Origin of the sequence: Blautia sp. OM07-19, from assembly GCF_003481595.1 — a bacterium.
Taxonomy (GTDB): Bacteria; Bacillota; Clostridia; order Lachnospirales; family Lachnospiraceae; genus Blautia_A; species Blautia_A intestinihominis.
Genome location: NZ_QULA01000001.1, coordinates 403,701 through 461,371, shown reverse-complemented (window position 1 = coordinate 461,371; position 57,671 = coordinate 403,701). Strand labels below are relative to the sequence as shown.

55 protein-coding genes (2 of these 55 cut by a window edge) are annotated in these 57,671 nt (G+C 43.7%); 3 read left to right on the top strand and 52 right to left on the bottom strand.

The genetic code is table 11. The features are described from left to right. The 11 genes from thrS to DXC01_RS02000 all read right to left on the bottom strand — a co-directional run. A protein-coding gene (gene thrS, locus DXC01_RS02050; RefSeq protein ID WP_118698102.1) for a threonine--tRNA ligase crosses the window boundary here: on the bottom strand, window positions 1-251 show its 5' end (the start). Its footprint begins 1,711 nt before the window's first position; only the first 251 of its 1,962 coding nucleotides appear in the window; its start codon is at window positions 249-251; the stop codon falls past the left edge of the window. A gap of 415 nt (window positions 252-666) precedes the next feature. Further along, window positions 667-2,061, bottom strand: coding sequence for an aldehyde dehydrogenase family protein (locus DXC01_RS02045; protein WP_243002302.1), 1,395 nt, complete (start codon window positions 2,059-2,061; stop codon window positions 667-669). Between the two features lie 137 nt (window positions 2,062-2,198). Further along, window positions 2,199-2,477 (bottom strand): BMC domain-containing protein, encoded by a 279-nt coding sequence (locus DXC01_RS02040; RefSeq protein ID WP_022214806.1) that lies wholly within the window; start codon window positions 2,475-2,477, stop codon window positions 2,199-2,201. Between the two features lie 22 nt (window positions 2,478-2,499). Further along, window positions 2,500-3,564 (bottom strand): galactitol-1-phosphate 5-dehydrogenase, encoded by a 1,065-nt coding sequence (locus DXC01_RS02035; RefSeq protein WP_022214807.1) that lies wholly within the window; start codon window positions 3,562-3,564, stop codon window positions 2,500-2,502. 33 nt (window positions 3,565-3,597) lie between these two features. Further along, window positions 3,598-4,248 carry a deoxyribose-phosphate aldolase gene (gene deoC / locus DXC01_RS02030; protein WP_334295376.1) on the bottom strand — a complete coding sequence of 217 codons (651 nt, stop codon included), beginning with the start codon at window positions 4,246-4,248 and terminating at the stop codon, window positions 3,598-3,600. Between the two features lie 171 nt (window positions 4,249-4,419). Then, window positions 4,420-5,208 carry a triose-phosphate isomerase gene (gene tpiA, locus DXC01_RS02025; protein ID WP_158565270.1) on the bottom strand — a complete coding sequence of 263 codons (789 nt, stop codon included), beginning with the start codon at window positions 5,206-5,208 and terminating at the stop codon, window positions 4,420-4,422. Between the two features lie 120 nt (window positions 5,209-5,328). After that, a complete protein-coding gene (locus DXC01_RS02020) occupies window positions 5,329-5,553 on the bottom strand; it encodes an HPr family phosphocarrier protein (RefSeq protein ID WP_022214810.1) in 225 nt (74 codons plus the stop codon). A 100-nt stretch (window positions 5,554-5,653) separates the two neighbouring features. Then, window positions 5,654-6,658, bottom strand: a complete 1,005-nt coding sequence (locus DXC01_RS02015) for a substrate-binding domain-containing protein (RefSeq protein WP_022214811.1) — start codon at window positions 6,656-6,658, stop codon at window positions 5,654-5,656. Between the two features lie 69 nt (window positions 6,659-6,727). Continuing rightward, complete coding sequence (locus tag DXC01_RS02010) at window positions 6,728-7,675, bottom strand: ABC transporter permease (RefSeq protein WP_118698101.1); 948 nt, start codon at window positions 7,673-7,675, stop codon at window positions 6,728-6,730. After that, on the bottom strand, window positions 7,672-9,180 hold the full coding sequence (locus DXC01_RS02005; protein ID WP_022214813.1) for a sugar ABC transporter ATP-binding protein: 1,509 nt from the start codon (window positions 9,178-9,180) through the stop codon (window positions 7,672-7,674). Before DXC01_RS02005 ends, DXC01_RS02010 begins: the two co-directional genes overlap by 4 nt. A gap of 24 nt (window positions 9,181-9,204) precedes the next feature. Continuing rightward, complete coding sequence (locus DXC01_RS02000; protein ID WP_118698100.1) at window positions 9,205-10,707, bottom strand: FGGY-family carbohydrate kinase; 1,503 nt, start codon at window positions 10,705-10,707, stop codon at window positions 9,205-9,207. A gap of 373 nt (window positions 10,708-11,080) precedes the next feature. Here DXC01_RS02000 and DXC01_RS01995 point away from each other — a divergent pair, with 373 nt between their 5' ends. Continuing rightward, complete coding sequence (locus DXC01_RS01995) at window positions 11,081-12,049, top strand: sugar-binding transcriptional regulator (protein ID WP_022214815.1); 969 nt, start codon at window positions 11,081-11,083, stop codon at window positions 12,047-12,049. A gap of 104 nt (window positions 12,050-12,153) precedes the next feature. On the opposite strand, the gene DXC01_RS01990 is transcribed toward DXC01_RS01995, so the two are convergent. From DXC01_RS01990 to DXC01_RS01915, 16 genes are all read right to left on the bottom strand, one after another. Continuing rightward, entirely contained in the window at window positions 12,154-13,311 is a 1,158-nt protein-coding gene (locus tag DXC01_RS01990) for an iron-containing alcohol dehydrogenase (RefSeq protein WP_022214816.1), read from the bottom strand. A gap of 117 nt (window positions 13,312-13,428) precedes the next feature. Then, window positions 13,429-14,556 (bottom strand): alcohol dehydrogenase catalytic domain-containing protein, encoded by a 1,128-nt coding sequence (locus DXC01_RS01985; protein WP_022214817.1) that lies wholly within the window; start codon window positions 14,554-14,556, stop codon window positions 13,429-13,431. Between the two features lie 23 nt (window positions 14,557-14,579). Next, on the bottom strand, window positions 14,580-16,115 hold the full coding sequence (locus DXC01_RS01980; RefSeq protein ID WP_022214818.1) for a xylulokinase: 1,536 nt from the start codon (window positions 16,113-16,115) through the stop codon (window positions 14,580-14,582). 29 nt (window positions 16,116-16,144) lie between these two features. Continuing rightward, window positions 16,145-17,131: a Gfo/Idh/MocA family protein gene (locus tag DXC01_RS01975; protein WP_118698098.1), complete on the bottom strand. Its 987-nt coding sequence runs from the start codon at window positions 17,129-17,131 to the stop codon at window positions 16,145-16,147. A 111-nt stretch (window positions 17,132-17,242) separates the two neighbouring features. After that, window positions 17,243-18,295 carry a substrate-binding domain-containing protein gene (locus DXC01_RS01970; protein ID WP_118698097.1) on the bottom strand — a complete coding sequence of 351 codons (1,053 nt, stop codon included), beginning with the start codon at window positions 18,293-18,295 and terminating at the stop codon, window positions 17,243-17,245. 38 nt (window positions 18,296-18,333) lie between these two features. Next, complete coding sequence (locus DXC01_RS01965) at window positions 18,334-19,311, bottom strand: ABC transporter permease (protein ID WP_022214821.1); 978 nt, start codon at window positions 19,309-19,311, stop codon at window positions 18,334-18,336. Continuing rightward, window positions 19,308-20,807 carry a sugar ABC transporter ATP-binding protein gene (locus DXC01_RS01960; protein ID WP_173905253.1) on the bottom strand — a complete coding sequence of 500 codons (1,500 nt, stop codon included), beginning with the start codon at window positions 20,805-20,807 and terminating at the stop codon, window positions 19,308-19,310. Before DXC01_RS01960 ends, DXC01_RS01965 begins: the two co-directional genes overlap by 4 nt. Before the next feature lie 239 nt (window positions 20,808-21,046). Further along, complete coding sequence (locus DXC01_RS01955; RefSeq protein ID WP_118698096.1) at window positions 21,047-22,081, bottom strand: substrate-binding domain-containing protein; 1,035 nt, start codon at window positions 22,079-22,081, stop codon at window positions 21,047-21,049. Between the two features lie 5 nt (window positions 22,082-22,086). Then, a complete protein-coding gene (locus DXC01_RS01950; RefSeq protein ID WP_158583610.1) occupies window positions 22,087-23,733 on the bottom strand; it encodes a response regulator in 1,647 nt (548 codons plus the stop codon). 2 nt (window positions 23,734-23,735) lie between these two features. Beyond that, a complete protein-coding gene (locus DXC01_RS01945; protein ID WP_158583609.1) occupies window positions 23,736-25,445 on the bottom strand; it encodes a sensor histidine kinase in 1,710 nt (569 codons plus the stop codon). 334 nt (window positions 25,446-25,779) lie between these two features. Next, entirely contained in the window at window positions 25,780-27,450 is a 1,671-nt protein-coding gene (locus DXC01_RS01940) for an alpha-glucosidase (protein WP_118698093.1), read from the bottom strand. Between the two features lie 3 nt (window positions 27,451-27,453). Continuing rightward, window positions 27,454-28,290 carry a carbohydrate ABC transporter permease gene (locus DXC01_RS01935; RefSeq protein WP_118251700.1) on the bottom strand — a complete coding sequence of 279 codons (837 nt, stop codon included), beginning with the start codon at window positions 28,288-28,290 and terminating at the stop codon, window positions 27,454-27,456. After that, the gene (locus tag DXC01_RS01930) at window positions 28,290-29,186 is read right to left on the bottom strand and encodes a carbohydrate ABC transporter permease (RefSeq protein WP_118251703.1); all 897 of its coding nucleotides are present in this window, start codon (window positions 29,184-29,186) and stop codon (window positions 28,290-28,292) included. Before DXC01_RS01930 ends, DXC01_RS01935 begins: the two co-directional genes overlap by 1 nt. 15 nt (window positions 29,187-29,201) lie before the next feature. Beyond that, window positions 29,202-30,680 carry an ABC transporter substrate-binding protein gene (locus tag DXC01_RS01925; protein WP_118698092.1) on the bottom strand — a complete coding sequence of 493 codons (1,479 nt, stop codon included), beginning with the start codon at window positions 30,678-30,680 and terminating at the stop codon, window positions 29,202-29,204. A 206-nt stretch (window positions 30,681-30,886) separates the two neighbouring features. Beyond that, window positions 30,887-31,867 (bottom strand): LacI family DNA-binding transcriptional regulator, encoded by a 981-nt coding sequence (locus DXC01_RS01920; protein WP_118251708.1) that lies wholly within the window; start codon window positions 31,865-31,867, stop codon window positions 30,887-30,889. Between the two features lie 138 nt (window positions 31,868-32,005). Beyond that, entirely contained in the window at window positions 32,006-35,764 is a 3,759-nt protein-coding gene (locus DXC01_RS01915) for a phosphoribosylformylglycinamidine synthase (RefSeq protein WP_118698091.1), read from the bottom strand. 202 nt (window positions 35,765-35,966) lie between these two features. Between DXC01_RS01915 and DXC01_RS01910 the strand changes: the two genes are divergently transcribed. Continuing rightward, a complete protein-coding gene (locus DXC01_RS01910; RefSeq protein ID WP_118698090.1) occupies window positions 35,967-36,836 on the top strand; it encodes a LysR family transcriptional regulator in 870 nt (289 codons plus the stop codon). Between the two features lie 33 nt (window positions 36,837-36,869). Here the strand turns inward: DXC01_RS01910 and DXC01_RS01905 are convergent, their stop codons facing one another. The 5 genes from DXC01_RS01905 to yedF all read right to left on the bottom strand — a co-directional run bounded on the left by DXC01_RS01905 (window position 36,870) and on the right by yedF (window position 39,315). After that, a complete protein-coding gene (locus DXC01_RS01905; RefSeq protein WP_118698089.1) occupies window positions 36,870-37,706 on the bottom strand; it encodes an Mrp/NBP35 family ATP-binding protein in 837 nt (278 codons plus the stop codon). Window positions 37,707-37,770: 64 nt separating this feature from the next. Beyond that, complete coding sequence (locus DXC01_RS01900) at window positions 37,771-38,118, bottom strand: metal-sensing transcriptional repressor (protein ID WP_118698088.1); 348 nt, start codon at window positions 38,116-38,118, stop codon at window positions 37,771-37,773. Between the two features lie 97 nt (window positions 38,119-38,215). Further along, entirely contained in the window at window positions 38,216-38,443 is a 228-nt protein-coding gene (locus DXC01_RS01895; RefSeq protein WP_118698087.1) for a hypothetical protein, read from the bottom strand. A 21-nt stretch (window positions 38,444-38,464) separates the two neighbouring features. Next, on the bottom strand, window positions 38,465-38,701 hold the full coding sequence (locus tag DXC01_RS01890; RefSeq protein WP_022214832.1) for a DUF3343 domain-containing protein: 237 nt from the start codon (window positions 38,699-38,701) through the stop codon (window positions 38,465-38,467). Further along, window positions 38,698-39,315 carry a sulfurtransferase-like selenium metabolism protein YedF gene (yedF, locus tag DXC01_RS01885; RefSeq protein WP_118698086.1) on the bottom strand — a complete coding sequence of 206 codons (618 nt, stop codon included), beginning with the start codon at window positions 39,313-39,315 and terminating at the stop codon, window positions 38,698-38,700. Before yedF ends, DXC01_RS01890 begins: the two co-directional genes overlap by 4 nt. 245 nt (window positions 39,316-39,560) lie before the next feature. Between yedF and DXC01_RS01880 the strand changes: the two genes are divergently transcribed. Beyond that, complete coding sequence (locus DXC01_RS01880; RefSeq protein WP_022214834.1) at window positions 39,561-40,133, top strand: xanthine phosphoribosyltransferase; 573 nt, start codon at window positions 39,561-39,563, stop codon at window positions 40,131-40,133. 102 nt (window positions 40,134-40,235) lie between these two features. Here DXC01_RS01880 and DXC01_RS01875 read toward each other — a convergent pair whose 3' ends face one another. The 20 genes from DXC01_RS01875 to map all read right to left on the bottom strand — a co-directional run. After that, window positions 40,236-41,705, bottom strand: coding sequence for a substrate-binding domain-containing protein (locus DXC01_RS01875; RefSeq protein ID WP_118698085.1), 1,470 nt, complete (start codon window positions 41,703-41,705; stop codon window positions 40,236-40,238). Between the two features lies 1 nt (window position 41,706). After that, on the bottom strand, window positions 41,707-42,318 hold the full coding sequence (locus DXC01_RS01870) for a WYL domain-containing protein (protein WP_118698084.1): 612 nt from the start codon (window positions 42,316-42,318) through the stop codon (window positions 41,707-41,709). A gap of 135 nt (window positions 42,319-42,453) precedes the next feature. After that, the gene (locus DXC01_RS01865; RefSeq protein ID WP_022214837.1) at window positions 42,454-43,173 is read right to left on the bottom strand and encodes a type 1 glutamine amidotransferase; all 720 of its coding nucleotides are present in this window, start codon (window positions 43,171-43,173) and stop codon (window positions 42,454-42,456) included. Then, window positions 43,170-44,507: a Mur ligase family protein gene (locus tag DXC01_RS01860; protein WP_118698083.1), complete on the bottom strand. Its 1,338-nt coding sequence runs from the start codon at window positions 44,505-44,507 to the stop codon at window positions 43,170-43,172. The genes DXC01_RS01865 and DXC01_RS01860 overlap by 4 nt, the downstream gene beginning before the upstream one ends. 115 nt (window positions 44,508-44,622) lie before the next feature. After that, entirely contained in the window at window positions 44,623-45,363 is a 741-nt protein-coding gene (locus DXC01_RS01855; RefSeq protein WP_158583608.1) for a LytR/AlgR family response regulator transcription factor, read from the bottom strand. Between the two features lie 264 nt (window positions 45,364-45,627). Beyond that, window positions 45,628-46,164: a bL17 family ribosomal protein gene (locus DXC01_RS01850; RefSeq protein WP_022214840.1), complete on the bottom strand. Its 537-nt coding sequence runs from the start codon at window positions 46,162-46,164 to the stop codon at window positions 45,628-45,630. Between the two features lie 94 nt (window positions 46,165-46,258). Beyond that, entirely contained in the window at window positions 46,259-47,218 is a 960-nt protein-coding gene (locus tag DXC01_RS01845) for a DNA-directed RNA polymerase subunit alpha (protein ID WP_022214841.1), read from the bottom strand. A gap of 97 nt (window positions 47,219-47,315) precedes the next feature. Continuing rightward, window positions 47,316-47,909: a 30S ribosomal protein S4 gene (gene rpsD / locus DXC01_RS01840; protein ID WP_118252530.1), complete on the bottom strand. Its 594-nt coding sequence runs from the start codon at window positions 47,907-47,909 to the stop codon at window positions 47,316-47,318. 18 nt (window positions 47,910-47,927) lie between these two features. Continuing rightward, the gene (rpsK, locus tag DXC01_RS01835) at window positions 47,928-48,323 is read right to left on the bottom strand and encodes a 30S ribosomal protein S11 (protein ID WP_022214196.1); all 396 of its coding nucleotides are present in this window, start codon (window positions 48,321-48,323) and stop codon (window positions 47,928-47,930) included. A gap of 50 nt (window positions 48,324-48,373) precedes the next feature. Continuing rightward, window positions 48,374-48,742, bottom strand: a complete 369-nt coding sequence (gene rpsM / locus DXC01_RS01830; protein ID WP_022214197.1) for a 30S ribosomal protein S13 — start codon at window positions 48,740-48,742, stop codon at window positions 48,374-48,376. Between the two features lie 284 nt (window positions 48,743-49,026). After that, complete coding sequence (gene rpmJ / locus DXC01_RS01825; RefSeq protein ID WP_003497809.1) at window positions 49,027-49,140, bottom strand: 50S ribosomal protein L36; 114 nt, start codon at window positions 49,138-49,140, stop codon at window positions 49,027-49,029. Between the two features lie 213 nt (window positions 49,141-49,353). Then, window positions 49,354-49,980, bottom strand: coding sequence for a response regulator transcription factor (locus tag DXC01_RS01820; RefSeq protein WP_118698081.1), 627 nt, complete (start codon window positions 49,978-49,980; stop codon window positions 49,354-49,356). Window positions 49,981-50,019: 39 nt separating this feature from the next. After that, window positions 50,020-51,312 (bottom strand): sensor histidine kinase, encoded by a 1,293-nt coding sequence (locus DXC01_RS01815; RefSeq protein ID WP_243111528.1) that lies wholly within the window; start codon window positions 51,310-51,312, stop codon window positions 50,020-50,022. Further along, complete coding sequence (locus DXC01_RS01810; protein ID WP_118698172.1) at window positions 51,285-52,934, bottom strand: histidine kinase N-terminal 7TM domain-containing protein; 1,650 nt, start codon at window positions 52,932-52,934, stop codon at window positions 51,285-51,287. Before DXC01_RS01810 ends, DXC01_RS01815 begins: the two co-directional genes overlap by 28 nt. A 169-nt stretch (window positions 52,935-53,103) precedes the next feature. Continuing rightward, window positions 53,104-53,946, bottom strand: coding sequence for a TPM domain-containing protein (locus tag DXC01_RS01805; protein WP_118698080.1), 843 nt, complete (start codon window positions 53,944-53,946; stop codon window positions 53,104-53,106). An 18-nt stretch (window positions 53,947-53,964) separates the two neighbouring features. After that, a complete protein-coding gene (locus DXC01_RS01800) occupies window positions 53,965-55,062 on the bottom strand; it encodes a hypothetical protein (RefSeq protein ID WP_118698171.1) in 1,098 nt (365 codons plus the stop codon). Between the two features lie 89 nt (window positions 55,063-55,151). Then, the gene (locus DXC01_RS01795) at window positions 55,152-55,901 is read right to left on the bottom strand and encodes a DUF4428 domain-containing protein (RefSeq protein WP_118698079.1); all 750 of its coding nucleotides are present in this window, start codon (window positions 55,899-55,901) and stop codon (window positions 55,152-55,154) included. Window positions 55,902-55,995: 94 nt separating this feature from the next. After that, a complete protein-coding gene (locus DXC01_RS01790) occupies window positions 55,996-56,823 on the bottom strand; it encodes a hypothetical protein (RefSeq protein ID WP_118698078.1) in 828 nt (275 codons plus the stop codon). A 247-nt stretch (window positions 56,824-57,070) separates the two neighbouring features. Then, on the bottom strand, window positions 57,071-57,289 hold the full coding sequence (gene infA / locus DXC01_RS01785) for a translation initiation factor IF-1 (RefSeq protein WP_005428560.1): 219 nt from the start codon (window positions 57,287-57,289) through the stop codon (window positions 57,071-57,073). Window positions 57,290-57,311: 22 nt separating this feature from the next. Further along, on the bottom strand, window positions 57,312-57,671 hold the final stretch of the coding sequence (map, locus tag DXC01_RS01780) for a type I methionyl aminopeptidase (RefSeq protein WP_022214198.1). The gene runs 396 nt beyond the window's last position; the window shows 360 of its 756 coding nt (coding positions 397-756); its start codon lies beyond the right edge, outside the window; its stop codon occupies window positions 57,312-57,314.

Genomic DNA, 57,671 nt, shown 5'->3' with positions numbered 1-57,671 from the left:
TTCTGTACTGCCTGTGCAAGTACATGGGAAGCTGTATGACGAAGAACAGCAAGTCCCTTCTCGTCCTTAGCTGTCAGAATGTTCAGTTCGCAGTCGCTGTCAAGAACTGTACGGAGATCTACAACCTCTCCGTTTACTTCTCCTGCACATGCTGCGCGTGCCAGTCCTTCGCTGATGTCATAAGCGATGTCAATTATGGATTTTGCTTCGGAATATTCTTTTTTGGATCCGTCTTTCAGTGTGATAATCATAGTTTTGAACTCCTTTTGTGTTTGAATAAATCTGTAAGTTTTTTCCACAGGGACGAGCTGACTTCTGATTCATTTGATAAATAAAAAAGTCCCTTACAATACATCTCTGCACTGTAAGGGACGAATATGATCATAGCATACGATACTCGCGGTTCCACCCTGCTTGCTGTAACTGTCATACGGCAGTCTCAGCCACTCTTATAAGATGATAACGGAATCACCGGACCGGATTAGGGCCACTCGGAGATGGTCTTCGACTGCTTCCAGCTGAAATACTCTCAGCAAATGTATTCCTCTCTGGAGCCTTCCACAGTTTACTCTTCTCGTCAACGTGTTTCTTATTTATTCTGTAGTTTATTATATCCGCACGTTTTCCGTTTGTCAATGGGTGATTTTGTTTTTTGGTAAGACCGATTTAAATAACGCGGAGTCCGCCATCTGCCAGCATGCAGCGTCTTCTTCTGGTGAAGCTTCTTGCACAGGTCAGGCCTTCACCGGTTGGTCCTGCAATTGTCATAGTCGTATGACCTTCACCGCCGATTCCGACACCGACAAGCGTTGCTGCATTTTTGGTAAAGATGGTTGTTTCGATTTCTTTTGCAAATCTTGTCATATGGTCTACGTTCTTGGAGAACATGGATGCTGTGTGGCGGTTTCCGTTTTCTGCAACTACAGCATATTTTACACAGTCCTCAAAAGTCTTGCAGCGGACGATCGGCATGATCGGCATCAGCTGTTCTACAAGTACAAATGGATGATCATGCGGTACTTCACAGAGAACCAGCCTGGTGTCTGCATCTTTGATTCCGATACTTTCAAGAATCAGAGAAGCGTCCTTGCCGACCCATTTCTTGTTTACGGAATATTTGCCGTCTTTTTCCAGGAAAACAACTTTGAGAAGCTGCTCTGTCTCCTGCGGAGTGATCAGGTGTGCACCGCAGGCACACATCTTGCGGATCAGCTCATCTGCCACATTGTCCATAACGAAGGTTTCTTTTTCTGCCAGACACAGAAGGTTATTATCAAAGGATGCCCCTCTGTAAATCTCAGATGCTGCTTTGTCAAGATCAGCAGTGTCATCTACTACAACCGGAGGATTTCCGGCTCCTGCACCGATGGTCTTTTTGCCGGATTTAAGAAGTGCATTTACCATTCCCATGCCTCCGGTACCAACCATCAGACGGATCTTCGGGCTGGCAGTCAGTTTGTTGACTGCTTCCATATCCGGCTTTCTCTGCATGGTGATGAGGTTTGCAGGACCTCCGTTCTCTACGATTGTTTTGTGCAGGATCTGCAGGCAGACAGCGCAGACTTTCTTTGCACCCGGATGTACGTTGAATACAACAGCATTTCCGCCGCCGATCATGCTGATGGTGTTATTGATGATGGTTTCTGTTGGATTTGTAGACGGTGTAATTGCACCGATAACGCCAAACGGAGCCTGTTCTTCGATCATAAGACCGGAATCACCGGAAATCGCATCTGTTACAAGACATTCCACACCCGGTGTCTTGTCGATAACGGCAAGGTTCTTGGTGATCTTATCCTCATAACGTCCCATACCGGTCTCTTCGTGGATCATTTTTGCGAACATCGGGGCATTTTCTCTTGCCACAACACGGATTGCCTCGATAATGCGGCGTCTGTCTTCTACTTTGTAATTCATGTACCAGTCTCTCTGTGCGATGTATGCGGCATCAATTGCATCGTTTACGTCCTCAAATACACCCTGGTCACTCTTACAGGAAATATCCAGATTTGTTTTCATTAGAACTTCTCTGACTATGTTTTTGATCATGATCTCATCCATGGATCGTTTTCTCCTTTCGCCTTTCTTTATTCTTCTTTATCCTGTTAAAAACGCCTCTGTCCGGAATATCCAGGCAGAGGCATTTAAAACTGCTTGACGTAGCGGCCGCTCATGTATCGCGGTCTTTCTTTATTTGATTATTTTACAGTAGGAAGAATTTTTTCTACGTCAGTGTGCGGTCTTGGGATTACGTGAGTTGCTACTAACTCACCAAGTCTGGATGCAGCTGCGCTTCCGCTCTCTACGGCTGATTTAACAGCTCCTACATCTCCACGAACCATAACTGTTACCAGTCCGGATCCGATTTTTTCTGTTCCGACAAGTGCAACGTTAGCTGCTTTACACATCTGGTCTGCTGCTTCGATCGCTGCTGTAAGTCCTCTGGTTTCTACCATTCCTAATGCTTCCTGTGTCATGATGATCTCCTCCTAATCTCTCTTACATTTCCGGTTTGAATAATACTTTTGTGAACACTTCTGTTCTGTTAAACATCATTTCAAATACTTCTTTGCAGTCCTCCAGACGAACACGATGTGTGATCAGTGGATTTACATTCATCTGACCTGTGCTCATGAATTCAAGTCCGCTCTTCCACTCGTTGATCGGCAGTGGATTGATAGAAGAGTTCCAGCTTCCGTGGATGGTAAGCTCACCACGAAGGATAGCCTGAATTACTTTGTTTGGATAAGTTACGTCGTCGTATGTAATACCGCCGTATACAACTTCACCGTTCTTCTTGCAGGATGCTACCGCCTGAACGTGTGTGATCTTGTTTCCGGCAAATTCAATTGCGATATCTACGCCTTCACCGCCTGTCAGTTCTTTGATCGCTGCCACAGCGTCTGTCTTCATTCCGTTTACGCCAGCTGTTGCGCCAAGACGTTTTGCAAGTGCAAGTTTATCGTCTGCAACATCTACTGCGATAACCTTTGTGCAGCCAAGTGCACGGAGCCACTGAACACAGATAAATCCGATTGCGCCAAGTCCGAAAACTGCTGCTGTCTTGCCAGCTTCCATACGGCATTTACGAACTGCGTGGAGACCAACAGATACAGGGTCTGTGAAGGAACCTTCTTCATAATCTACGTTGTCCGGTAATTTCAGGCAGTTTGCAGATTCTACAACTACATATTCTGCCATGGCACCATCTCTTCTTGATCCATAGTAATCATAGTGATCGCAGAGGTGGGACTGTCCAACTTTACAGTACTGGCATTCGCCGCACGGGATCAGAGGCATAACGGAAACTCTGTCACCTACTGTCAGGTTATTCTTTACTTTATCGCCGCAGTCTACGATCTGGCCTGCAAATTCATGTCCGATCGTTGTCGGGAAATGGTAAGTTCCTTTTACCATTACCCGCGGAATATCAGATCCGCAAACACCGCAGCTTTTTACTTTGATCAGTACCTGTGTATCTTTCTCAATATGAGGAACGTCTACCTCCACACATCTGATATCTTTTGGAGCAAATAAACGAACCGCTCTCATTTTCTGTGCCATTTATATGCCATCTCCTTTTCTTACTTATACTTATTAGTATGTACTTTTGCTTGTCTCACCTTTTGCAATTGCAACTCCGGCACTTGTTCCCAGTCTGTTTGCACCTGCTGCGATCATTGCCTTTGCATCTTCCGGTCCTCTGACACCGCCGGATGCTTTCACTCCCATATCCGGTCCTACAGTCTTTCTCATCAGTGCAACGTCCTCAACAGTTGCTCCACCTGTGGAGAATCCTGTAGATGTCTTAACAAAGTCTGCACCGGCTTCTTTGGCGATCTGGCAAACCCGAACTTTTTCTTCGTCTGTCAGAAGGCAGGTTTCGATGATAACTTTGACGATGGCTCTTCCATGAACGGCAGTTACAAGATCAGCGATATCTTTCTTTACGAACTGCCAGTTTCCAGATTTGATCTTGCCGACATTTACTACCATATCTACTTCATTGGCACCGTTTTCTATTGCTTCGTTTGCTTCAAAAATTTTGGATTTTGTGGTAGTTGCTCCCAGAGGAAAACCGATTACTGTACACACTTTTACCCCGCTTCCACGAAGCTCCTCATAGCATAATGGAACATAACATGGGTTTACGCACACAGAACAAAAATGATATTCCTTTGCCTCCTGGCATAATTTTTTGATCTGTTCTTCACTTGCATTCTGTTTCAGCAGTGTGTGGTCGATCATTCCGGCTACGCTTCCGGCTGTATTAAAGGATGCACTGACTCCGCCCTGATTCTGCATAGTTTTCAGAATCTCCGTCGTAATCTTACTGACTAACTGTTCCATCTCCATAGCTTATTCCTCACTTTCCATTTGTAATTGCTTGTATATGGTAAACTCCCTTCTGCAAGGGTCTTACTCTCGTTTACTTACTTCGATGATCTTTCGGAATTTCTCCGGTTTCAGGCTGGCTCCTCCGATCAGGAATCCATCTACTCCCGGGCAGCTTCCAATGTCTGCGGCATTCTTCTCATTGACACTTCCACCATACAGAAGCGGGATATCGCTTCCGGTGAGTTCCGAAAGAACTGCCTTAAGATATCTGTGTGTTTCTGTGATTTCTTCCGTAGAAGCACTTACACCGGTTCCGATCGCCCAGATCGGTTCATATGCGATCTGTATGTATGGAATCCTGTCTGTCGAAAGTCCCTCCAGGTCTTTCTCAAGTTGTTTTCTTAATACATTCTTCCACTGTCCGCTCTTTCTCTCTTCCAGATTTTCACCGATGCAGAGCATTACGGAAAATCCTTCTTTGAGTGCCGCCTGTATTTTCTTCTGAATCTCTTCATCCGTTTCGTTGTAGTAGCTGCGGCGTTCGGAATGTCCCACCAGCAGACAGTCACAGCCGAGTTCTTTAATCATAGGAAGAGAAATCTCTCCTGTATATGCCCCGCTTTCCTTATAGTGGAAATTCTGCGGTCCATAGATAATCCCTCTCTTACGGAACTCTCCTGCAAGAACTGCCAGGGTTGTATACGGCGGAAAGATCATTACCTTACCGTCGACCGGTCCCAGTTTCTCCAGAAATTCCATGCCTTCTCTGACCGTCATATTCATCTTCCAGTTTCCTGCAACGATCAGGGATCGGTTCATATATCTGGCTACTGTCTCCCGGATGATCTGGTCCAGATTCTTCTGTTCCATAGATCCTCCTTCCTGCCTTACAAAAGCAGGCAATTTTGTATTTACCTTTTGCATTAGTTTACAAATGTTCCTGCGTTTATATCATTTGTAACTTCTGTGCTTATCTTAGCACAAAGGTTCTTACATGTCAACTGCCCATTTGTCCAACTTCTTCAAAAAATCCTCATCTTCAGTAACTACTTTGACTGGCTGATCGTAGTCCAGTGCCATCAGGCCAAGAATTGACTTCGCATCTGCGATCTGGTTATGATCCGTATGCACACCTACATCACTCCTGCATTTGCATGCAAGGTTCATAAAGTCTCTTAAGTCATTTGCCTCTGTCAGTTTGATTAATCGGTACATGTTCTTCCTCCTACTGTGTATAACATTTATTAATAAAAGAAAATCTGGTCAAAAAAGGCCGGTCAAATCCATGACCAGCCTTTTCCTGCAAAATTTTCTATTATTTCATTGCTGCGAAAGCAAGGCTGTCGTCTACATAATCGGCTACATTACTGCTGTCAATAACGCCAGTACCTGCATCTACAAATTCGTCATAATCTTCCCCATTCAGAACTTTGAGAGTTGTGTTCATAGCAACTTTCAGCAGAGAACCTGGGTCATTCATGGTTGTGATGGAATATTTACCATCCTGGATAGCCATAACAGCTTCCATAAGTCCGTCTACACCTGTTACCTTAACGCCTTCGATTCCTTTTTCTTCGAGAACCTGAGCTGCTCCAAGGGACATATCATCATTGTGTCCGTAAACAGCAACGATGCCGTCATTACTCTGAAGTAAGTCCTGTGTAGCTGTAACAGCTTTGCTTCTTGTGTAATCGCAGTATGCGGACTGGATTACTTCAAGGCCAGGAGCTTCTGCGATCGCAGCTTCGAAGCCGTCACGTCTTGCCATCATAACGGTATCACCGGCTGTTCCCTGAATCTCAAGGATCTTGCCTTCTGCCTTGTCCTTACCGCCGAGTTCTTCTACAAGAGCTTCTCCTACGAGTCTTCCCATCTCTTCGTTGTCACGGCCTACATAAGCGGTGTTTCCATCATTTACATTACGGTCAACGGTGATAACCGGAATGTCTGCTTTCTGGCAGGCTTCGATTGCCGGAGCAACACCTTCTGCATTGATCGGATTCAGGATCAGCGCATCGATTCCACTGGAGATCATGTCGTTGATATCGTTGTTCTGTTTGGTAACATCATCATCCGCACTTACACAGACAAAATCAACACCAAGCTGTTTTGCATAATCTTCTGCAACTTCTTTCATGGTTACATAGAACGGAGAAGCCAGTGTGCACTGTGAGAAGCCGATCTTGTAATCTGCTTTTCCTGTGTAATCAGCCAGAACATCTTCTGTGGATGCAGCGTCGTCTGCCGCGTAAACGCAAACTCCCATAGACCCGATCATTGCCATTGCTGTCAGAATTGCAAGGAAACCTTTTCTTTTCATGTTGATATCCTCCTTTAAAATGATATAGTTTTTTATTATGATAAGCACCCCTTGTACTTCATCATTCTGTTATTTTTTTGCATCGATAGCTCTGTTAAGAAGAAGAGCTGCGATGATAATGATACCTTTGGCGATCTGCTGATAGAAAGAAGCAAGACCTACAAGGTTAAAGATATTGGTGATGATCTGCAGAAGGAATACACCACCGAATGTTCCAAGCATGGAACCAATACCACCAGAAAGGCTGGCGCCGCCGATTACGGATGCTGCGATCGCATTCAGTTCCATTCCATCACCTGCTGTCGGCTGTCCTGTTGCCAGCCAGGATGCGGTAAGAACACCTGCAAACGCTGCCAGGGCTGCACAGAGAACATAAGTGATCGCATAGTTTCTTGTTGTTTTGATACCGGAAAGTGTTGCTGCCTCACGGTTTCCGCCGATTGCAAACAGGCTTCGGCCAAAGGATGTATATTTCAGAAGCAGTGCAAAGAAGATCGTCAGAATGATCCAAATGATACCGCTGACAGATACTTTGCCGATAAAACCGCCGCCGATGAATTTGAACTCATTTGAAAGTCCGAAAACAGGGACACCCTGTGTAGTCAGAAGGGCCGCACCTCGGGCAATCTCCATCATTGCAAGGGAAGCAATGAAATCCGGAAGTCCGAATTTGGCGATAAGGATACCTGTAACAAGACCAAGTGCCGCTCCGAGAACCACACCTGCAAGTACAGCTATAATAATAGGAACATTTTTACTTACAAGGATCGCACTGATCATTCCTGCAAACGCTGCAACAGATCCAACAGACAGATCAATACCGGAGATGATGATTACAAGGGTCATACCAATGGCTACGATTCCCGGTATTGATGCCTGCTGCAAGAGGTTCAGTACATTCCCGATTGTCAGGAAATTTGGTGATAATATAGAAGCAATAACGATAAATACGATCAGCAGTACCAGTAAGTTATATTTTTTAAGCAGATCGCCGATCTTCATAGGTTCTTTTCTCATGATTCGTTCCTCCCCGTAACAGATACTGATAAAATTTTGTCTGGATTAAAGTTTTCTTTTGATGAAGTCATGACTTCTTTGCCATCGAACATTACAATGATATTGTCACAGATTCGAAGCAGTTCATCCAGTTCTGAAGAAACCACGATCATACTCTTACCTTCGTCTGCGAGGTTACGGATGATCTTGTAGATCTCCTCTTTTACCATAACGTCGATTCCCTGTGTCGGCTCATCGATCAGAAGAATATCACAGTCACGGAACAGCCATTTCGCAATGATGACCTTCTGCTGATTTCCACCGGAAAGGTTCTGAATAACCGTATTGATCGACGGTGTTTTTACATTGAGACTCTTCTTATAAAGTTCACAGGTTTCGCGGATCACGCCATAGTTGATGACTCCATTTTTCTTGCACTTGTCAAGTGCAACCATTGTCATATTTTCCCAGACAGGAAGGATCTGGACAAGTCCCTGTGTCTTGCGGTTCTCCGGGATCAGACCGATCTTGTTTGCGATCGCCTCACCGGTATGTCTGAAATGTACCGGTCTGCCATGAAGCTTGATTTCTCCTTTTTCGTATGGGTCTGCTCCAAAAATCGAACGGATAACTTCTGTTCTGCCCGCACCAACCAGACCATACAGTCCGAGAACTTCTCCTTTATGAAGATCGAAGGAAATATTCCGTACTTTATGATTGGTAAGCCCTTTTACTTCGAGGACTTTTTCATCATTCAGAGGTTTTGCTTCTGTATATTCGTTTTTCTGGCTGACTTTGGCTCCTGTCATGTATTCCACCAGATGATCTTCGTTGATCTCTGATGCGTTACGACAGGCCACAAACTTGCCGTCGCGGAGAATCGTGATACGGTCTCCGACCATAAACAGTTCTTCCAGATGATGTGAGATGTAGATCAGAGTGATACCCTTGGCTTTCAGGTCTTTGATCAACTGAAGCAGTGTTTCAAACTCTCGTTTGGAAAGTGTTGAAGACGGCTCATCCATAACGATCAGCTTCGCATTGCTGGCAAGTGCCTTCATGATCTCTGTCATCTGCCTCTGGCCAATGTTCAGGCTGCTGACTTTGGCTTTGACATCGATCTGCATGTTCATCTCATCTGCAATTTCCTGTGTTTTCTTATAGACCTCTTTCCAGTCTACAGTTCCTAATTTTGTCTTCGGGTAATTGTTGATATATACGTTTTCACCTACCGTAAGTTCATTTACCAGAGAAAGTTCCTGATAAATAACGGAGATGCCTTTTTTCTTACGTTCCAGTGTTCCATGCGGTTTGAGTTTCTCACCGTCAAAAATGATCTCGCCGCCATCCTCTACATAAGCTCCTGAAAGAATCTTCATCAATGTAGATTTACCGGCTCCATTGGCGCCGATCAGACAGTGTACTTCGCCTCTTCTTACCGAAAAGTCCACTCCATCCAATGCCTTAACTCCTGGAAACAACTTATCGATCTTTCGCATTTCCAGAATGTTGTCACGTTCCTGCACTATGTACTCCTCCTTTGCCTCTGCTTATTGATGCATCAGATTTTTCAGGCTTTCATATAATTCCAGGTATTTATGGAAATATGGCTGATATTCTTCGTGGTTCTGCATATCCGGCTCCACAATAAATTTCGGTTTTATCATGTGGGCTGCTGCTGACTGAAAATCATCGTAGAATCTTCCTTTGGATGCCGCTACAACACAGCAGCCAAGGACACCTGCCTGTATATTTTCATTTACAATGATCGGTTTTCCGGTAACATCTGAGATCATCTGCAGCCAGCGGCGGTCTTTGGTTACGCCTCCGCATGCTGTAATGGATTCTACCGGATATCCCTGTTCTTCAAAGTTTCGGATAATATTCTGTGTTCCGTAGGAAACAGATTCCAGAACTGCCCGGTAAATGTGTTTCCATGTATGCTTGATGTTCAGACCGAAGATCACGCCCTTTGCCATTGCATCCTTATATGGTGTACGGTTTCCCTGGAAAAAATCGAGTACGGTAACTCCGTCTGCACCGATCGGAATCTCATCTGGAATTCCCAGAAGGTTTCCATATGGATTGCCGTCCTTTTCCGGAATGTGGAAATTATGCCGGAACCAGTTTACCAGTCCGGAGGCAGAAATCTGTCCGCCTTCAAGGAGCCACATATTATCAAGGACTGCTCCATCGTAAGGTCCCCAGATACCTTTCATATCTGGTTTCTCATCAGAAAGACACAGATGTACGAAACTTGTTCCCATGATAACGCCAAGCTTGCCTGGCTTCAGGACATCCAGACCAAACATTGCCATATGGGCGTCAATGCCGCCCTGCACGATCTGCATTTCTCTGGAAAAGCCATATTTCTCACTGAGTTCCGGGCGAATGGTTCCTACCGGATCCCCAATCTTGTCGACCCGCATGGTCAGTTTTTCTTCATAATCTTCAAAACCGATCTGCTCAAAAAAATCTCTCTGATAACCGCCCATGGAAGAAACATAATTCCATTTGCAGGTTGTATTGCAGATTGAACTTGACCACTCCCCGCATAACTGATAATTCATCCAGTCAAGCTGATCTACGATCCTGTAACAGACATCATAAATATCTTTCCTGTGTCTCTTGATCCAGAGTGCTTTGGGAATCATCCATTCGAAGGATGTCTCCTTGCCACAGTAATCAAGTACCGGATGACCGGTATCGTTGATCTCCTGCATTTCTTTTCTTGACCGGGCATCCATCCACATCATGGCATTCATGAGCGGGCGGCCTTCCCGATCTACCGGAATAGCAGTGGTAGAGGTAGCACATACGCAACAGGCTCTGATATTCTGTCGGATCTCAGAATCCAATGTGTGTGCAATCTGTTCAAAAATTCCGTTGACAGCTTCCCACCAGTTCAACGGATTCTGTTCAGCCCATCCAACCTTTGGAAATTCTGTCTCCCATTTCTGTTCCTTCTCAAAGATCAGTTTTCCTCTGGTATCGCTGATTCCAATCCGCACGCCCTGAGTTCCGGTGTCTATCCCCATAAAATAAGCTTCCATCTTTAACCTCCGCGCTAATAAAATCGGAATTTTCTATTTTCTTTTGTTCTTACATTTGTTACTATGAACATTTGTTACTGCACTTGTATCGTTTGTTTATAATTGAATATTACTATACGATTTTGATATTGTCAATCACTTTTTGGGAGTTTATCCATTTTTTGCTCGTTAATAATTTGTTTTATTTCTATTTTGCATTATAAACATTTTTTTCTTGCATTTTCGTTCGTCATTTCAGCCAATAGTTTTATTTTAAACGAATATTTTGACAACAAATTGACAAAAGCCTTATTGCGATACAGAACAATTTGTGTTATACTCGCAGTAAGTAGAACTATCGAAAATATTATGAAAAAGAAAGAGAACACAGCTTATGCCAGATTACAAACGAATTGAGCTGCTTGTTAAAGTGGCTAAACTTTATTACGAGAATGATTACAGTCAGGAAATGATCGCGAAGAAACTTGGACTTTCCCGTCCATATATTTCCAAACTCCTGAACGAGTCCAAATCGAATGGTATTGTCAAGGTTCAGGTAATAGACCCCTTAAGCATCGAAACTCCTCTGGAGAAAAATCTTCGTGAGCATTTCGGTCTGGAGAAAGTCCGGATCGTTCCGATGTCCGAGGGAATTGCATCCCTTTCCCGGCTTGGACTGGAAGCAGCCAGGTATCTTGATACCATTCTTCAGGATGGTGATATCATTGGCCTTTCCTGGGGTGCCACTGTTTACGAATGTTCCAAGGCACTGATCCGCAGAGATGATCTTCGTGATATCATCAATGTCCAGCTCTGCGGTGGTGTCAGCAATCTGAACAAGAACGTTTTTGCAACAGAGATCGCCCAGAATTTTTCTACCGCTCTCGGAAGTTCTTCTTTTATCCTTCCGATGCCGGCAGTTCTCGATTCCAGGAAAATGCGTGATCTTCTGGAGGAGGATCACAACATGGGCAAAGTTTTCCAGTATGGGCGTGATGCCAACATCGCACTCGTGACTATGGGTTCTTTCGGACCTAAGAGTGCACTTGTACATACCGGCTACATCAGCCAGGACAAGATGGATGAGCTTTCTGCCAGAGGTGCAGTCGGCGATATCTGTACACATCTCATTGATATTAACGGAAATATCTGCGATCAGGAACTGGATCAGCGCACAGCCGCTGTCCCGCTTGAGGATATCCGAAATAAGAAATACCGGATCGGTGTTGCCCAGGGTCTCAGCAAAGTAGACTGTATCCTCGGTGCACTTAAGGGTAAGATCGTCAATGTCCTGATCACAAACGAAGAGACTGCACAGTGGGTTCTCAGCAAGGATGAGCAGCTCTGTGCCGATGCTGTATAGACTGCCAGTTCACTTTAGTTGTCTTTTCGATATGTATCAAACAGCAAAATGCCCTCTGCATTTCAAACTGAATGCAGGGGGCATTTCCTGTTTGTCTTTTTTATTTATTTTGCGTAGTATGCGTCCATGAACACTTTCTGTACATCTACAAGGGTTGCTTCTCTTGGATTCTCCGGCATTCCGGTATCTTCGAGTGCATGAAGAGAAAGTGTCAGCACATCCGACGGTTTGAATGCAGTCTCTGATAATTTCGGGATATGTATTCTTTCTGCAAGCTGTTCAATATAGGTGATTGCTGCATTTGCTGCCTGATCTGGTGTCATATGTGCTGTATTGATCTTGAGTGCACGTGCAATATCTGCATAGCGTTCCTTACAGGAAGGGAGATTGAATTTCATTACGTGTGTAAGGAGGATCGCGTTTGCAACTCCATGCGGTGTATTATAAAATCCACCAAGCTGATGAGCCATCGCATGTACCATGCCAAGTCCTGCATTGGAAAAAGCAAGCCCTGCCATATATTCTGCCCAGCACATATCTGTTCTTGCATCCATGTCGCGTCCATTTTCGCAGGCTTTCTGCAGGGATTTGGCTACCAGTCCGATTGCTTCAAGTGCCAGACCGTCAGTAAACGGAAAATGCGACTTCGCAACATAGGCTTCGATCGCATGGGTCAGAGCATCCATTCCGGTAGCTGCGGTAAGGGGTGCCGGCATATCCACCATCAGTGCCGGGTCGTTCAGTGCCAGATAGGAAAGGCAGTGTGCATCGACCATCAGCATCTTTACTTTACGAACTTCATCTGTTACTACATATGCTCTGGTAACTTCTGATCCTGTTCCGGCTGTTGTATTGATCGCGATCAGCGGAACACCGGATTTCTTTGATTTGTCAAGTCCATTGTAATCTTCGATATTACCGCCGTTTTTTGCCAGGATACTGATTGCTTTGGATACATCCAGCGGGGAACCGCCTCCGATTCCGATCAGGTAGTCGCATCCCTCTCTGTCGTAAACTGCCTTCGCCTCATTGACCAGGGATACGGTCGGGTTTGGCTTAACTCCGGTATACAGCGCATACGGTTTACCGGCACGATCCAAAACATCTGTTACCTTCTTCACTGTACCAATCTTATACAATCCCTCATCCGTAACGACCAGCGCCTTATTTCCGGCTATGGTATCGATATATCTTGGTATCTCCTGAATGCAGCCCTTACCAATGATGGTATGTGCAGGCTGGTACAATTCTTTGTAGTTCATATTGACTTCCTCCATTCATCCTAAGCCTTTCTATGAACAAATGATACGCATTAAGTAACTTTCGTTCTTGATTCAGAGTATCATATTGCTTTAAAAAAGTCAATATTTATCGGAAGATTATGGGTGAACCAGTACTTTCATTGCGTTTCTGTCTCTGATTGCCAGGAAGCCTTCTGAAATATCCTTCAGATCATAGACATCTGTTACATATTTTTCCAGGTTCAGTTTCCCCTCTTCCACATATCTGATGATTTCTTTCATCATTCCTGCGGTAGTTGCATGAACACCATGAATGGAAAGTTCTTTGTAATGAATCAGATTACTGTCCAGATATCCTTTTCCGTCGCCTGCAATTCCACCGAACAGGCTGATTCGTCCTCTCTTGGCTGCGATGATCTGTGCTTCTGTGTGGGCACTCGGAACAGAAAGTGCTGTGATTACAACATTTGCGCCTCTTCCGTTCGTGATTCGTTTCACTTCCTCTACAGTGTCCTGCTCCTTCGGATTGATTACGATAATGTCCGGAATCATTTTCTTTGCAATCTCAATTCTTGGTTTTGCAATTTCTACCATGATAATCTTGGATGCACCTGCAAGACGGGCAAGTTCTGCATGAATACAGCCAATGTATCCACTTCCATAGATGACTACATAATCATCTGGCTGAATATTCAGATAGGTCTGTGCGTTAAATGCACATGCTGCCGGTTCAGAAAGTGCTGCTGACATATCAGAAACACTGTCCGGAATTTTGATCACATTTCCCATATCAATAACGTGCTTCGGAATTTCCATTTTTTCTGCAAAAGCACCTTCATACTGGAAACCAAATGTCTTAAGAGAATCGCACATATTGGTGTGACCGGTCTGGCAGGACCAGCATTTGCCGCATCCTACTGCCGGTGCTACCGTTACACGGTCTCCTTTTTTGAATCCTTTTCCTTCTGCATACGCACCGACATGTATTACAACTCCTGCCGATTCATGTCCCATGATCCTCGGTGGGGTAATTTTGGCATTGCCTTTCATAAAAGTTCTGAAATCGGTTCCGCAGATAGATGCATAATTAATTTTTACAATCATGTTATCTGCTTTCGGAACTGGTTCCGGCATCTCTTTGATCACCATTTTTCTTTCTTCATTCATCACATATGCTTTCATTTTGCCGGAAACAGTTGTTTCTGATACATATTCTGTAATTGTATTCCGTACAATAGATTCTACCTGTGATTTTGTCAAACTCATTTCTCCGTTCCTCCTGTCAGCCTTTATTCATTCGCAAGATCCTGGATCCTCTTATAGAAATCATGCAGCTCTGTCACATATTTCTTATACAGATTCATGTATTTATAATACCGTTTTCCATTCTCCGGATCTGGTGTGTAGATTGTCTTGCTGCTTACAAATTTCTTTGCGGTTTCTTTAAGATCTCCAAATACACCAATTGCATTTCCGGCGAGAATGGATACGCCCCACATTGCCACGTCATCTCTGTTGATGGTCGTATACTTTTTGTTCTGGATATCTGCACTGAGCTGCGTCCAGACCGGTGATTTTGCACCGCCTCCTATAATTTTGACCAGATCAATCGTATATTCCGGATACAGTCTCTCAATGCTGTTCATACATAACGTAAAATCATAAGTAAAGCTTTCAATCAGAGCTTTGTAAAAATGCGCTTTGCTGTGGCTCCAGTCATATCCCATCCACATTCCACGAAGTGCACCATCAGATGGCATGGAATTTCCTCCAAGGAGTCCGATCGCCATCAGTCCGTCACATCCAGGCGGGATGTTTTTCATTTCTTCTTCCATCTGTGCAAACATCTCTTTGGAAGTGATTCCTTCGTGTTTCACAAAAGTGTTCATAAACCAGTCCAGTGTAATTCCTGAACCTGCAACAAAGTGTGTCGCATAGAAGTCACCTGGAATCGCCGATGGCAGAACATCCAGTCTGCGTTCTTCCATATCCGGTCGATATTCCGGTACACAGGTGCTGACTTCGCCGTAAGATGAAGCTTCAAAAATCGTATCACCATAGTCCACAATTCCTGCCCCCAGGCATCCTGCTACTTTGTCACCTGCACCGGAAACCAGCGGAATTCCCTCTGTAAACCCTAACTCTGCTGCCATTTTTTTGTTCAGATGTGCACAGATATGATTTGAATTTACGATTCTCGGAAGATATTTCTGGTCCAGATGGATCGCATCACAGATTTCATCTGACCAACGGTCGTTCTGCACATCTGCAAGTCCTGTCCACTCTGTAAACGATCTGTCCATTACTGCATCTTCTGTAGAGATATCGCCCAGTTTTCCGATTACATAGCCACTGATCATCAGATACTTCGCAATCTTTTCGCTTTCTTTCGGATATTCGCTGCGGAACCATTCTACCTTTGGTGCCATCTGTGGAAAGTTGGTTCCTCCGACTCTCAGAAACTCATCTTTTAATTCTTTCATCTGCCGCTCTGCATATGGCATATAACGGCTGTCCAGGGAACAGGACCAGGTTGTGATATCATTCCAGTCTTTATCAACTCCCATGAATCCTGACATCTGTCCGGTAAAAGAAATCGCTGCGATATTCTTCTTTCTGTCACCGATTTTTTCTCCGACTTTTTTCATGCACGCAATTACCGATGCAAGAAGTTCTTCTCCTTTCTGAATAAAAACTCCCGGCTTTGGACGGTAGTCTTTCACAGGTTCCATCTCAATTGCAATGCACTGACTTTCTGTATTGTAAACCCCTGCTTTGATAAAGCTTGTACCAAGGTCAACCGCCATTAATAATATTTCTTTCATACTCAATCTGCCCTTTCTGAATTTGTGCGTCAGTCTGATGCATAAAGGATTCCCCATTCTTTTCGGGTCTTTTCTATCAGTTCTCCAATTGCGATCGACTCTTTCCAGGTGAAATGCGGACACTCCTTCTTTCCCTGTTCCAGACATTTCATAACTTCCTGTATTTCATACTGAAATCCTGTTTCACAGTACTCCTCACTGAAACATTCTTTTTTTCCATTGTTTAAAATCAGCTTTGCCGTGGTCGGATGCCAGAATTCCGGTCCTATCAGGATCCTGCCTTCCTCTCCCACGATCTCCACTTCTGCATTTCCTATCTGATTAAATGCTCCGCTCAGTATTGCTGCTCTGCCTTCTGAATACGTGAGAAGCATTTGGAAACATTCATCTACCTCTCCGTTTGATTTCATATTGGAATAAATCTTCTGTGGGCCTTCCGGGAATACCAGATACGCCATTCCAAGAGAATAAATTCCAACATCCCGAAGTGCACCTGCTGCATATTTGATTCCGGCTTTCCAGGGCTGCCAGTCATCAATATCCGGCTTAATATCAAAGCCGGCACGGACTGTCAGTGGCTTTCCGATCCGTCCTTCTTTGATCCAGTTTCTTGTCTGTATGACTGCCGGAAAACATCTCGTCCACATGCCTTCCATCAGGAATGTATTCTTTTCTTTTGCTTTGTTCAAAACCTGCGTAAGCTGCTTTCCATTATCAACCATTGGTTTTTCGCTCAGTACAGGGATTCCTCTTTCCAGAATCTCCATAATATATTCAAAATGACAGGAATTCGGAATTGCCAGATATACGATATCGATTTTTTCTGTATCCAGCATTGTTTTCAGATCTGTGTAGACTTTTTCACAACCATATTTCTGTGCAAATTTTTTGCCTGAATTTTCACTTCTGGAAACAACAGCTTCCAGAATCGCATCCTCCACTGCACGCATTCCGGATGCAAACTGATTCGCGATATATCCTGTCCCGATAATCGCCCATTTTGTTTTTACTGCCATATCTTTCAGCACTCCTTATTCAGAAAAGCACCACATAATAACATTCCCTCGTTATCCTGCAGTGCTTTTCTCTTTTACCTGAAACTATATTTAATTAATGCAGGATTTCCTTTAGTATGTACTTCCGTCATACTGGTCGAGATTTTCTTCTGTGATGTTGTCGCCGCTTACATAGTAATGTTTTGCAACCTCATCTTCTTTTCCTGCCCAGATAAGTTCTGCACATTCCATTGCTTTGTTTGCGATCGTCTTCGGGAACTGTACCGGTGAGCAGAGGATCTGTCCTTCTTTGATCATATCGATATCATTCTGTGCACCATCGATATCTACTACAGAAATCTTGCCTTCCAGACCTGCTGCCTTGATTGCTGCCGCTGCACCCTGTGCTGTCGGAGAGTTGATTGCAAAGACTCCCTTTACATCCGGATAAGTCTGAAGGAAGGATTCCATAATACTCTGTGCATCTTCTACTACACCAAAAGCATCCTGGTCTGCTACGATCTCTACATTCGGATAAGACTCCTCGATCACTGATTTAAGACCTTCTACACGCTCACGTACTGCCTGAAGTGTTGACCAGTTGATAACTACGATCTCACCTTCGCCGTCAATGGAATCACAAAGTGTCTGCGCTGCCATTTTTCCCATTGCCACATTATCAGATTCTACAATAGATGCGATCAGATCTTTATCTTCTACGTTGGAATCAATCGCAATTACAGGAATGGAAGCTCTCTCTGCTTCCTGCAGTGCAGGTTTGATTCCATCTTTGTCAAGAGCATCTACAAAAATAACATCTACGCCTCTGGCAACCATCTGTGTGATATCCTCTACCTGTGTGTTGATATCATTTGCCGGGTCAGGTGCGATCACTTCTGCATCAATACCGCCTTTTTCCAGTGTAGCTTTAACACCGTCGATCTCTGCGAGGAAAAATGCATTTGCATGTGTCTGTACAGAAACACCGATTGTTTTGCCTTTGCTCAGTTCGGTAGCAGCAAACGGCAGTCCATCTTCCGCTTCAAGAGGGTCTACATAAACCACATCTTCATCCCCTGCGGCTTCTGCGGTCTCTTCTTCTGCAAATACTGATACTGCGGACACACTTCCCATACTGCATACCATTGCTGCTGTCATTAAAACTGCTACTAACCTTTTTTTCATCCTTGAATCCTCCCTTGTTTGTTTTTTATATTAATTTTTTATTTTTTCTTTATCTGAAGATCAACGAATACTGCCCCGAGAACTACAACGCCCTGACACACATACTGCCAGTAGAACGGCACGTTCATGAAATTCAGTCCACTGCTTAAAAGATCCATGATCAGTGCGCCGATAAAAGTGGCTCCGATTCTTCCAACACCACCACTCATACTGGTTCCACCTACAACTGCAGCTGCAATTGCAGTAAGCTCTGATCCCTGTCCAAGTGTCGGCTGTCCACTGTACAGTCTGGAACAGGAGATAACACCATAGATACCATACAAAAATCCAGCAAATGTATATACGATCCAGATAACTTTTTTGCTGTTGATTCCTGAGAATCTGGCAGCTTCTGCATTTCCGCCGATTGCATATACTTCACGGCCAAACTTTGTCTTATTGAGCAGAACATAAGTGATTGCCAGAATAACAGCTGTATAGATAATCGGATATGGAATCGTATTCATTAAATATCCGTTTCCGATTTCTCCGAAATCACCGGAAATACGAATCGGTGTACCTGCAGAACAGGTGTAGGCAATTCCTCGTCCAATGTTCATGGTTCCAAGAGTTACAATGAATGGTGGAATTTTTGTATTTGCAACGATTCCACCGTTTATTGCACCAAACACAGTTGCGATCAGAACACCTACCAGAAGTGCACCTGCTGGATGCAAACCATTGGAGATCAGGAGTGCACAATAGGTACTTGCACATGCCATCAGCGCACCAACAGAAAGGTCGATACCACCTGTGATAATGATGAGCGTTACACCAAATGCTGCAATACTGTCAAGACTGGTGATTCTTAAAATATTGATAACATTTGCTCTTCCCCAGAATTTAAATTCTGTCAGAAATCCAAATACGAGAAAGATTCCCAGTGCTCCTGCCAGAATGCCTTTATTCAGGTATAAATACTTCATAACCGGATTTTTTGGAACGCCTCCGGAGATTTTTTCCTTCTTTGTTGTCATTTGTTGGCACCTCCTGTTGCATATTTTAATACCAGTTCTTCTGACAGTTCTTCTCTTGCCAGTTCACCTGTCTTCTGTCCTTCATGCATTGTAATCACTCTTGTTGAAAGATTCAGGATCTCCGGAAGTTCTGATGATATGAAAATAATTCCTACCCCTTCTTCTGCCAGCTCTGTGATCATTTTATAGATCTCAAATTTTGCCCCTACATCAATTCCCCTTGTCGGTTCATCCAGAATCAGAATCTTCGGGTTGGTAGCCAGGCATTTTGCAAGAACGACCTTCTGCTGATTTCCACCGGATAACTGCCCTGTAATGTGCGCTGCAGAAGTTGCTTTTGTCCGCATTTTTTTCATATATTTTTCTACGATCTCTGTTTCCTGCTTTTTGTCTGTTTTTACTCCGTGGATCAGTTTGTCCAGAATCGCCAGAACTGTATTAAACCGAATATCCTGTATGAGAACCAGACCCTGTTCTTTTCTGCTCTCAGGTGCCAGAATAATGCCTGCTTCAATTGCTTCCTTTGGATTTGATACTTTAAACTCTCTGCCCTCCAGCCATGCGTTGTAAGCAGCTCCTTTATCCACACCGAACAAATACCTCATAATCTCTGTTCTGCCGCTTCCCACCAGACCGTAGAAGCCAAGGATTTCACCCTGATGCAGTTCAAATGAAATATCTTTGAGAAATTTCCCATCATCCAGATGTTCCACTCTCAGAAGTTCTTTGCCTTTTGTCAGGTTTACTTCCGGATAAACATCTTTCATTTCACGTCCAACCATGAGACGGATCACATCATCGTAAGTTACCTCCCCAATATTCCTGGTTGCTATGTACTGCCCATCACGGAACACCGTAATCCTGTCTGAGATCTGGAATACTTCATCCATACGATGTGAAATATAAATGATTGCAACTCCCTGATTCTTAAGCATCTGAACAAATTCAAGAAGCTGTACTGTCTCACGCTCGGTAAGAGATGCTGTCGGCTCATCCATGATCAGGATCTTGCTGTCAACCGAGAGTGCTCTTGCGATCTCTACCATCTGCTGCTGTGCTACTGTCAGATTTGCCGGATAATCATTTACGTGGATCACATCCTGAACGCCCAGTCTTTCCAGAACTTTATAAGCATCTGCTTCCAGTTTCCTGTCATCTACAAATCCACTCTTTTTGGATGGCATCCTGCCGAGATAAATATTCTCTGCAACTGTCATATATGGAACAAGACTCAGTTCCTGATGAATAACTGAAATTCCAAGTTCTTTTGCATCACTTACTTTTTCAATTTTTACTTCTTTACCATTGATAAAAATCTGTCCTTCTGTCGGTGTATGAATTCCCGCAAGAATTTTTATCATGGTTGACTTTCCGGCTCCATTTTCTCCGAGAAGTGAATGGATTTCTCCTTTTCTCAGATCAAACTGGATCTTATCCAGAGCTTTTACACCGGAAAAGTGTTTAGAAATATTTTTCATTTCCAAAATAGTTTCCATACTCACACCCCATACATTTCACTTTTCTTCTGTTGCTCATATTGTTTTCCGTTTCGTTTTTGTTAATCAAATTATAGCAGGCTGACCACTTTAATCTATCTTCCACTTTTGGTTTTTGTTTGTCATTTTTGTTTTTATAAAGCAAAAAAACAGTAATGTTTTTGGTGATTTTCACCGTATCGCATTACTGTTCATTGTTAAATTTGTTTTATTTTATTGTTTTTTTATCTGTTTTCTGGTTATTTTTTGCCCTGTTCCAGAATCTGTCTCATCGTTTCGATATAGTCTCTTGCTTCTCCCGGACGGCTTCTCGACAGAAGAATTCCCGGAATTACAATTTCAGATTCATAATCCTTTCCCATCAGATATCTGCACAGATTTTCCATGGAACGTTCCCCAAGCTGTACCGGATCCTGACCACCAAGTGCCTGCAGGATATTATCATCATCCAGCATCATGTTCACCAGCTGCTCCGTAATATCAATTCCAAACACCGGAATCTTCAGTCCCGCATTCTGCACCGCCATAACGGCTCCGACTGTACCGCCTTCGTTCGCGCAGAAGATCATATCCAGATCCGGATTGGCATCCAGCACTTCTTTGACAATTGGTGTCGATGTACTTGCATCCCAGGCATCCACATCCTGAACAACATCAATCAGACTCTGTGTCATGGACAAAAATCCTCTCGTCCGGCTTTTACTGGTATCCGGAAGCAGTGCACTGAACTGGATGATTGCAGTTTTTGGCTTCCTGTCCGGAAAATTTTCCCGGATATACTCTGCACATTTTTTTCCAACCATCTGTCCGATATTGTACTGGTTCGCTTCGCAATATCCTGTCAGCCATTTACTTTCCATGCTCAGATCCACAGAATAAATGTCAATTCCCTGTTTTGCCGCATTTTCCAAACCTGCAAGCGATCCCGTCGGACTGACCGGATAAATGCAGATTGCATCCACTCCCTGCTCCATATAGTCACTGAGCAGTCGTGTTTCCCTTTCCAGTTCTCCACCGCTCTGCCCTTCAATGACGGTTGCCCCATATTTTTCTGCTGTAACGCGCATGGCAGTCTGCATTACTTTTTCGGTCTGATCTTCCAGAAGAATTACAGATGCAATTGTCGTCCCTTTTAAATCATCATTTTTCTCTTCATCTGCCAAATTTTCTGTATTTTCGTTTTTCATCTCCTGTATCCGGACTCCCCAGATCAAAGCGACAGTAATACCAATGACAGCCAAAAGCAGAAGCCCTATTTTCTTTCTTTTTTCCATTCTTATCACTTTCCTGTGTATTCATCTTTTACCGCAGAACGCATCTGCCGGAATGCAGATGGTGTCAGTCCTTCTTTTTCCTTAAATATGGTCGAAAAATACTGTACATTCGTGTACCCTACCGCCTCAGCAATATCGTACAGCTTCATATTTGTCTGAGTCAGCATCATTTTTGCTTTTTCTACCCTTACATTGATCAGATAATTTGAAAAAGTGCATCCCATCTGTTCGTGAAAAAGTTTGCTGAAATACGAAGTATTCATAAAAAAGCGGCCGGCAATATCCCTGGTGGACAATGCTGTATTGTAATTTTCTTCTACATACTGCAGAACCTGATCAATCATCCAGTGCTTTCTTTTCCCGTTGTTTTCCTGATAGACTTCTACAAGTTTTTCGACAAATTTTCTGAGGCAGTCCCACATTTCCGTTACAATCGTATCGCTTCCAATATAAATCAGCTCCCGCATGACAGTCATGCACTGCATCGCCAGTTCATCTGCATACGCCTCGCACTCCGGAAGACATGCTCCTGCAATCCTGTTAATAAAATTCATATAAAACAACTGCAGTTTCATCATATCTGCACTCTGCAGACGTCTGGAGGAACTTTGCAGAATCGCCTGAAGTTCTGTCTGTGCTTTTTCTGAATCTCCATTACGGATTTCTTTAATCAGCAATTTAAAATCATATTCTCCATAAACATCATCAAATCTGGTATTCAGTTCCTGCTCTGTCTCCTGATTACGAAGTGCCAGGATTCTTTTTTCTTCGGCACGTTTCTCTTTAATCTTCTTCTGTGCCATTTCATAAGATCTGTGGATTCCAGAAAAATCATCAGTCACATCTCCTGCTGCCATAAACAGTGATATATTCAGTTCCTTCTGCAATGCCTCACGAATCAACTGAACCCAGTTTTCTACCCGCTCCATGAACTTCGCTTCCAGATCATCCCCGAATAAAAGCAGTACGATCTGGCTTCCTCTCATATAAAGATACTGACATTCATAGCAGTCTTCCTGAAGATTTCGTCTGAGCCACTGGTACACAGACCACATATCTGATTTCACTTTATCATTCACAAAAAAGGTATGCTCTCTGACCTGCATATTCACAACTGCTGCCGACTGAAATGGAAAACCTATTTCTTTCCTGCTTAATTTTTGCAGAAGTTCTTCTGTTCGTTTTTCTGAAGTTTCAAAAATCAGATCTTCATAAATATGTTCCATCAGCATTTCAGATGCCGCTGACTGTTTATCAAACACTGTTTCTTTATTTTTTTCTTTTTTCAGTTCTTCCACACAACGTTTGACGCTATCCAGCAGTTCTTCTTCATCCACCGGTTTCAGAAGATAGTTTATTGCACCCATGCGGAGTGCTCCCTGTGCATATTCAAAATCATCATACCCACTTACTACGATCATTTTGGAAAATATGGAGTTTTCATTTAATTTTTTCATAAGATCAATTCCAGACAGTTCCGGCATTCTGATATCTGTAATCACAATATCCGGTTTTTCTTTCAGTGCGATTTCCAGTGCTTCGCCTCCATCTTCTGCCTCATAAACTTCTGAAATCCCATATGATGACCAGTCGATTGTCGATACCAGCCTTTTTCGTAGCCATAGTTCATCTTCTGCAATTAACAGCCGCAATATCACACAACTCCTTTCTCCACTTCAGAAATATTTTCCAGTCTGATTACTGCTGTGGTTCCCTCTCCATAAGTACTTCGGATCGTAAGCCCGGAACGTTCCCCATATTGAAGCTGGATCTGATAATTCAGATTTCTGAGTGCATATCCTTTGTTTCCCATAGAATTCTCAAAAGTATTATCACATATCTTTTCGTTCAGTTTTTCCAGCTCCATTTCACTCATCCCAATTCCATCATCTTTTACGGTAATCTGTACACAGTCTTTTTCTTTTAAAGCAGTTATTTCTATCTTCCATTTGTCACTCTTATTTCGAAATCCATGAATTACCGCATTCTCCACCAATGGCTGCAGAAGGAACTTCGGAACCACCAGTTCTTCCACTTCCGGATCGATATCATACACAAATGTGATCTTATTATTGACCCGCACATTCTGTACTATGATATACTGCTTTGACAGTTCAAACGCTTCTCTGAAGGTTACGATCCGCTTTCCTCCTGATACTGCGATCCGGAAAAATTTTGATAATGCCATAACAAGCTGTGCAATTTCTTCCTGCTTGTTGATTTTTGCAATGCTGTACGCAGATTCCAGTGAATTGTACAGCATATGCGGATCCAGTTCTGTCTGAAGCATCTGGATCGTTGTCATTGTAACTTTGTCCTTCTGTTTAAGAGCTGCCCTCGCTACATTACATACACGTTCTGTCATCCTGTAAAATTCGTCACTGACTTCTATATATTCATCTGCCTGTCGTCCTTGTTCCGGTTTTTGCAGTACATCCGGAACTTTATTCTCCGAAACCTGTTTTTCGATATCATGAAGAACCGACAGCATTCTCTCATTTCTCTTTTCTATCATTGCATTTACAGTCCAGGCTGCACCAAAGGCCACTGCTGTCAGAAATACAAATGCAAAAACTTTGATTTCATCTGGAAAACCATTTTCTGACAGAATCTTTCCTGCATCTGTCACACTCACATAATACCAGTTATTTGCTGCAGAATAGTTCCAGTTTAATATGTAATTTCTTCCATCAATTTTCAGTTCTCCGATCTGTTCATCTTCTTTTGATGTGATATAGTTTATGATATCTGTATAGGGATCTTTGACTTTTTTGAAATCCTGCTGTTCTTTGGTACTTACTATATTTCCATAAGGATCCAGAATTGCAAGCCAGGTCGGCTGAATCTGAAAATTTGCAGACAAAAGCCTGTTGATATAACGCTCATCCACGCAGGCAGTCAGATATAGTTCGTTGCCTTCTTCGTCACGAATTTCATAATTTCGCACCAGATCATAATCATTAAAATATTTTCCCAATGTCGGATTGCAGATAATGTTCTGATAGGGTGTCGCAATTCCCCATTTACCCACTTCTGCCTGATAACAGTCCATCGTATTTGACAGAACATTTTGAAAAAAAGTAGCATCAGATACCAACAGCAGCTGCCGATATGGGTAATAAAGATAAAATCCAGAAAATCCGCCGACATTATATGTCTCATCCAGCAGAGAAGTATAGGTAGAAAAAGTTTTCTGCACCAGAGAGTAAATATCAATATCCCTGCATTTCAGGTCAGGAATCATCACCACATTGTTCTGTTCCATTGCAAATTTTAACGATACACCCGCATCAGAAACTGCATCCAGTTTTCCTTCTACAGATGCCATGTTTTCTGTCAGCGTATGCTGAATATCTTCTGCCATGGACTGTTTTGATTTTTCCTGTGAATTCTGATATAGAATATAGGAAATCAACATACAGGGAATAACCAGGGCAATCCAAAAAATTATAAACAGTCGAATTCTGAATTTATTTGGTCTTTTCTTTTTATTTTTCATTCTCTTCCTTTAACATTTGTGCACTATTAGTTTACATATGTATAATATCATTATCCCAATAACATTTCAACCGTTATACTTTTTCCAATTAATGGATAAAACACCAACATCCCCTAATACGTCAGGCAAAAAAGGCAGATCACATCAATTCCAGAGGAATCGACATAATCTGCCTTTTCTGTATATCTATCATATAATTTTATCTGCAGCGTACCATGACTGCCTGGTAAGGATTCAGAGATTTCTGGCTGGTTTCGCTGTAGTTATTGCAGAGGATCTCGCCCTCTGCGATGTCTGCCTGCTGGGTTTCATCAGACATATTGATCCAGATCTGGATCTTTTCACCGTTTTCTGCGATACGCTCAAAGGCGATCACAAACTCCAAAGCATTCTGGATCTCACGGACCTCGCCGTAGATCAGGGATTCACGGTTTGCCTCGTCTTTGCGGATCCGAATCAGATTTCTGTAGTAATGCAGGAGGGAATCTTTGTCCTGTTCCTGCTTCTTGGCACAAATGGCTGCGTAGTCGTCATTGCATTTCAGCCATGGCATACCGGAAGTAAAACCGCCGTTTGCTTCTGCAGTCCACGGGAACGGCATTCTGCTGTTGTCACGACTTCTGTCGTTGACGAATTTCAGGGACTGCGCTTCGTCATACCCTGCACAAAGGGCTCTTCTGTACTGATCCTTGGTGTTCAGGTCATCGTATTCTTCGATGCTGTTGAACTTACCGTTCTCTGAACCAAGTTCTTCTCCCTGGTAGACAAATACGGTTCCACGAAGTCCCATCAGAAGGGTTGCAAGGGCACTTCCCTGAAGGAATCTTAAATGCAGATCGTCCCTGGCTGCTGCTTTTTCGCGGAAATATTTGTTGAAGGAACGGGACTGGTCATGGTTTTCCAGATAGATGGCACCCCATCCCTGTGTCTGCACACTGCACTGGCTTCTGAATAGAAGTTTCTTGAGATCTCCAAAAGTCCACGGAGCCTGGTTGTACCAGTTGGAACCCGGAAGGAGGTCAATGTCTGCATAACTGAAATCAAATACCATAGAAAAATATCCGTCTTCTCCGATAAACTCGGACAGGTTTTCATATGGGACTCCCGGTGCCTCCGCAACGGTCATGATCTCCGGATCTCTGAGACATTTATGGTTCATTTCCTGAAGGAATTCTCGGATTCCTTCCTGATTCTGACCAGTTGTCTCCACGCTGATCAGACCGTCTGTGTTGTCCGGTTCATGGGACACCAGAGAATTTACTTTTTTGATATAAGTGATCGCATCAAAACGGAATCCACTGACGCCTTTTTCCATCCAGTAATTCAGGACGTTGTAGAGTTCTTCTCGAAGTTTTTGGCTTTCCCAGTTGAGATCCGGCTGGCTCTTGTCAAAGGTGTGATAGTACCAACAGTCTTCTCCCGCCTTCTCCCACACGGAACCGCCGAAGCAGCTTCGTGTGTTGGAAGGACGTTCTTTGGACTGGACAAACATATAATAATCTCTGTATTCTGAGTTCGGATCTTTCAGTGCTTCCTGGAACCATGCATGCTGGTCGGAAGTATGGTTCAGCACCATGTCGATGATGACACGGATGCCAAGTTCTCCTGCTTTTTTGAGAAGAAGATCCATGTCTTCCATCGTTCCGAAGCACGGGTCGATCCCATAATAGTCAGCGACATCGTATCCATTGTCTTTCATTGGTGACGGATAGAAAGGGCAGATCCAGATAAAATCAATTCCCAGTTCTTTCAGGTAAGGGAGTTTTTCCAGAATTCCTTTTAAGTCTCCGATTCCATCACCATTTGTATCCTTGAAGCTTTTTGGATAGATCTGATATCCTACTGCTTCTTTCCACCATATTCTTTTCATAAGTTACCCCTTTACTGCACCTGCAGCGATTCCTTCGATAATATTTTTCTGAAGGAAGATGAACACGATCAGGATTGGAATGACGCAGATCAATACTGCAGGGAAGATGAGTTCCCATGGATTTCCGTACTGTCCGGAAAGGCTTTTTGCATAATAAAGACTTAAGGTCAGTGTCTTGCTGTCGTTGTTTCCGATGATCAGGAACGGAAGAAGGTAGTCATTCCAGATCCACATGGCATTGGTGATCACAACAGTCGCTGTGATCGGTTTTACCAGCGGGAATACGACATTGAAAAACAGCTGGAAGATATTTGCACCATCGATCACGGCTGCCTCTTCCAGAGAAAGCGGAACGCTCTTAAAAAATCCGTGATACAGGAAAACCGTCATACTGAGTCCAAATCCGCCATACATCAGGATCAGACCGAAGGTATTCTTAAGTCCGAGTGCTTCCATCAAGTTTACCAGCGGATACATAACGGACTGGAACGGGATCAGCATTGCTGCTGTAAAGCAGAGGAACAGGAAGTTGCTTGCTTTTGTCTTGTTTCTTACCATCATCCATGCAGTGAGGGAAGAGATCACAACGATCAGTGCTACTGCAGCCACAGTGATGATGAGTGTATTTACTACAGATTCTCCGAGTTTGATCTGTGCTGCCGCATTCTTGAGATAAGAGAAGTCAAAAGAAGACGGAAGGGAGATCGGAGATCCGACGATTTCTTTCTGGCTCTTGAAAGAGTTTACGATCAGAAAGTAGATCGGGAATAAAGTATAAATGCTCAGAAGGATCAGAACTACATACATTACGCCCTGTTTTATTCTTTTGTTTGCAGTCATTAGGCTTCGATCTCCTTTCTCTTAGTAACAATAACCTGAATGATGGACACGGTAGCGATCAGGATGAAGAAGATAACCGCCTGTGCCTGTGCCATACCGTAGTTCGGAGGTGTGTTTTCTCTGGTTGTCAGAAGAATCTGCAGAGAAAGCATTCTGGTTCCGAAATCTCCGCCTGTGAGGGCAAGGTTCTCGTCCAGCATCTTGAAGCTGCTGGAAAGTGTCAGGAAAAATACGATCGTAAATGCCGGCATCAGCATCGGAACTGTGATGTGGCGGAATTTCTGCCATGCGGTCGCACCGTCGATAGAAGCTGCTTCATAGAGATCTTCCGGAATGTTGTTAAGACCATTCAGATAGATCAGCATCAGATATCCGGCTGTCTGCCAGGTTGCCATGATCGCCATGGCAAAAACTGCTTTGTTCGGGTCCTGGAGCATGTCGCACAGGAACGGGATATGGATCGGGGACTCCTCACCAAACAGCATCAGGGAATATACATTCTGGAAGATAAAGCTCCAGATAAAGCCCATTGCAAGTCCTCCAAGGAGGTTTGGGAAGAAAAATACAGTACGGAAAAATCCTTTGCCTTTGCCGACTTTTCTTACCATCAGTGCCATGCCAAGGCTTACGATATTTTTGATCACAACAGCTACGACTGTAAATTTAATGGTGTAGATAAAAGAAGTGATAAACTTCTGTGAATGGAACACTTTGATGTAGTTTTTGAAACCAACCAGTGCACCGTACCAGTGTTCGGAACCTTTGAAGTAGGAACCTCTCCAGGCTGTAAAGGAATATGCCACACCCATGATAAATGGAACCAGGATAACTACGACGAACAGGATGATCGCCGGAATATTCAGTATCTTGAACCATTTCTTATAATATTTCTCCATGTTTCTCTCCCTTCCTTACCATTCGTCCATGCCGGATTTCCAGTATGAGATACATTCATCCGCAATGTCGTTTAATTCGTCTTCTGACCATGGATCCGGATCTGTAAACAGGTCTTCCATGATGTACTTGCCGTAGCTTTCCAGACCCCAGGAGGATGGTGCCGCATCAAACGGGTTGGCAAGAAGATCATTGTCACGTTTGTAAGTGATCAGGTCATTGGACAGCGGGTTTTCCAGTGTTGTATCTTCGTCTGCATTGAATGGTACAAATGCAAATTTGTTCACAATATAATCCTGACCTGTCTCTGAGGTATTCAGCCAAAGGAGGAAGTCTTCTGCATCTTTCTTTTCCTGCTCGGTGGCTTTCTTGTTGATGATGTAATACTGAGATACGAACTCCGGAACAGAGCGGTTCATCTGATCTACAGTCAGTCCGTCTACATGGATGTCATCATCAGAGAAGTTCAGTTTCATCGGAAGCATGATCAGACGGTCTGCAACTTCCGGTGCAATGTCAGCAACGTTGCTGTAGATCCAGTTTCCGTTTTTGATAAAAACTGCCTTGCCTTCTGCGAAGGTCTGTACTGCCTGGTCATAACCGGTCACTGTGGAATTGATGAACTGTGAGCCTCTCTTCGTCGCTCCATCCGGTCCTGCTGCATAGTTGGAAAGGAAATCCAGTTCCTGCAGTGATTTCACGATGGATGATTTCATAAGGTCTGCTTTGTCCGGATCGGATTCACGTACATCGTAGATATTCTGGTATACGGTACTGATTGGATAATTTCCGAAGTGATTTCCGTATGTCCATTTCTCTGCACCTGCGATGGAGAAAACTCCGTTCAGGTTCTCGGTAAGGTCCGTCTTATCGGACTGTGTCTCGTAGCTGTTACCGTTGAGGGTAAAACTCTCAGACTTGCCGTCGTTGATGTAATCGTTCAGTGCAACGATCATCTGCTGGAATTCTTCGTAATCTGCTTCTTTGTAGTCTGCAGTAAAGGCATTCAGATCTGTCACACCAAGGATGTCTTCCAGCATCTGTCGGTCTGCGATCAAACCATATCCTTCGATGTTGTATGGGATTCCGTAGTTTCCTTCACTCTCAAACTGAAGTTTCAGTGCATCCGGCACGCTCTCATACAGAGTCTTAAGTTCCGGATTGGAAATCTCCTCCACTCCTGCTGCATATCCTGCGGATTTCCATTCTTCGAAGGAAATCGCGTTGGAAGAAAACAGTGTCGGATATTCCTTGGATTTCAGCTCGGAACGCATGGTCTCAGAACCTTCTGTTGTTCCTACTGTAAATACCTTCACTTTCTTGCCTGTCTGTGCTTCGTATTCATCAGCCAGATCATTCAGGCTGTCTGCGATCTCTGATTTCTGGTTAAAAAAGTACACATCATAATCCTTGTTTACCTTGCCGCATCCGGTCACTGTGACCGCTGCTGCTCCGGCAAGCAGACACACGCCGAGTGCCTTTATGGATCTTTTCATCTCCCGTCCTCCTTTTGTGCTTTGTTTTCTGTTTCTTGAAACATGTTTCATATCAGTCATTTTTTTAGGCACAGTTTCTGTCGCTCGAACTATGCCTTGTTTTTGAAACATGTTTCATTTGTTGTTTCTAAACTATCATATTTTTGATATAAAGTCAATCCCTTTTGTTATTTTTATCGTAGAACTTTTCAGGCATCTATTCCGTATCACGTTGTGCTTCCTTTTTTGAGTTCCACAGGGATCGTGATGTATCTTTCCTGTGGTGTCTCTCCATCGACCAGCTTGAGGATCGTGTCAACAGCCCTGTTCCCGATCTCGTGTAACTGCTGGTGGATCGTGGTGATCTCCATAATATTGGTCCTGGATACATAAGTTCCGTCATATGCGATCACGGAGAAATCTTCCGGGATCTTCTTGCCGAGTTTCACTGCCGCTTTGAGAAAAGCACTTGCCGGCATATCTGCTGCCATGATGCCATCGATCTCCGGATTTTCTTCCAAGATCAGACATGCCATCTCAAAGTAATTCTGGAAATCAAAAGAATTCCACTTGATATCCACTTCCCGTGTCTGGATCTCGTTTGTTTCCAGTGTCTCACGGAGTGCCCGATGGCTCTTGTAAGAAAGAACTCTGTCTGTGTCCGTCTCACTTCCGATATGGAGGACATATCTGCATCCGCTTCGGATAAGTTCTTCTGCTGCAAGCCTGCCGCCCATCTCGTGGTCGGATACAACAACCGGTACTTCATCATTCACATAATAATCCAGCATGACCAGCGGCTTGCCGAATTCTGCGTATGCCTCCGGTTTCTGATTATTGACACCCATGATCACACCGTCCACGATATTGGAGCGGAGGATCTTCATATATTCTTTTTCTCTCTCCGGGTCATCACCGGTACTGCACAGCATCAGTTTGCAGTCGTTTTTGTATAGTTCATCTTCGATATGTCTCGCAAGCGAGGAAAAATACGGATGACGGATATCCGGAACCAACATCGCCACGATCCCCGCCTTCTGCTTGAACATGCTCCTTGCCAGTTCGTTCGGAATATAGTTCAGTTCTTTCATCGCCTGTTCGATCTTCATCCGTGTTTCAGGAGCCACATTTGCTGTCCCGTTTAATACTCTGGAAACAGTGCACGCCGCTACATTTGCCCTCTTTGCCACATCACGAATACTTGCCATTTGCTCACTTCCTGTCCTGTCTCGATTTTCTATGAAACATTTTTCATTCTGATAATACGATACCGAAAATTTCCAGTTTCGTCAAGACAAAATAAGCCCCCGCCGTATAAGCGAGGGCTCAAAACTGTCATATATTATTTATTTGAAGTACTCTACACCGGACTCAAAGATCTTGATATCCTGCTCGCCGTAGATGTTGACAGCCACACCGTCACCGCGACGTTCACTGTGTGCCATCTTACCGAGGATACGTCCGTCAGGGCTTGCGATACCTTCGATGTTCATGTAGGAACCGTTTACGTTCCATTCTTCATCTGCGCTCAATTCTCCGGCCGGAGTTACATACTGAGTTGCAACCTGTCCGTTTGCGAAGAGTTTTGCGAGCCATTCATCATTGGCAACAAAACGTCCTTCCCCGTGGGATGCCGGGTTGCAGTATACACCGCCAAGCTGCGCTTTCTGAAGCCATGGAGACTTGTTGCTGACAACTTTGGTGTAGACCATCTTGGAGATATGGCGTCCAATGGTGTTGAAGGTCAGTGTCGGAGAATCTTCTTTCTGTCCGCAGATCTCACCGTATGGTACAAGACCAAGTTTGATGAGCGCCTGGAAACCATTGCAGATACCAAGTGCAAGACCGTCTCTCTCATTTACAAGTTTCATAACAGCCTCTTTGATCTTTGCATTCTGGAATGCAGTTGCAAAGAATTTCGCAGAACCATCCGGTTCATCACCTGCGGAGAATCCACCAGGGAACATGATGATCTGTGCTTCGTTGATCGCTTTCTCAAAGAGTTCTACAGAATCATGGATATCTTCTGCTGTCAGGTTCTTGAAGACTTTGACATCAACTTCTGCGCCTGCTCTCTCAAATGCACGGGTGCTGTCATATTCACAGTTGGTTCCCGGGAACACCGGAATGAATACACGCGGTTTTGCAACTTTGTGTCTGCATACATAGATGTTTTCTGCATGGTACAGATCATCTTTGGCAGGTTTTTCATTTGCTTCACCGGAAACGGTCTTGAAGACTCTTTCCAGAGTTCCTTTCCATGCTTCTACAGCTTCTGCCTCTGTGATCACGGTATTTCCATAAGAGAATTTACCGTCGTCAGTAACTTCACCGATCAGTGTGTAAGTGATGGAAAGCTCGCCGACTTTGTCTGCCGGAACTTCCATGATGATATCGCCAAATCCCGGAGCGAAGAAATCTCTTGGATCCAGATTGTGCTCGATCTTTACGCCAAGTGCGTTACCGAATGCCATCTTGGAAACGGCTGCTGCAATACCATGACGATCCAGTGCATAAGCGGAAACGACTTTGCCGCTCTGGATATCATTGTGAAGTTTTTCATACTGATCCATGATTCCTGCGTAATCCGGCAGATCGTACTGATCGTGTGGTGCACGGAGCCATACCAGTTTGTTTCCTGCTTTTTTGAGTTCAGGAGTGATGACATCCTGGATCTTCGCTACATCTACTGCAAAGGAAACGAGTGTCGGAGGTACGTCGATCTCGTTGAAAGTACCGGACATACTGTCCTTACCTCCGATGGACGGAAGTCCGAATCCCATCTGTGCCGCATATGCACCAAGAAGTGCGGAGAACGGCTGGCTCCATCTCTTAGGATCTTCGGTCATGCGGCGGAAGTATTCCTGGAAGGTGAAGCGGATCTTCTTGTAGTCACCACCTGTTGCAACGATTCTTGCAACAGATTCTGTCACTGCGTAGGCAGCTCCATGATATGGGCTCCAAGAGGACAGATACGGGTCAAATCCATAGCTCATCATCGTTACAGTATCGGTCTTGCCATTCTGTACCGGAACTTTTGCTACCATGCTCTGTGTCTCGGTAAGCTGATACTGACCGCCGTATGGCATAAATACGCTTCCGGCTCCGATAGAACCGTCGAACATCTCAACGAGGCCTTTCTGTGAGCATACATTGAGGTCAGCAAGTGTCTCGAGCCATTTTGCCTTGACATCTGCTACATCCGGGCGGTCTTCAAAAAGGTTGCCCTCTTTGTTCGGAATCTCAACTTCTACGGTTGTTTCCTGATGTGCACCGTTGGTATCAAGGAAAGCACGGGAAATATTTACGATCTCCTTGCCTCTCCAGGTAAGGACAAGACGCGGATCCTCGGTAACGACTGCAACCGGGATCGCTTCCAGGTTTTCTTCGTTTGCATAGCCAAGGAAGGTGTCTACGTCTTTCGGATCTACAACAACTGCCATACGCTCCTGGGATTCAGAGATTGCGATCTCTGTTCCGTCAAGGCCGGCATATTTCTTCGGAACTTTGTCGAGGTCTACGCGAAGTCCGTCTGCAAGTTCACCGATGGCAACAGATACACCGCCGGCACCGAAGTCATTACATTTCTTGATGATGTGGCTGACTTCCTCGCGTCTGAACATACGCTGGATCTTACGCTCTGTCGGCGCATTACCTTTCTGGACTTCTGCACCGCAGACTTCGATGGATGCCTCTGTATGTACTTTGGAGGAACCGGTAGCACCGCCGATACCGTCACGTCCGGTACGTCCTCCGAGAAGGATGATGATATCGCCCGGATCAGAGTTCTCACGGATGACCGCGCGTCTCGGAGCTGCACCCATAACAGCACCGATCTCCATACGTTTTGCAACGTAGTCCGGATGATAGACTTCTTTGACATAACCGGTAGCCAGACCAATCTGGTTGCCATAGGAGCTGTAGCCGTGAGCTGCACTTCTGACAAGTTTCTTCTGAGGAAGTTTGCCCTTGAGGGTTTCCTTCACAGATACAGTCGGGTCAGCAGCACCTGTCACACGCATTGCCTGATATACATAAGTACGTCCGGAAAGCGGGTCACGGATCGCACCGCCGAGGCAGGTAGCAGCACCACCAAACGGCTCGATCTCTGTCGGATGGTTGTGTGTCTCATTCTTGAAGTTGATGAGCCACTCTTCTTCCTTGCCGTCTACATCTACCGGTACAACGATGCTGCAGGCATTGATCTCATCGGATTCTTCCTGGTCAGCAAGTTTGCCCTCGGATTTCAGTTTCTTCATTGCCATCAGGGCAAGATCCATCAGGCAGACAAATTTGTCGTCACGGCCTTTGTAGAGAACTTCTCTGTCAGCAAGATATTTCTCATAAGTCTTTACGATCGGTTCTTTGTAATCGCCCTCATCAAACTTCACATCGGTAAGTTCTGTGGAGAATGTGGTATGACGGCAGTGATCAGACCAATAGGTATCCAGTACACGGATCTCGGTCATGGACGGATCACGTTTTTCTTCGTTCTTAAAATAATTCTGAATGTGCTGGAAATCCTTGAAGGTCATTGCAAGATTCAGAGAATCATACAGTGCTTTGAGGTCTGCTTCCGGCATATCCTTGAAACCGTCAAAGATCTTGACATCCTCTGGTTCCGGGAATACGGTAACCAGTGTTTCCGGTTTCTCAAGTCCTGTCTCACGGGAGTCTACCGGGTTGATGCAGTGATGTTTGATGGCATCAAATTCTTCGTCTGTTACATTTCCTTCTATTACATAAGTCGTTGCAGAGCGGATGATCGGCTGTGCATCTCCATCGAGGAACTGCACACACTGTACAGCGGAATCTGCTCTCTGGTCGAACTGTCCCGGAAGATATTCTACAGAAAAGATCTTCGCGCCTTCTGCGGCTTCAAATTTCTCAAGATACAAGTCGTCAACCGGCGGCTCTGCAAATACGGTTCTGCATGCTTTTTCAAAAACTTCATCTGAAATATTTTCTACATCATAACGGATCAGCACTCTTACATTCGTTGCGGATTTGATTCCGAGATAGCTACTGATCTCATGCTTTAATTCTTTTGCCTGTACAGCATAGGCTGGTTTCTTTTCTACATAAACGCGTCTTACGTTACTCATTAGAAACTCCTTTCAGATAGTAATCATTGGTTTTGGTAGTTACTGTTCACAGGCATTCCCGTGAGCAGTAACTCTGGTTGTTTTTTGGGATAGAATAGTTGTTATTTTACAAAATATATAGTATCATAACAAATATCATTAGTAAAATTAATATATCTTATATTTTTTATTAGACATACTAATTAGTAAATGGAGGTTTCTTATGGATATCAATCTCGAATTATACAAAGTTTTCTATTATGTAGCTACGACTTTAAGTTTCTCAGAAGCATCCCGCCAGCTTTTTATCTCTCAGTCTGCCGTCAGCCAGTCGATCAAGACCCTGGAAAAAAAACTCGGCCACACGCTCTTTATCCGCAGTACAAAAAAAGTCCTCCTCACGCCGGAAGGAGAACTTCTTCTGGAGCACGTCAAGCCCGCCCTTCTGATGCTTGATGAAGGGGAAGCCCTGCTCTCGGGCGACAACATGCTCAAAGGACAGCTCCGTATCGGTGCCAGTGACACGATCTGCCGTTATTTCCTGATCGAATATTTCCGCAGGTTCCACCAGTCTTACCCGGATGTCCGGATCAAAGTCACCAACAGCACTTCGATCGGCTGTGTCGAACTTCTGGAAAAAGGACAGGTCAACCTGATCGTATGCAACTCACCAAACTCCCGCCTCGGAAACCATATGAAAGTCAAAGTATTAAAAGATTTCCACGATGTGTTCGTAGGTGACCCGGACTGTTTTGCCTTCAAGCATCTGCCCTGCTCGCTGAAAGAGCTTCTGGAATATCCGATCCTGATGCTTTCTTCCAAGAGCACGACCAGTGAATATCTCTATCATACCTTTGCCGTGCATGATCTGAAACTGCTGCCGGAAGTCGAGCTCAACAGTAATGACCTCCTGATGGATCTCGCAAGGATCGGTCTTGGCATCGCGTGTGTTCCTGATTATATGCTGGATCCAGAAGATTCTCTCAAACCGATCCCTCTTACAGAACAGCTTCCGTCCCGCCAGCTGATCCTTGTCCAGCACGATAACCTGCCCGTGTCCCAGGCGGCAGAACGATTCCTGGAAATGTTCTGAAAAAAAGAGCCCCCTGACGGGAGCTCCCTGAATTTACTGTGGCATAACCTCTACTGCTTTTGTGATATATTCGTTGTTGATCTGATCGAAAGCACCGCTGTCTGCCTTGGATGCATATGCCATGTCGATCGGCATCTTGCCTAATACCGGTACATTCAGCTCTGCTGCGATCTCGTCAATATGGCTCTCACCAAAGATCTTGATCGGAGTTCCGCAGTCCGGACATTTGACATAGCTGTAGTTCTCTACGATTCCAAGTACCGGGATCTTCATCATCTCTGCCATGTTGTAAGCTTTCTTGACGATCATCTTGACAAGATCCTGTGGAGAACTTACGATCACGATTCCGTCGATCGGAAGAGACTGGAATACAGTAAGCGGTACATCACCGGTTCCTGGCGGCATATCTACGAAGAGATAGTCGATCTGATCCCATACTACATCTGTCCAGAACTGTTTTACCATATTTGCAAGGACCGGACCTCTCCAGATAACCGGAGTGTCCTCTGTCGGAAGAAGAAGGTTGATGGACATAACCTTGATCCCATTTGCTGTCTCCATCGGATAGATTCCGTTATCGTCTGCCTGTGCTGCTCCTGTCAGTCCGTACATCTTCGGGATAGATGGTCCCGTGATGTCCGCATCCAGGATACCTACCTTGTAGTCCTTGGCTGCCATTGCGTTTGCGAGGGATCCTGTCACGAAGGATTTACCTACGCCGCCCTTGCCGCTGACAACACCGATGACGTGTTTTACATCTGAAAAGATGTTCTGTTCCGCCATAAAATTCTGCGGATTGCTCTGTCCTTTGCTTGCGCATCCTTCGCAGCTTGATTTGCCGCATGATCCGCTGTTACTGCATTCTGCCATTTCTTGTTTCTCCTTTATTTTCCGGTCCTTACAGTCCTGTCTCCCGGGCCGCATGACCTGTATTTTATTTCATAAACCGGTCGATCGCACGTTCCAGCTCCTTGATGGCATCCTTGTCTCCGTGCTCTACCGCATCCACGATACAGTGCTCAATATGATCCTGAAGGATGATCTTACCTGTATTGTTGATGGCTGATTTGACCGCCGAAAGCTGGATCAGCACCTCAGAACAGTCTCTGCCGTCCTCCACCATACGCTTGATCGATTCCAGATGTCCGATCGCCCTGGAAAGCCGGTTCAGAACCGCCTTGGTCTGGGCATGGCTGTGATGATGACCGTGTTCTCCATGAGAATGTTCTATTGTAGTTCCATCTTCCAGTACATGTACATGGGTTTCCTTTACTTCACTCATGTCAGTGCTCCTCTCAGGTATCAAATTATCAGTACTGTCTTACGGGCTGCTTCTATAGTAATACCCGCAGCCTTGAAATTATATTATACCACACTGCCTAAATCTCTGTAAAGGAACATCTCTGTTTTATCTGCGATGTTACGATATCAAAGACGATCGTTCCATCTGCAAGGATAGTCTTGTCATAGGAGACATCTTTGCCCTGGAATTTCTTTTTGACATATTCTTCCGGGTCTGTGATCTCCACTTCCTCCACAAAGACATCCCGCATCTGGTTTCTCGGGCATTTATTAAAGATCTCCCAGATCACTTCGTATTCTTTCATGGTCTCTGTCCTCCCTGAAAGTCATATATCCAGACTCCACTTCCCCTCGATCTCATCTGCAAACTCTGCCTCGATCACACCAAGCTCATCCTTCTGTTCAAGCGGCACTGCCCAGGAAAGCCCGCAGCTTGCAGAGATCTCCCTCGGGACCGGGATCAGTCTTCCGGCGATCCCGTTCTCCTTGCAGTATCTCTCCACCGCCATGGCACCGCTGGTGCTGTAAAAAGTCAGCAGATATCTTGGAATCTTCTGGATCATGGTTTTACGACTTTGGCTGCTTTTGCAAGAATCTCTACGATGTCATACATGTTTGTGACTTCTCCGACCTGAAGTTTATCTGTCAGGCTATAGTAATTCAGGCAGGTACCGCAGGTTTTGATCTCCACGCCCTGTGCTTCCAGGCTCTTGAGATCTTCGAGAGAATCAGAACCTTCTGTGGTCAGTGTTGCACCGCCATTATAAAAAAGCATGGTCTTTGGAAGTTTCTCAAGCTGTGTCACTGCAAAAAGAAAGCCTTTCATCAGGACTTTGCCGAGTTCATCGTTTCCTCGTCCCATGGTTGCTGTGTCGACTGCGATCACGAAATCTCCCCTGACATCTGGGATGCACTCTACGGTTTCCTCCTGAGTTTCTGACGGCTTCTGGTCTTTCACACGGATGATGACCTGGAATTCCTGGTCGGATTTTTTCTCGGAAAGTACTTCTGCACCTGCATGTTTTCCCATTCTGGTAAGGTTCTGTACTGCTGTTTCATTATCTACGAGCACAGTGATCTCTGCATCTCCCTGGATGCCGTCCAGGACTTTCTTTGTCTTTACGACCGGGATCGGGCACTGTTCTCCTCTTGCATCTACTGTATATTTCTGTTCCATGATCTTAACCTCCTGTATCTGCATGATTTGTCTCAATTTTCACACTGGTTTCATTGTACCAGACCTTACCTTTTTTTGCAAACCATGCAGGAAAGTAAGATCTGCCCGAAACGTTTTTTCGTCGCACACAAGATTTTTTGTATCTTTATAAAAAATTTGTCGAAAAGAATTGAACTTCTGCGAAGAATAGAGTATCATAAATATAATTTTACAAAAACGAGAATTTTAGTCAAAGGAGATATAACATGCAGCTTTTAAAAGACCGTATACTGAAAGATGGAATCGTGAAACCAGGAAATATTTTGAAAGTAGACAGTTTTTTGAATCACCAGATGGACATTACTCTGATCAATGAGATCGGCAAAGAATTCAAGAGACGTTTTGCTGACTGCCCGATCACCAAGATCCTTACGATCGAAGCATCTGGAATCGGAATTGCCTGTATCGCAGCACAGTATTTTGATGTGCCTGTAGTTTTTGCCAAGAAGGCACAGAGCCTGAATCTGGATGGTGAGATGTACTGTTCCAAGGTAGAATCTTTCACCCACAAGAAAGTTTATGACGTGATCTTATCCAAGAAATTTCTCGGACCGGAAGACCATGTTCTCCTGATCGATGATTTCCTTGCCAACGGATGTGCACTGCTCGGCCTGATCGAGATCGTCAAAGAATCCGGAGCTACCCTTGAAGGTGCCGGAATCGTGATCGAGAAAGGTTTCCAGAACGGCGGACAGAAGATCCGTGACATGGGTGTTCGTCTGGAATCTCTTGCGATCGTTGACTCTATGACTGATGATTCTCTGACATTCCGCGAGTAATTTTTTACCGTCCACAGTAAAATTTATCGCAAAGCGCACAAAACAACAGCCGGAACAAAGTCTTAATGCTCTGTTCCGGCTGTATTTTTGTATCTTTACTTATTATTTCTTTGCCTTTTCGGTCGGTGTTGGTGTCTCCGTAGCGGTTGGCTTCGGCGTAGAAGTCGGCTTCTTTGTCGGCTCCGCCTTTTCCGTTGGAGTTGGTGTTTCTGTCTCAGCTGGTGTCGGGGAAACTTCCTCCGGTGTTTCCGTTGGAGTCACCGTCGGCTCTGCTGCCTCAGTCGGTGTGACCGGCTTCGGTGTCTCTGTCGGGTCCGGCTCTACTTCCTTCTCTGAATAATATCCATTGTCGATCAGGATCTCATAGTTATCCCTGTCGATCACCTGCGACTCACAGAGATAAGTTCCTATGATCTTGACGCCATTGTCATACTGCTCGTAATCATTGACTTCCGGATCATCCTCTCCGTGGAGATATACATTTACCATCTCCTCGCACTGATCCGCAAGTTCTCTGGAATCCATAAATACACTGAATGCCTGTGTGCCAGATGCTATACGCTTCACTGCATCCTCCTTGCAGCCATTTCCCGTGATCATCGGCCAGATATCTGTTCCCGGAACTACACCAGCCTCCTGAAGTGCTTCCTGCACGGCTCCTGCTGCATCGTCAAATCCTGTACAGATGATATCCGGTGCCGCTCCATCTGGATAAAACTGCTCCAGGATCTCTGCTGCACGTGATTTTGCAGTGCTTTTGCTCCATCTCAGGATTCCTGTGTCATCAAAAGAAAGTTTGCCTGATTTGCATACAAGAGTTCCGTCATCCAGATATTCCTGCAGCGTCTCCATCAGACCGTTATACAGAAACAGCGCCTGCGTATCATCTAGAGATCCCATAAAAAATTCGATCGTCCTGGATTCTTTTGCCTCACGGACCTTGTCCAGTTCTTCGCTCTCAATGATCTTCTTGCCGATCATCTGACCGATCTGGCGGCCGCCAAATGTGACATAATATTTGACTGCATTCGTATCCATGATCAGATCATCGTAGGAAAATACCGGAATTTCCGCTTCCTTCACGCTCTCAAGGACACTCTTGAGCCCATAAGGATCCACCGGTGCAATGACGAACGCAGAAACCTCTTCTGCTGTCAGTTCCTGGATCTGGGAAACCTGTCTGGAAACATCGTTCTCGGCATACTCGATCACCGGTTCATATCCATCGTCCTCAAGTGTGCTTTTGAACTCATCTGCATCTCTGGTCCATTTCTCCTCGTTTGGAAGAAGAACGGCGATCTTCTCTCTGGAAGCTTCCGTTGTCTCCTCCGTCTTGTCCTCACTGTCAGAATCTGAGGTTTCTGTTTCCTTTGATGATTTCTGTTTATCTGTTTCTTTATCTGATTTTGTTTCCGGAGTCGGAGTCTCTGTCAGTTCATCCTCTCCTGCTCCCTCTTTTTCTGTCTGTACACTTTCATTGGCAGCTTCTGTCGCCTCATTCTTGCCGCATCCGCCAAGTACAATCGTTATCAGAAAAATGCCTAATAAAAGATATGCTGTCTTTTTTTTCATGTTAAATTCCTTTATATTCCTTTGCGAGAAGTTTCAGATAGTCTCTATAGGCTGCCGCTGTCTTCTTTGGCTTGACGATCGTAACGTCCCTTCCCATTGCAGTCAGCCATCCAAAAAACTGCGGACCGGATATCTGTGGTACTGTAACGGATATGTATCCGGCTTCTTTTGTCTTGTAATTTCCATGAGTGCCAAAATATTCCTGAACTTCTTTTTCTCTTGTCTCCCTGCACAGAAGTTTCATAGGTTTCTCTGTATCCTGGATCTCGCTCTCGTCCAGAACAAAATGCTTTACCAGTACTTCTTTAACAACCGGCTGTACTTTCTCTTTGTTCTGTCTGACTGCAGGTTTCAGCACTGTTTCCTTCTTTTCTTCTGCATTCCGACCTGCAAGATAATAGCCGCCCGGTCTTCCTCGTTTATATTTTATGTCCAGTCCAAACTCTCTCAGCGCGTCTAAATCATCATAAATACTTTTACGCTCCGCATTGACTCCACATTCTGTCAGTTTCTCAAGGATCTCCTGCATAGTTACTGCACGGTTCTCCCCGGTCTCCTCAAGCAGATGTTCCAAAACCAGTATTTTTGCTTTCTGATTACGTGATTTCGCCATTTTTGTCCCCTTGTTTGCCCTTTTATGATTATGATTGTCTTTTGCAAAAAGAAGGTGTCAAAAGCATTTGGCTCTCAGCACCTTCGTGACCTTTTATATTTGAATTATATCCTCACCATATTTTGAATGCAAGTACTATTTGAGGAATCTGTGACAGATATAATCGTTGGCTTCTTTTTCCTGGCTGTCGTCAAGCGGGGTAAGCTCTGTCTGCTCTCCGTATTTCTTCTGCAGTGCGTGCAGGATCAGCCAGTCCGCAAGCTGCGGGTTCTTCGGAAGCAGCGGTCCATGGAGGTAGGTTCCGATCACATTCTTGTACACAACACCTTCATAACCGGATTTACCGTCATTTCCAGAACCATAGAGAACTTTGCCAAGCGGTTTGTTATCGTTGATACATGTCCTTCCACCGTGGTTCTCAAAACCGACGACCGGCATCTCAAACAGGTCGCTCTGAAGGACGATGTTGCTGATGAGACGGCCCTCCTCCTGCTCTGTATACATATCTACAAGTTCCAGCCCCTTGATCGTTCCCTGGTCCGTCTTGTAGTAATTTCCAAGGAGCTGATAACCGCCACAGATAGCGATAACGACTCCATTATCCTCTACATATGCCTTGAAATCCTTCTGGATCTCCTTGAGTTTCTCACAGACAAGCATCTGCTCCCTGTCGGAACCGCCTCCCAGAAGCACGATATCAAGTTTGGAAAAATCAATCTTGTCATCGATCTCGTAGGCGATGGTTTCTGCCTCGATTCCTCTCCACTGGCATCTCTTCATCAGGCACTGGATATTGCCTCTGTCCCCGTAAAGATTCAGGAGATCCGGATATAAATGTCCTATCGTAAGTTTCATTTCTGCTCTCCCTCCAGCTTCTTGAGTATATTTCTGGTACTGAACAGTGCTGTATAGTTTACAAGCACATACAGATTTCCGGTTCCGTCAGCCACGCGGCTGCGGATCGCCTTCTCGACATCAGCTTCCAGCATGGTCGGAATATCTACGTATTTCATTCGAAGACGCATATCCTGGCATCGGATACCGCTGACTGTGATGGAGCGGATGCTCTCCTCCTGGAAGCGGTCAAAATCCACATCCCATAGCCAGGAAATATCGATTCCATCCTGTGCATTGTCGTTGATCGCGATGAGCACATCCTTCGGCATGCTGTCCTGCATCACGGCAGAAATATTCTGGTTAAAACCTGCCGGGTTCTTTGCAAGGTTCAGTGTCACACTGGTTCCCTGGATACGGAACTGTTCCATACGACCGTTCTCCGGATTGAATTTCTTAAGCATATCCTGGAAATGTTCCGCCTTAAATCCGGCCGTGCGGATTCCCGCATAGGCAGCCAGAATATTGTATACGTTATAAAATCCCTTGTAATTTGCAGTGATCTTATGATCTTCCACACGGAAAGAAAGCTGGTCTCCTACCTGTACATCAGAAGCATCATATTCTGGAACCGGTCTCTGGAAACCGCATTTCGGGCATTTGTAATCACCAAGCTGGCTATAATGATAAAAACTGTACTGTAATCTCTCGCCGCAGCGTTTGCAGAAACGACCCTCCCGGATCTCATTTGTTTTGCTCTTCATGACAGCTTTGCTGATTCCGTAGTACGTACAGGCATTTCCGCTGTCCATTGCAAGATAAGTAGACAATGCATCATCTCCGTTTACCACAAGTTTCATCTTTGGCACTTTGCGGATCATTTCTTCGAGAATATTCATGGTGATATCGATCTCACCATAGCGGTCAAGCTGATCGCGGAAAAGGTTCGTCATAACCATATAATCCGGCTTGATCTGCGGAAAAATATATCTCGTGGATGCCTCATCTACTTCAATGCAGGCATAATCTGCCTTGATATGTCCGTTCAGTCCTGCCCCAAGTACAAATGCCGCCACAACACCATTCAGCATATTGGAGCCGGTATGGTTACAGATGACTTTCTGTCCCTCTGCCTCCAATGCTGCACAGAGCATGTTGTTGGTCGTAGTCTTACCATTGGTACCGCATACTACAAAAATGTCTTTTTTGACTTCCCCTGCCAGTTCTTTCAGTACGGGCGGATATATCTTAAGTGCGATCTTGCCTGCCCATGTCACACCCTGGCGTCCCATCTTCTTGCAGGCAAAGCCAGTTGCCTTGGCAGCCCAGACTGCCAGTATTCTTCTAATATTCATGTGTTCTGTTCCTTTTATTTTAACTTTATAGTTCCTACTGATTTTACGACAATTTTCCTGATTTAGCAACTGTCTTCGAAAAGTTAGCAAAAAAAGGCAGACACCTGTATCTGATTTATTTGGTAAAAAGTTCTTTTTCGTTCAGATAATTACGATATTGTTTTTGCGCTTCCTTCATATATGTTCTGGAAACAGGCACTACAATGTCTCTCATAATAAAGCCATCAGCCTTCATTCCCATTGTCTTGTTCATATTGACAAAAAAGCTCTGGTGACAGCGAAGAAAAGAACTGCCTTTCAGCTGATCCTCAAAATCACAGAGTTTTCCTCTGCAATGGATAATTCCTCCATCTTCCATATGAAAATTTACTGTGTGAAGACTGCTTGAAATATACTGGATCTCACTGTGTCTGATCGTATAAAACCGGGAACGATAGCGAAAACAGACACTTCTCTCTTCCATAGATCTATCATTGTATCTCTGCACATTGCTATCCAGAAAATAAAAAATTTTTTCAATTTTTTCATACGTCAGTGGTTTAAGAAGATACTGAAGTGCAAACACATCAAATGCCTGTCTGTAATATTTCTCACTCTTTGTCATAAATATGATTCCAACTTTTTTGTTGACTTTCCGTATTTCCTGTGCAACCCATATTCCATTTTCCTCTTCAAACTCAATCTCCATGAAAATAAGCTGAAACTGATTTGGATTCTCGGTCATACGATTGAGCAGCTGGTGACTTTTTGTAAGTTTTGTGATTTCAGCATCTGGAAGTAACTTTCGTACATATTCTTCAAGAACTCCTGCATCCCTGGAATTCTCATCACAAATAGCAATTGTAATTGGTTTCATTAAATTCTCTCTTTCTAAAATATTTCTCTTTTGCATACGCCAATTATATCATATTTCTGAATTCACTTTTACCCCCCCCCTAATTTTTTTGACGTTTTTGCTGTTAAATATGACGTTCTTGCAAAATATGACGTTTTCTCATAGCAGATTTAAAATTCCTGTACATTTCCTGTCACGTTTTCATAGAAAAAGGATATCTATTCCTTTTAATAAAAAAAAGAGAAGATATCCTGCTATGAATATCTTCTCCTGATTTCTGTCAAATTATACTAACTCGATCAGAACTTCCATTGCTGCGTCACCTTTACGCGGTCCGATCTTAACGATTCTTGTGTAACCACCGTTACGATCTGCATATTTCGGTGCGATCTCTTCGAACATCTTCTTGGTCATGTCGATGTCTTTTGTGTTTTTCTTCTTTCCAGCAGCTTTGGTCGGAACTTCTTTTACCGGGTAGAATACTTTAGCCATCTGACGACGAGCGTGCAGTCTGGATGGAGCATCTTTGGTAATTTCTTTCTGTACTTCGTCATATACGGTTACTTTCTTTCCGTCTACAACTTCTTTTACTCTCTTACCGTCAGCATCTTTACGAGCAACTTTTGCAGTTACAGTAACTGTCTCGAAGTTGTCTTTCTCGCGAACTGCCATAGCGATAAGGCTTTCAGCGATCTTGCGGATCTCTTTAGCTTTAGCTTCAGTGGTAACGATTTTTCCGTTGTACAGAAGGTTTGTTACCTGGTTTCTTAACAGAGCTTTTCTCTGATCAGAAGTTCTGCTTAATTTTCTATATTTTGCCATGTTATTTTCCTCCATCTGCGGGACATCCATACATGCTAGTTCGGTCTTACTGCATGAATGCTTAGGCATCCCCGCTCAAATTATTAAGAAGTGCTTATTCTTCAGTTGGCTGAAGCTGTAAGCCCAGTTCTTTCAGTTTAGCAAGTACTTCTTCTAATGACTTACGACCAAGGTTACGAACCTTCATCATATCATCAGAAGTTCTGTTGCAAAGTTCTTCAACTGTGTTGATTCCGGCTCTCTTCAAGCAGTTATAAGAACGAACGGAAAGTTCGAGCTCATCAATGCTCATCTCCAGAACCTTTTCTTTCTCATTGTCTTCTTTCTCGATCATGACTTCTGCAGTCTTTGCATTCTCAGAAAGATCAATGAACAGGCTCAGATGTTCGCTCAGTACCTTCGCAGCGAGGCTGACAGCCTCATCCGGATCCAGTGTTCCATTGGTATATACATCCAATGTAAGTTTATCGAAATCAGTAACCTGACCAACACGGGTGTTCTCTACAACCATGTTTACACGGTCAACCGGTGTGTAGATTGCATCAACTGCAATTACGCCGATCGGCATGTCGTCAGTTTTGGCTTTATCAGCACCGATGTAACCACGGCCACGGGTAATTGTAAGCTCCATAGCCAGTCTGCAGTCCTTGCCTCCGTTAAGAGTAGCAATGATCTGATCTGGATTCATGATTTCGATATCCTGATCTGCCTGGATGTCAGCTGCTGTTACAACACCAGATCCCTCACACTCGATATATGCGGTCTTTGGCTCATTGTCTGTGCTGGTATTTTTGATAGCAAGGCTTTTCAGATTCATGATGATCTCTGAAACGTCTTCTTTTACGCCCGGAATAGAGCTGAATTCATGAAGAACTCCATCGATCTTAACCTGGCTTACTGCTGCTCCCGGGAGGGAGGACAGCATAATTCTTCTGAGAGAATTACCAAGTGTAGTACCATATCCTCTTTCCAGAGGCTCTACTACGAATCTGCCAAACTTTTTATCTTCGGAAATTTCCGTAATTTCGATTTTTGGTTTATTAAAATCAAACACTATATGGTTCCCTCCTTCTGGGTATTCAACATTTGAGGGTATTAACGAATGCTGTAACTGTGAAGAAAACTCCTCACAGTTACTCGTGTTCTAATTATTATTTAGAATACAGCTCGACGATAAGCATTTCGTTTACCGGAACATCAATTGCTTCTCTTCTTGGAAGTTCTTTTACAGTTCCGCTTAAAGCTTCCTGATTAACATCGATCCATTCCGGAACAAGTCTTCCACCTGTTACTTCCAGAATTCCTTTGTATCTCTCAGAACCTTTGCATTTTTCTTTGATTTCAACTGTGTCACCAGCTTTTACAAGGTAAGACGGAATGTTTACACATTTTCCGTTTACAAGTACGTGTTTGTGGTCAACGATCTGACGAGCTTCACGTCTTGTTCTTGCAAATCCCATACGGAATACTACGTTGTCAAGTCTGCTCTCAAGAAGGACCATAAGGTTTTCACCAGTCTGTCCCGGCATTCTGTCAGCTTTGTTGTAGTAGTTGTGGAAAGGTTTTTCCAGAACTCCGTAGATGAATTTTGCTTTCTGTTTTTCTCTTAACTGTAAACCGTACTCAGACATTTTTCTGTTTGCACGTTTTAACTGTCTTGTGGATTTTTTATCAATTCCTAAATAAATCGGATCCAGACCAAGGGATCTGCATCTTTTCAGAACAGGAACTCTATTTACTGCCATTTCAAGCTACCTCCTAAATTAGACTCTTCTACGTTTTGGTGGACGGCATCCGTTGTGCGGAACCGGTGTTACGTCACGGATACTTGTTACTTCAAGGCCGCAAGCCTGAAGTGCACGAATTGCAGCTTCACGTCCTGATCCTGGTCCTTTAACCATAACATCAACAGTTTTTAATCCATGAATCAGAGCAGCTTTTGTTGCAGTCTCTGCTGCCATCTGTGCTGCATAAGGGGTAGATTTTCTTGAACCTCTAAATCCCAGACCGCCGGCACTTGCCCATGAAAGAGCGTTTCCTTCGTTGTCAGTCAGAGTAACAATTGTATTGTTAAAGGATGACTGGATATGTGCCTGTCCGTGTTCAACGTTTTTCTTAACACGACGTTTAGTAGTCGCTTTTCTGGTTGTCTTTGCCATTTTAAAACTAACCTACACTTTCCTATATATAATCAATTATTTGTTACGAATTATTTCTTCTTATTAGCAACAGTTCTCTTAGGACCCTTGCGAGTTCTAGCGTTTGTTTTGGTCTTCTGGCCACGAACCGGAAGTCCTTTACGATGACGGATACCACGGTAGCATCCGATTTCCTGCAGTCTCTTGATATTCATAGCGATTTCACGACGAAGATCACCTTCAACTGTCATTGTTTCATCAATAACAGCACTGATTTTCTTTACATCATCGTCTGTCAGATCTCTGACACGGATGTCAGGATTTACTCCTGCCTGTGCAAGAATCTTGTCTGCACTTGTTCTGCCGATACCATAGATATAGGTAAGGCCGATTTCGATACGTTTGTCTCTTGGTAAATCTACACCAGCTATACGAGCCATGTACTGTTTCCTCCATTTTCTTTTTGAAAGTCGTCTGAACCGTACCACTTGCAGTCTCGCAAGGTGAAATAGGGTACATCTTCAAAAACTCTCGATTTTTCTAGTTTCCTAATTGGGGTGCCTCGGTAAAACACCCAGCCGCCTTTGGCGAAAAGCGACCTTTCCGAAATTTTGTTGCCTCTCGGTATTAGGCAATACATGCTTCTTTAATAAAATATTAAAACAGTCCGAACAACCCTTCCGGGTGTATCAAACTGCAGCCGCACGTTTCACAAATCAGTCAATCAACCCTGACGCTGTTTGTGTTTTGGATTTTCACAGATTACTCTGATAGATCCTTTTCTTTTGATGATCTTGCATTTCTCGCAGATCGGCTTTACAGATGATCTTACTTTCACTGGAAATCCTCCTTTTCCGTAATATAGGCTTGAATCTGCAGTTCATACACGCCTCAGCGCGTACAACCAGTATAATAACATTCCTTTACGGAAAATACAACCCCCTAATTTAATTTTTTTTATTTTTTCATAAACCCGTTCCTTATGGTATCATCTCCTGATGAAAATACTTCCTGCAGCAATATCATTTACAGATAAAAGCTATTCGACATCCTATTTCAGTGTGGTAACGATCAGTTTGCTTTCCAGCGCAGCAGCGATCAGATCCTCTTTGCAGCTGTATCCTGCCTTGGCGATCATCTCCTGAAAATTCCATCGTACTCCTGAGGTGGAACAGTTCATTTTTTTTGCAATCTCCGAGTAGGACATTCCACATATGTAAAGCCGCAGCATTTCCAATTGCCTGGGACTGATTTCCCCGCTAGTGATCCAGTTCAATTCCACATTTGGAGTTACATCCGGAAAGACATGCTCTCCATTAAGAGTTCTGATGATCACATCACAAATCTCATCCTCACCATGGTCCTTATACCAGAGGCTGTCTGCACATCCTGTTTTTGCCCGCTCCAGCACTTTTGGATCGATCAGCGAGGTTACAACAAGTATCTTCGTACCCGGATGTTCCTCCTTTATGGTCTTTCCCGCAGTCAGTCCATCATGATTATGAAAGGTCTGCACATCCATCAATACCAGATCGATTGCTGAATAATTACAGATTTTTACTGCTTCCCGGGCATCACTGACCGTATCTACCAGCTTAAATTCAGGATTTTGTAAAATAATATATTCAAAATATTTCTGCATGATCTTCTGATCTTCCACAATGAGTACCCTTATCATAGCATCATTCCCTTCTCATACTGAAGTAATCTGATATTCTTATTCCTTTAACGGAAAATTCAGAAACAGATAAAAAGCAGGTTCAAAAAATGTCTTCATAGTCCCCTGCTCTGCTTCTACTGCTTTCCTTAATGCTGATAATCCACCACCTTCTTTTGCATTTTTTGATGGCGGCTCACCATTGTTGGTAATCTGGATCTGATATCCGTCCCTGCTGTTCTTTATTTCCACATAAACTGCAGTTCCATGTGCATGACGGGCACAGTTTGTCACGCATTCACGGAGAGCGCGATCTGTAAGCCGTCTGTAAATCAGATCATCCGGATAATTCCCCTGGATCTGGATCGATATTCCAAGTTCTCTTGCATGCTTTTCCGTATCCTCATACTGGTCTTCTTTATTATCAGCAGTTGAACTTGTAAGAATATAAACCTGCTGCTTTAAATTTTCCAGTTGCTCCCTCATATTGTCAGGTTCTTCTTTCTTTTCAAGGATTCTTCGTATGGAAAGAAGACTTCTTCCGAAATTATCGTGTACCTTCATTTTCATCGCCAGAGTTTCCTGTTCACGTATTTCATCGCCTATTTTTTCATACATTTCTTCCAGTTTGCGATTCAGCTGCTCTAATTTTTCGTTATTGCTTTTGATCTTTTCATTGTTGTAATATACTTCAGATACATTGATCGCAACAGTCTGCACATAACCTTTCAGATCCGGCTCTTTAAGCTGGTATTCCTGAAACATCCAGACGGAACCATCCGGTAAATAAAATACATTGCTGTCGGAATTTAACTTGATAATATTTTTCTGAACAGGTGCTGAATTTATGGCATCGCGGAAAATCTCAAAATTCTGAAGATAATTTCCGGTCAGTATCCTGCATAATTCCTGCATCTTGGCGTTACTCAGGATGATACGTCCAAGAGCATCTGAAAAGCAGACACCACAGGGGACATTATTTACAGCTTCATAAACAGACCAGGGCGACAAAGTATTGCTGTATTCCTTTCGCTCCCTGCGAATCGCCAGAATCAGATAGGCTGTCAGCAGAATCACTGCTATCACCAATACATGTATTGGAAATGAATACAATATCGGATCGTATGGAAGATCATCCTGCCGATGCTGGTGATCACTCAACAGTCCCACCATAAAAAGAAATGAGACAACCAGCCATGCAGAAGATATCGCAATTTTCCATTTCCCTGCTGAACGCATAATTCTGGAAAACAGCAGAATAAATTCAAGGATCAGACATATTTCCATAAGGATCATCAGAAGATTTTGCAATTTCATGGTGTCTTTTATGAAACCGGACATCGAATAAACCATTCCTGTTCCTCCTCCTGCTGTATCAAAAGATCAGGTCTCTCTGTCAGAAAAATACGAATATCAGTCAGACATACAACATGCACAGAAATCTGCAATTTTTCTTCAATCTGAGTCACTCGGAAGAAGACCGCGCTCACCACATCAAACAATTGTTCGATCAGCCATTCAAAGAAATCATAACATCTCAGAACATCATCTGCGTGAAGCAGTTTTTCTTTATCCTGCACAAAGTAAGCTGCCCTGATCTTACATAATTTCAGATTTTCACAGGATTCAGCCAGACTTTGCTTCAGATCGGCCATAGTCAGAGAATCCCCCTGTGAGCTGTATCTGGTGAGTACAAGATTTTTTCTTCGTTTCAGATAAGTTCCCACGACTACTATCTTACTCAGAAGCATATCACATTCTTCTCTTGAATCTGTCTGTTCAAACTTCTTCATATATAGAGAAAGTAATTCATACTGTCTGTAAGTTTGATCCTGTATCATATTCATAAGATGATTCTGTTCTTCTAATTTTCTGCGTGCGGCTTCTTTCTGATAAGTCATCTGCAAAAGCTGATTTCGTGCCGTCAATTCCTCCTGCTGTTCCTGAATATCCTGATACTGGTCAAGCAGAACAGAAATATCTTCCGTCCAGAATAAATGTCCACCCCTGACAGGAATATGCTTGATCAAAATCCCGTTTTCCTGCAGTAAAGATTCTGCGATCACACATTCACGCAGTTCTTTGGAGAGCTTCGGGAAATTTCCTGTATAATAATAACGCCGAAAAGCTTCATCCGTTATCTCTGCGTCAAGACTGCCTGTTGACTGAAACAATTCAAAATAACGACTATTTGTAGGAATCAGTCCACACAGGATACAACTTTGAAAAATAGCCGCTATACAAAGGCAGCAGACTGCTGTCAGATCTCCTGCAATGATACTGATAAAGGGCAGACGCAGAATATTTCCAATGTTCCATCCCAAAAGCACGATACCAGGTATTACAGGAAGCCAGAAACGTTTTTTTTCAAAAGTTTTGCTTTTGCGAACAAGTATCACATCCATTGCACTGAGACAAAATATGATCCATACCTGAATGACCACAAAGAGGAAACCGTATCCATAATTTTTATCCGAATAAGGTGGTTTCAGATAGAAACGAAAAACCAGCTGATGCAGATCATTGGTAAATACACCTATAATCAGTACTGCCGCAAAAAGCAGCAGCAAAACATGTCTTTTTTTTATTTTAGTATTTTCCTTTTCTTCCAGAAGCAAAGCTGCATTCAAACCTAAAGTCGGAATCAGGATCATCGGAAGATAATACAGATACCAGCAGATATGCATACTGAGGGGATCCTGAAAAACATGATATTTTATTGTACGCAAAAAAAGCCAGAATACCATCAGACAGCCAATGGCCGTCAGACACTGGCGCATTTTTTTGTATACAATATGTTTATTCAGATAAGTGACCCATGCACAGTACAGTCCCAGATAAATGCTGGTGCGGCTCTGGTCAAGCAGAGCATGCAGTAAATCATTATCTGTATCGATCAGTCTGCATATATATGCCGCCAAAAAGCACAGAAAAACAGTCGTATATGATAAAAATCTTTTCTTTTGATATGGCATTATGATTCCTTTCCAGACAAACCCCGTCCCCAAAGCATGCAGGTTACCGATCAAATATAAACGGTAACCTGTTATAAACATTATGTCTCGGGATACTGCCTGCTCAATGCTCAATAATAATTATTATACTATAATGTCTGAATAGTGAGCAATGACAAAGTTTCTCTGATCAGAACTTACCACTGGTTCCACCATGGGATCGTCCGGAAGAACTGGTGTGAGATGAGCTTCCACCGGAACCGGAGGAAGAAGATGAACTGTCTTTTTCATTTTTGATTGTTCTTTGAGTAACAATCCTGTTGACAAAACTGTCCGTTGATCTTTGCAGTGACAATGAACCACTGCGTTCATAGGATTTCGCTGACTCCTGTTTCTTTACGGATTTCAGATTGCCGGATTTTGCTTTGACTCTTCCAAACGAGATAAGAAAAGCGACAACCAAATCTGTATAGAGCCAAAATGGAGACACTTTTGCCTTTGGCATATTGCCAACATCATAAGGTTCACCGGTTGCTGCCTGCCGCAGAAAATCATCACACTGATCTGCAAAACAATTAAATGCCTTTGCATACTCTCCGCTGCTGAGTTTACTCTGGAATTCACCTCTGATATATTCAAGCCCCGCATCTGTAAAAGCTGTCGTATGGCTGTAACCATAGGTCGAAATAGCCCATTCTCTCTCGCCCATACTGATCAGAAGAAGAAGGCCATCGTCATTTTCTCCATATCCATATCCATTGTAATCATAATAGTCATCCGCATACGCTTCGGCTGTTTTTCCTTCCAGAGAATTGACAGTGACAATTCCCACCTCATTTTCATATCTCCGGCTGATATCTTCAAGTTTGTTTAACAGCGCACTGCTCTCTTCTTCTGTCAGCAGGCCGGCTTCATCTACAAGAAGTGGTTTCTGGCGTTCTTCCGGGATCTCAGAAGCCATTACCGGAAATACCAAGATAAATATCCAGAGAACAGAAAGCAGGCTGTACCACATTTTCTTTTTTATTTTCATTTTATCTGTTCCCTCCTGCTACATTAAAAACAAACATTTCAGACCATACAGCACTCCCCAGATAAGGAGGGTACGTATACCCACAGATTTCCAGAATTTTGATCTGTCGATTGGAAGATCACCGACCATTTTTCCGGTCTGACCATTCATCGCAAAGATAAATTTTTCTCCTTTCCAGGTTGTATTCAGAATCCATACAGGATACATGGCATACCAGTAACTCGCGTTATGTATCTGCACATTGCTGTCTTTTACAGAGGTGCGACCATTATATCCCCGAACAGTTTTTCGAAAAGCCTGTTCTGTACAGACACGGATTCTCTCACGTGCTCTGTCTATACGTTCATCTACATTGACATCATAACGGTCAGCAAGGTAACCTGCCAGATAAGCCTGCTGAAAAGGCACCGCTTCCTGAAAATTATACGGTTCAATTGATTCCATCAGTGTATCATCCATTTTTCTTGAACCATCTGCGGGAACATGATCGAAACTTATCGTTCCTTCACGATAGACCTGATAGATTTCACGAGTTGTGTACTCCGTATCACCTGACCTGGAAACATGGACTTTTTCTGCCTCATATGTTATCCGGGCATCTGCATCTATATCAAACAGCCAAAATGGAATATACACACCTTTGATCTCGTCTACATGATTTTCTTTTTTGAATACCTTTGGAAGATATTTTTTCCCCTGCAGATGCTTATAGTAGTTTTCTTTGGCCGCTTTTTTATCCAGTTTAAACGGAATAATGTAATCCGGTTTCAGATCTCCTGAAAACTGGCCTTTCATTGTTATTTTGTTATTGCAGAACGGACAGGTTGTAGCCCCTGTTGTTTCATCGGCGACGATCTCACTTCCACAGGACTGGCAGCTATAAACACGCATGCCATTTATTTCATCATTCTGCCATTGTCCGGTACTCATAGAGTACCAGTTTTCTTCAGAATCTGTCTTTTTGGCCGTCTGTGTATCTTCGACTTTCTGTGTGCGCTGAAATTCTTCGACCGTCATCTCCGTATCACAATACGGACATTTCATATGCTGAGATTTTGAATCAAATACCATCGCACCACCACAGGATGGACACTTATATTCTATGATATCAGACATATACTGCATTCCCCCTTTTCCTGCTGCCGGCTGCTGTTCCCTGTATTTTTGCGGACAGCAACCGGCTTTACACAGACTTTTTTATGATCTTATGGTTTCGGTGTTCCACAGTATTCACAGAAAAGTCCTGTATTGGTAGCTCCGCAACTGCATACCCATTCATCTGCTGTCATCTGCCGTGACATATTTGGAGCAGCCGTTCCCTGCTGTGGGTAGCCCTGGTTCATCATTCCTCCCTGCGCAGATGTCGGAACGCCAGTAAGCGCTGACACAATCTGATTTCCAAGCTGCTCATACTTCATCATTTTAGCACGTTCCTGATCTTTTACAGAGAAAGTATTGAGCTGAAAATCCATATCGTCAAACCATGGTGTATTAACACTCAGTTTTATCTTATAATCATAGGAATATGTGTATCTCGGCGGTACATAGGATCTGGTCTCACCATCCTGATCAGTATATTCCTCTTCTTCACGGTCCTCATCAATCTCCATACGACAGGAGGTTATTGCTGACAGTGGTACGATATCCGGATTATTCTGCTCACTCATATTAAATGCCACAGCAAACATGCCTTTGTTATCGTCGATAAATACATGGTATCTGTCTGCGGAAAATTCACGAGTGACACTAAAATTACGTACAGCATTTTTATTTTCTTCTCTGTATGCCAGCTGTCTTTTGATGTCTTCTACTGTACTGTGGCGTCTTTCTTCAAACCACGGGGAGAGTTTGCCGGCACAATTCTTGCACAGATTGCCATTATCCAGCTTACGGTTTCCTAAAAGCCCTATCTTGTCACCACAGATATCACAGTTCTTTTTGTCAAATAATCCCATTCCTGAAACCTCCTTCGAGCAGAGAATCTGTTACTGTTCTCTTCGTTTATACTCTTTTTCCTGCGAACAGTTACGAGAATCTTCTAAAATCTGATTATTTTACCTCCAATTTGTCAAAGAATACTTTGACAGTCCAGTCCATTGATTCCTCACTGTCTTCTGCATCTGCAGCCTCATCCAGACTGTCGGCTGTTGTAAAACATAATTTGCCGTCATCCAGAAGATATAATCTCATTGTTTCTGTACTGAACAAGGAATAGTCTTCTTCTTCATCTTCCGTTTTTTCTTCTGTTGATTTCAAGACAAGTGCATTCTGGTCCAGTTCCCCTTCAAGTTCAGCTGTTGTTTCCGTTCCGTCTTCAATTGTTACAAGAGTCGCTTTGCCGCCTGAAATACTGAGGTTCATCTGCATGTCAAAAAGCGTTCCCGTAGGTACCTGCATTCCAAAAGCAGACATTAGAGTACTGTTCCAGTCACCATCAAAATCTTCAATCTTGGTATCTTCGACTGCCTTTCCAGGTTCATAAGGTACATACTCTTCTTTTTCCTGTCCCAGTGTCATGGTCATCCCGTCCAGGTCAATAGATAAATTCCCATCTGAATATACACCTTCCAGAACCTCATCATCTGAAGTTATGACAATGTTATCTCCGTCAATCTTCCATTCAAAATCGTTCACATCCGGTTCAGATTCTTCAGAACTGGTTGTCACTTTTCCTTTGCCGCCCTCGTTAATTTCAAGCGTCATCTCCATCATGATCGCACCCGGATGGAATACACTCAGGCCGTCCATTGTAAGACTGTTCGCATACCATGTACCAATCACATCTTTGTCATCCAGTGCATAAACATTTACACAGACAAGACCTGCCATCATAATTCCCAGTACACCGGCTGTCCAAACTTTCATTTTTTTACTCATATACAACACTCCTTTCTTATTCACTATTTTGATAGGATCACCTGAGAAACTCTCCCGCAGTTTTTCTGCAAATACTTTCTGTAATTATTATTATACGCAATATTCTTATTTTTTCACTAACACTTCTGATAGTAACTGTGTTTAATCTGTATTTTTTATATTTTTCGTCGTATTTTCGGGCAACAAAAAAAGAACCCTGAACAAATCCAAGGTCCTTTTTGGTTCTATACATCCCTCACGGTCTGTCTTATTTATCTCGCCAGATAATCCGGCCTTTTGAAAGATCATATGGAGAAAGTTCAATAGTAACTTTATCTCCAGGAAGAATACGGATGAAGTTCATACGCAGCTTTCCGCTGATATGAGCCAATACCACATGCTTATTTTCCAGTTCTACTTTGAACATTGCATTAGGCAGCTTCTCCAGTACAGTACCTTCCACTTCAATTACATCTGCTTTTGACATTAAAAACCTCCTGTGTCATCTGTCATTTTGTAAGAGTCAGAATTTCCGGTTCTCCATCCGTGATCAGAATCGTATTTTCGTAATGTGCAGAAAGAGATCCGTCCATAGTTACAACTGTCCACTCATCATCCTCCCATGCAACATCTGCACGGCCAAGGTTGATCATCGGTTCAATCGCAAGTGTCATACCCGGCATCAGTTTGATGCCTCTGCGCTTCTGCGGGAAATTCGGGATCTGCGGATCCTCATGAAGATGAGTTCCGATTCCGTGTCCTACGAGGTCACGAACGATACCGTAATTGAATTTCGCTGCATAAGCACCGATTGCTTTGGAAATATCATTCAGATGATTTCCTGCTTTTGCAAATTTAATTCCTTCAAA

Coding starts and splice junctions, on each gene's coding strand:
- DXC01_RS02045 (WP_243002302.1), bottom strand. CDS start 2,061: ATGGATGAGATCATGATCAAAAACATAGTCAGAGAAGTTCTAATGAAA.
- DXC01_RS02040 (WP_022214806.1), bottom strand. CDS start 2,477: ATGACACAGGAAGCATTAGGAATGGTAGAAACCAGAGGACTTACAGCA.
- DXC01_RS02035 (WP_022214807.1), bottom strand. CDS start 3,564: ATGGCACAGAAAATGAGAGCGGTTCGTTTATTTGCTCCAAAAGATATC.
- deoC (WP_334295376.1), bottom strand. CDS start 4,248: ATGATCGACCACACACTGCTGAAACAGAATGCAAGTGAAGAACAGATC.
- tpiA (WP_158565270.1), bottom strand. CDS start 5,208: ATGGAACAGAAGAATCTGGACCAGATCATCCGGGAGACAGTAGCCAGA.
- DXC01_RS02020 (WP_022214810.1), bottom strand. CDS start 5,553: ATGTACCGATTAATCAAACTGACAGAGGCAAATGACTTAAGAGACTTT.
- DXC01_RS02015 (WP_022214811.1), bottom strand. CDS start 6,658: ATGAAAAGAAAAGGTTTCCTTGCAATTCTGACAGCAATGGCAATGATC.
- DXC01_RS02010 (WP_118698101.1), bottom strand. CDS start 7,675: ATGAGAAAAGAACCTATGAAGATCGGCGATCTGCTTAAAAAATATAAC.
- DXC01_RS02000 (WP_118698100.1), bottom strand. CDS start 10,707: ATGGAAGCTTATTTTATGGGGATAGACACCGGAACTCAGGGCGTGCGG.
- DXC01_RS01995 (WP_022214815.1), top strand. CDS start 11,081: ATGCCAGATTACAAACGAATTGAGCTGCTTGTTAAAGTGGCTAAACTT.
- DXC01_RS01990 (WP_022214816.1), bottom strand. CDS start 13,311: ATGAACTACAAAGAATTGTACCAGCCTGCACATACCATCATTGGTAAG.
- DXC01_RS01985 (WP_022214817.1), bottom strand. CDS start 14,556: ATGAGTTTGACAAAATCACAGGTAGAATCTATTGTACGGAATACAATT.
- DXC01_RS01980 (WP_022214818.1), bottom strand. CDS start 16,115: ATGAAAGAAATATTATTAATGGCGGTTGACCTTGGTACAAGCTTTATC.
- DXC01_RS01975 (WP_118698098.1), bottom strand. CDS start 17,131: ATGGCAGTAAAAACAAAATGGGCGATTATCGGGACAGGATATATCGCG.
- DXC01_RS01970 (WP_118698097.1), bottom strand. CDS start 18,295: ATGAAAAAAAGGTTAGTAGCAGTTTTAATGACAGCAGCAATGGTATGC.
- DXC01_RS01965 (WP_022214821.1), bottom strand. CDS start 19,311: ATGACAACAAAGAAGGAAAAAATCTCCGGAGGCGTTCCAAAAAATCCG.
- DXC01_RS01960 (WP_173905253.1), bottom strand. CDS start 20,807: ATGGAAACTATTTTGGAAATGAAAAATATTTCTAAACACTTTTCCGGT.
- DXC01_RS01955 (WP_118698096.1), bottom strand. CDS start 22,081: ATGGAAAAAAGAAAGAAAATAGGGCTTCTGCTTTTGGCTGTCATTGGT.
- DXC01_RS01945 (WP_158583609.1), bottom strand. CDS start 25,445: ATGGCAGAAGATATTCAGCATACGCTGACAGAAAACATGGCATCTGTA.
- DXC01_RS01940 (WP_118698093.1), bottom strand. CDS start 27,450: ATGAAAAGAATATGGTGGAAAGAAGCAGTAGGATATCAGATCTATCCA.
- DXC01_RS01935 (WP_118251700.1), bottom strand. CDS start 28,290: ATGACTGCAAACAAAAGAATAAAACAGGGCGTAATGTATGTAGTTCTG.
- DXC01_RS01930 (WP_118251703.1), bottom strand. CDS start 29,186: ATGGAGAAATATTATAAGAAATGGTTCAAGATACTGAATATTCCGGCG.
- DXC01_RS01925 (WP_118698092.1), bottom strand. CDS start 30,680: ATGAAAAGATCCATAAAGGCACTCGGCGTGTGTCTGCTTGCCGGAGCA.
- DXC01_RS01920 (WP_118251708.1), bottom strand. CDS start 31,867: ATGGCAAGTATTCGTGATGTGGCAAAGAGGGCAAATGTAGCGGCGTGC.
- DXC01_RS01915 (WP_118698091.1), bottom strand. CDS start 35,764: ATGAGTAACGTAAGACGCGTTTATGTAGAAAAGAAACCAGCCTATGCT.
- DXC01_RS01910 (WP_118698090.1), top strand. CDS start 35,967: ATGGATATCAATCTCGAATTATACAAAGTTTTCTATTATGTAGCTACG.
- DXC01_RS01905 (WP_118698089.1), bottom strand. CDS start 37,706: ATGGCAGAATGCAGTAACAGCGGATCATGCGGCAAATCAAGCTGCGAA.
- DXC01_RS01900 (WP_118698088.1), bottom strand. CDS start 38,118: ATGAGTGAAGTAAAGGAAACCCATGTACATGTACTGGAAGATGGAACT.
- DXC01_RS01895 (WP_118698087.1), bottom strand. CDS start 38,443: ATGAAAGAATACGAAGTGATCTGGGAGATCTTTAATAAATGCCCGAGA.
- DXC01_RS01890 (WP_022214832.1), bottom strand. CDS start 38,701: ATGATCCAGAAGATTCCAAGATATCTGCTGACTTTTTACAGCACCAGC.
- yedF (WP_118698086.1), bottom strand. CDS start 39,315: ATGGAACAGAAATATACAGTAGATGCAAGAGGAGAACAGTGCCCGATC.
- DXC01_RS01880 (WP_022214834.1), top strand. CDS start 39,561: ATGCAGCTTTTAAAAGACCGTATACTGAAAGATGGAATCGTGAAACCA.
- DXC01_RS01875 (WP_118698085.1), bottom strand. CDS start 41,705: ATGAAAAAAAAGACAGCATATCTTTTATTAGGCATTTTTCTGATAACG.
- DXC01_RS01870 (WP_118698084.1), bottom strand. CDS start 42,318: ATGGCGAAATCACGTAATCAGAAAGCAAAAATACTGGTTTTGGAACAT.
- DXC01_RS01865 (WP_022214837.1), bottom strand. CDS start 43,173: ATGAAACTTACGATAGGACATTTATATCCGGATCTCCTGAATCTTTAC.
- DXC01_RS01860 (WP_118698083.1), bottom strand. CDS start 44,507: ATGAATATTAGAAGAATACTGGCAGTCTGGGCTGCCAAGGCAACTGGC.
- DXC01_RS01855 (WP_158583608.1), bottom strand. CDS start 45,363: ATGAAACCAATTACAATTGCTATTTGTGATGAGAATTCCAGGGATGCA.
- DXC01_RS01850 (WP_022214840.1), bottom strand. CDS start 46,164: ATGGCAAAATATAGAAAATTAAGCAGAACTTCTGATCAGAGAAAAGCT.
- rpsD (WP_118252530.1), bottom strand. CDS start 47,909: ATGGCAGTAAATAGAGTTCCTGTTCTGAAAAGATGCAGATCCCTTGGT.
- rpsK (WP_022214196.1), bottom strand. CDS start 48,323: ATGGCAAAGACAACCAGAAAAGCGACTACTAAACGTCGTGTTAAGAAA.
- rpsM (WP_022214197.1), bottom strand. CDS start 48,742: ATGGCTCGTATAGCTGGTGTAGATTTACCAAGAGACAAACGTATCGAA.
- DXC01_RS01820 (WP_118698081.1), bottom strand. CDS start 49,980: ATGATAAGGGTACTCATTGTGGAAGATCAGAAGATCATGCAGAAATAT.
- DXC01_RS01815 (WP_243111528.1), bottom strand. CDS start 51,312: ATGGTTTATTCGATGTCCGGTTTCATAAAAGACACCATGAAATTGCAA.
- DXC01_RS01810 (WP_118698172.1), bottom strand. CDS start 52,934: ATGCCATATCAAAAGAAAAGATTTTTATCATATACGACTGTTTTTCTG.
- DXC01_RS01805 (WP_118698080.1), bottom strand. CDS start 53,946: ATGAAAATAAAAAAGAAAATGTGGTACAGCCTGCTTTCTGTTCTCTGG.
- DXC01_RS01800 (WP_118698171.1), bottom strand. CDS start 55,062: ATGTCTGATATCATAGAATATAAGTGTCCATCCTGTGGTGGTGCGATG.
- DXC01_RS01795 (WP_118698079.1), bottom strand. CDS start 55,901: ATGGGATTATTTGACAAAAAGAACTGTGATATCTGTGGTGACAAGATA.
- DXC01_RS01790 (WP_118698078.1), bottom strand. CDS start 56,823: ATGAGTAAAAAAATGAAAGTTTGGACAGCCGGTGTACTGGGAATTATG.
- infA (WP_005428560.1), bottom strand. CDS start 57,289: ATGTCAAAAGCAGATGTAATTGAAGTGGAAGGTACTGTACTGGAGAAG.